This window comes from Micromonospora sp. NPDC048868 (genome assembly GCF_043198195.1).
Taxonomy (GTDB): Bacteria; Actinomycetota; Actinomycetes; order Mycobacteriales; family Micromonosporaceae; genus Micromonospora; species Micromonospora reichwaldensis.
In genome coordinates this window covers 151,848-209,082 of sequence record NZ_JBICUN010000002.1, presented here as the reverse complement: position 1 = coordinate 209,082, position 57,235 = coordinate 151,848, and the positions used below count along the sequence as shown (strand labels likewise).

Sequence of the window (57,235 nt, the reverse complement as noted above, 5' to 3'; positions counted from 1 at the left end):
GTCAGGGCAGGGCGGCGACCGCCTCGGCGTACGCGACGCTGGTGTCCACGGCCGCGTCGAGCAGGACCGTGAGCTGGGCCGGGGCCACCCCGTGCGCCAGGTCGGTGGCGACGTGACCGGCCAGCAGCAGCTCGCCCTCCCGCTCGTGCACGTACGCCTTCGGCAGCAGGCGGTCGTGGTTCCAGGCGTTGCAGAAGGCGTACGCCTCCGTGAGCCGGTCGGCCGGCAGCCGGCGGTTCGCCACGGACCGGGCCTGGAGGATCTCGCCCCGCTCGCCGGCGCGCCGGAACTGGATCAGCGCCTCGCCCCACCGGCCCGTGACGGCGCCACGGTCGTCCACCGCGTACCGGTCCCCGCGCCGGTCCAGCTCGGCGGTGATCATCGCCAGGCTCAGCGGGCGTGGCTCCTCGTCCGGCAGGACGTCGTCGGGCGGGTCGTCGGCGTCGTCGTCCGCGTCGTCGTCGGGCGGCAGGGGCACCGGTGCGGCGGCCGGCCGTTCGGCCAGCCAGGACGCGATCCGGCCGGACTGGTGGCCGGTGCCGTTGCGGGCGTCGAAGCTGCCGGCCAGCGCGGTGGCCACCCCGAGCAGGGTGGCGCCCAGCGTGGCCACGTCGAGCTCGGCGGCCGGCCGCACCCCGTACGCCGGGCGGTGCACCGTCCGCCCGCCGAGCCCCGCCTCCACGGCGAGGGCGCAGACCAGCGCACCGGCGGCGGCGAACTCCATCGCGGACAGGTCGTCGTGCGGCCGGTCCAGCCGGGGCAGTTGCTCGGCGAGGACGTCGACGCCCCGGGCGGGGTGCCCGGCCAGCGCGCACCACCGCAGGTGCGTCGCGAGCAGCGGGAAGGCGGCCTGCTCCTGCCGGTGCCGCCGGTACGCCCGTACGTGCGCCTCGGCCGCCCGCTCCGGCTGGCCGGCCCGCAGCCAGGACAGCAGCCCGGCGACCAGCGTCCGCTCCGGCTGCTCGGTGCAGTCGCCGCCGCCGTGCGGGGAGTCCGGCAGGGCGGCCAGCGCGGCCCGGTGGTCGCCCCAGCCGGCGAGCAGTTCCGCCCGTCGGGCCGCCGCGCAGTCCGGGCAGCCGCCGACCGGCCCCGGATCGGCCGGCGACCAGCGGTCGTACCACTGCCGGGCGGTGGGCTCGTCGCCGAGGTGGTCGGCGATGCGGCAGCGCAGCTCGGCGACCACCGCCGGGTCGTCGGCGGCGCGTGCGGCGAGGTCGTCCAGCATGGCCCGGGCCTGGTCCAGCCCGACCCGGGGCGAGCCGAGCAGGGCCTCGACCGCGTACCGCCGGTAGCGCCGCAGCGGCTCGGCCTGGTCCGCCGCCAGCAGGTCGGGGCGGCGCTCCACCGTGGCGAGGCAGCGGCGCACCGGCTCGACCAGCCGCCACCGCTGCCCGTGCAGGAGGTACGCCTCGATGAGCGCGAACCTGGCTGCCAGCGCCGTCCGGTCGTCGCCCGTGGCGTCGGCGTGCGCGGCGATGCGTTCCAGCTCGGTGCTGCGGGCCTCGCCGTCGGGGGTGTCGCGGGCGTCGGCGAGCGCTTCGGCCAGCGCGGGGTCGGACCCCCGGCCCCCGCGCCGCAGCCCGCTCCACCAGCCGGGCAGCCCGAACGGGTCGAGGCCGCGACCGGCCAGGTCACCGCCGCGGCCCGTCACGCCACCACCCCGCCGGGCAGCCGGGCCACCTCGGTGGCGAGCTGGCAGCCGGTGGCGATGCCGCAGTCGAGCAGCTGGTCGAGCTGGTGCGCGGTGACGCCGCGTTCCAGGTCGGTGATGACCTCGCCGCAGATCCGGGCCCGCCCGTCGTCCTCGACGTGCACGAAGGCCTTCGGCCAGAGCCGGTCGTGGTTCCACGCGTTGCAGAAGGCGTGCAGCGCCGGCACGTACTCGATGGGGAACGCCGGCGCGGTCAGGGTGCGGACCTGGAGCAGCTCCCCGTTGGCGCCGGGGCGTAGGAACCAGATCAGGCTGTCGTCCCAGCGGCCGACCAGGTCGCCGTCGGCGTCGGCCTGGACCCGGTATCCCCGGCTGTGCAGCACGGCGGCGATCAGCTCGCCGGTCAGCGGTTCCAGCGCCCCCGGGTGCCCGGCCAGGTGGCCGTCCCGACCGTCCTCGGTTCCCGGCGACGACATGGGGGCAACCCTTCTGAGGCAGATATCACGTGACGCGGCGGGGCCCGCGCTGCGACACGCGGACACGACCCGGAAAGGCGGCGATCTGCCGGGTCACGCCATTAGGTTGATGCTATGGCGGGCCGTACCTCTCAGGCGAGCCGGCGGCGCGGCGCGTCGCCGCGTGGCACCACGAACAGTCGTGCCCGTCAGCCGGCGAAGAAGACCGCCCGCGCGGCGGCCCGGCGGCGGCCGGCGGCCCGGTCCGGCCCGGGGCTGATCGTCGGGCAGGCGGTCCGCACACTGTGGATGGGGATGGCGCACGGCCTCGGCTGGGCGTTCCGGCAGGCCGGCTCGGCCCGGGGGCTCGACCCGGAGCAGCGCCGCGACGGCGCGGGCCTGCTGGTCTTCGGCCTCGCCCTGCTCAGCGCGGTGGCCCTCTGGTTCTCCGGCGCCGGCCCGGTGGGCGCGCGGCTGGCCGACACCTTCCGGCTCTTCCTCGGGGCGATCTCGGTCGTGGTGCCGGTGCTGCTGATGATCGGCGCCTGGCGGTTGATGCGCGAGCCCGTCGATCCCGAGCACCGCGGCCGGGGCCTGGTCGGCTGGACCTCGATGCTGGTCGCCACCGCCGCGATGCTGCACATCGGACAGGACCCGGCCGACGCGGGCCAGCGCGACTTCGCCGGCGGCCTGGTCGGCGCCGGCGTCGGCAGCCTGATGGAGCGGGCGGTCACCGCCTGGGTCGCCGTACCGCTGCTGATCCTGCTGCTGGTCTTCGGCCTGCTGGTGGTCACCGCGACCCCGATCAACAAGGTCCCGGAGCGGCTCGGCCTGCTGTTCGGCACCCGGATCGCCCCGCCGGTGGTGGAGGAGGAGACGGACGAGGAGCCCGCCCGGCCGGCGCCCCGCAAGCGCGCGGCGAAGCGGGCGGCCCCGCCGCCGCCCGACCCGGCGGAGTTCGACGACGACCTCGACGGGGTGGACCTCCAGGAGACCCTGGTGCTGCCCCGCAAGCCCCCGGGCCGGGTTCCGGCCACCCGCAGGCCGGCGGAGCCGCCGGAGCACTCGCCCGCCCCGACGCGGGCCGAGCAGCTCGCGCTGACCGGCCTGGCGGGCGACTACACGCTGCCGCCGGCGAACATCCTCGGCAGCGGCGCGGCCCCGAAGTCCCGGAGCAAGGCCAACGACGAGGTGATCGTCGCGCTCACCGGCGTCTTCGAGCAGTTCGGTGTGGACGCGGCCGTCACCGGGTTCACCCGCGGGCCGACCGTCACCCGCTACGAGGTGGAGCTGGGCCCGGGCGTCAAGGTCGAGCGGATCACGCAGCTCTCCCGCAACATCGCGTACGCGGTGAAGTCACCGGACGTGCGGATCCTCAGCCCGATCCCGGGCAAGAGCGCGGTCGGGGTGGAGATCCCGAACACCGACCCGGAGAACGTGGCGCTCGGCGACGTGCTGCGGTCGCGGGCCGCCACCAGTGACCACCACCCGATGGTGGTGGCGCTGGGCAAGGACATCGAGGGCGGCTACGTGGTGGCCAACCTCGCCAAGATGCCGCACATCCTGATCGCCGGCGCGACGGGCGCGGGCAAGTCGTCCTGCCTGAACTCGCTGCTGGTGTCCATCCTCACCCGGGCCACGCCGGACGAGGTGCGGCTGCTGCTGATCGACCCGAAGCGGGTCGAGATGACGGGCTACGAGGGCATCCCGCACCTGGTCACCCCGATCGTGACAAACGCGAAGAAGGCGGCCGACTCGCTGGAGTGGGTCGTCCGCGAGATGGACATGCGCTACGACGACCTCGCCGCCAACGGGGTCCGGCACATCGACGACTTCAACCGCAAGGTGCGCAACGGCGAGATCAAGGCGCCGCCGGGCAGCGAGCGGGAGATGCGCCCGTACCCGTACCTGCTGGTGATCGTGGACGAGTTGGCCGACCTGATGATGGTCGCCCCGCGCGACGTGGAGGACTCGGTCGTCCGGATCACCCAGCTCGCCCGCGCGGCCGGCATCCACCTGGTGCTGGCCACCCAACGCCCGTCGGTCGACGTGGTCACCGGCCTGATCAAGGCCAACGTGCCGTCCCGCCTGGCGTTCGCCACCTCCTCGCTGGCCGACTCGCGGGTCATCCTCGACCAGCCGGGCGCGGAGAAGCTGCTGGGCCGCGGCGACGGCCTGTTCCTGCCGATGGGCGCCTCGAAGCCGATCCGGATCCAGGGCGCCTGGGTGACCGAGCGCGAGATCGCCGACGTGGTGAAGTTCTGCAAGGACCAGCGCGAGCCGGAGTTCCGCCCGGACGTGCTCGTCGCGCCGGACGCCGGCAAGAAGAAGATCGACGAGGAGATCGGCGACGACCTCGACCTGCTGGTGCAGGCGGTCGAGCTGGTGGTCACCTCGCAGTTCGGCTCGACCTCGATGCTCCAGCGCAAGCTGCGGGTCGGCTTCGCCAAGGCGGGGCGGCTGATGGACCTCATGGAGACCCGGGGCGTGGTCGGCCCGTCGGAGGGGTCCAAGGCCCGGGACGTGCTGGTCAAGCCGGACGAGCTGGAGGAGGTCCTGGTCGGCCTGCGCGGCGGCGAGGACTAGGACCGGGCGACCGCTGAGGGCGCCGGGGGCGTTCACGGTCGTCACCGGCGGGGCTGAGCCGGGCAACCGCCCGACAGGGCGCACACGCGACGGGCCCGCCGGCACGCCGGCGGGCCCGGTCTCCGCCGGGGGAGCGGTGGGTCAGTTGTTGACGAGCGCGTTGATGATCAGCAGGCTGATCACGATGGCGGCCACGTTGGCGGCGGCGGCGTACCAGCCGAGCGGCTTGTCACCGAGCACGGCGCCGACGATGCCCAGGACCAGCCCGATCACGCCGAAGATGAGCGGGTTGAGCAGGAGCGCGAGGACCGCGAACACGAAGCCCACGATGGTGCAGATGCGGGCGGCGTTGGTGCGCGGGCGGACGGTCGAGTGCATGTTGGCCATGTCTGCCTCCGTGGATGAGAGCCTTTCCGGTGCCAGGCACAGCTCTACCCACTGTGGTCGTCCGTCACGCCTCGCCCCTGTGGACGCCGGTCAGTGGAAGACCTTCAGGCCGACGACGCCGGCGACCACCAGCAGCAGGCAGGCTATCCGGGGCAGGCTGGCCGGCTCGTTCAGCGCGAGCATCCCGACCAGGGCGGTGCCGACCGCCCCGATGCCGACCCAGACGACGTAGCCGGTGCCGACCGGGATCTCGCGCAGCGCGTACGCCAGGCCGGCCATGCTGAGCACCAGGGTCACCACGAAGACCAGCGACGGGACGAGTCGGGTGAAGCCGGCGCTGCGGTCGAGGGCGATCGCCCACGCGGTCTCGAGAAGTCCGGAGATCACCAGCACGATCCAGGCCATGGAAGATCACCTCTGCGTAGGCGCCCGGACCAGCGGGCCGGGAGGAGTGGGTTCGGTACACACACGCGGGGCGTCTTGGCCTGACCGGGTACGCCCACCACTCGTCCGGGGCGACCTGGGGCCGCCACGACCGACGGTAGCACCGGCCGGGCGGCCTCCGGGGTGAGCCGGGCCACCACGGGTTGACGTGAACCTCGCTTCAACTTGCAGTATCGGGGTATGCCGCTGCTCTTCTCCGATCCCGAGGTCGCCGCCGCGCTGGACGCCCCCACCACGGTCGCCGCGATGCGGGACGCCCTGCTCGCCGCGTACGCCGGCCGCCTGGTGGCCCCGCCCCGGGCCGCCGCGCCGCTGGGCGGGGGACGGATGGTGCTCACCGCCGGCCACCTCACCGGCGAGTGGTACGGCTACCGCTCGTACGACACGTTCGGGCACCCGGAGAGCGAGCAGGTGGTCGTGCTGCACGACGGGCGCACCGGGGCGGTCCGGGCGGTGGCGGTCGGCGAGGAGCTGGGCTCCCGGCGTACCGGCGGGCTCGGCGGGGTCGCCGTGGACGCCCTGGCCCGGCCGGACGCCGCCACCCTGGGCGTGATCGGCTCCGGCGGGCAGGCGTGGACGCAGGTCTGGGCCGCCGCCGCCGTCCGCCCGCTGCGCGAGGTCACCGTGCACAGCCGCTCCGTCGCCCGGCGGGAGTCGTTCGCCGCCCGGGTCCGCGCCGAGCTGGGCGTGCCGGCGCGGGCGGTGGACTCGGCGCGGGCCGCCGTCCGGGACCGCGACGTCGTGGTGCTCGCCACCACCGCCGTCGGCCCCGTGCTCGACGCCGTCGACCTGGCCCCCGGCACCCACGTCAACACGGTCGGCTTCAAGCAGGTCGACCGGCACGAGTTCGGCACCGACCTGCTGGACGCCGCCGACCTGCTGGTCACCGACTCGCCGGCGCAGGCGGCCGCGTACGACCCGCCGATGCTGGCGGCGCTGCCCGCGTACGCCGGGCGGTTGCGCGACCTGGGCGCGGTGCTGGCCGGCGCCGTCCCCGGCCGGACCGGCGCGGACCAGGTCTCGGTCTTCTGCTCGACCGGCCTGGCCGGCACGGAGGTCTTCCTGCTCGACCGGCTGGTCGGGGTGGGCGCGGCGGCGGTCTGAGCGGGCCGTGGCCGCCGGAAGCGGGCGGGCGGCCCGCCGTTGGCGGCCGCCGCCCGCCCGCCCGGTACCCTCGGATTGTGTCTGCCACCTCCCCTTCCCCCACCGACGGCCGCCGTGTCGCCCTGCTGACCCTGGGCTGTGCCCGCAACGAGGTCGACTCGGAGGAGCTGGCCGCCCGGCTGCACGCCGACGGCTGGCAGGTCACCACCGACGGCGAGGGCGCCGACGTGGTGGTCGTGAACACGTGCGGCTTCGTGGAGAAGGCGAAGCAGGACTCCATCCAGACCCTGCTGGCCGCCGCCGACACCGGCGCCAAGGTGGTCGCCGCCGGCTGCATGGCCGAGCGGTACGGCCGCGAGCTGGCCGACAGCCTCCCCGAGGCGCAGGCGGTGCTGAGCTTCGACGACTACCCGGACATCGCCGCCCGGCTCGACGCGGTGGTGGCCGGCGAGCGGATCGGCGCGCACACCCCGCGCGACCGGCGCGAGCTGCTGCCCCTCACCCCCGTCTCCCGGCGGGACAGCGGGGTGTCGCTGCCCGGCCACGGCACCCCGGTCCGGGGTGTCACCGAGACCGACGAGCACACCCCGGCCCACCTGCGCCAGGTGCTGCGCCACCGGCTCGACACCGGCCCGGTCGCCTCGCTCAAGCTGGCCAGCGGCTGCGACCGGCGCTGCGCGTTCTGCGCCATCCCCGCCTTCCGCGGCGCCTTCGTCTCCCGTACGCCGGACGAGCTGCTCGCCGAGGCGGAGTGGCTGGCCAAGACCGGCGTCCGTGAGCTGGTGCTGGTCAGCGAGAACTCCACCTCCTACGGCAAGGACCTGGGCGACCCCCGGGCGCTGGAGAAGCTGCTGCCCCAGCTCGCCGCGATCGACGGCATCGTCCGGGTGCGGGCGAGCTACCTCCAGCCGGCCGAGACCCGGCCCGGCCTGGTCGAGGCGATCGCCACGACGCCCGGCGTGGCGCCCTACTTCGACCTGTCGTTCCAGCACTCCAGCGAGCCGGTGCTGCGCCGGATGCGCCGTTTCGGCTCCACCGAGCGGTTCCTGGAGCTGCTGGCGAGCGCTCGCGCACTGGCCCCGGACGTGGGCGCGCGGAGCAACTTCATCGTCGGCTTCCCGGGCGAGACCCGCGGCGACTACCAGGAGCTGGTCCGGTTCCTGACCGAGGCGCGGCTCGACGCGATCGGGGTGTTCGACTACAGCGACGAGGACGGCACCGAGGCCGCCGGACTGTCCGGCAAGGTCTCCGCCGCCACGGTCAAGCGTCGCTACGACAAGCTCAGCGCGCTCGCCGACGAGCTCTGCTCGCAGCGCGCCGAGGAGCGCCTGGGCTCCACGGTCGAGGTGCTTGTCGACTCGGTCGACGACGGCGTGGTCGAGGGGCGGGCGGCCCACCAGGCCCCCGAGGTCGACGGCTCGACCACCCTCGTCGCCCCGGCCGACGGCGGGGTGGACCTGGCCGCGCTGCGCCCGGGTGACCTGGTGCGGGCGACGGTGACCAGCACCGAGGGAGTGGACCTGGTGGCGGTCCCGGATGAGATGATCTCGGCGGCGCCCGGCGCAACACGGTGACGGCGGGCCCGGACGGAGCGGGGGAGCGACGTGGTGGGGTGCCAGGTACGCCACGGCCGCCGGAGCGGGGCGCGGCGATGACCGGGGCGACGGAATCGACGCCCGCGCCGGTGGTGGCCGGCGTACCGGTGATGAACGCGGCCAACGCGCTCACCGCGCTGCGGCTGGTCCTGGTGCCGGTCTTCGCGGCGTCCGTGGTCGCCTCCGCCATGGACCACGCCGGCTGGCGGATGGTCGCCTGCCTGATCTTCGCCGTCGCCTCGGCGACCGACCTCGTGGACGGCTGGATCGCCCGCCGGTTCGCCCTGGTCACCTCGGTGGGCAAGGTCGCCGACCCGATCGCGGACAAGGCGCTCACCGGTGCGGCGCTGCTGCTGCTCTCCTGGTACGACCAGCTGCCCTGGTGGGTGACCGCCGTGATCCTCGTCCGCGAGCTGGGCATCACCGCGCTGCGCTTCTGGGTGATCCGCCACGGCGTGATCGCGGCCAGCCGGGGCGGCAAGATCAAGACTGCGCTCCAGATCCTGGCCATCACGTGGTATCTGTGGCCCATGCCGGCCGTGCTCGCCGCCGTCGGCCCGTGGATCATGGCCGCCGCGGTCGGCGTCACGGTGGTCACCGGCTTCGACTACGTCGCGCAGGCCCTCCGGCTGCGCCGCCCGGCCGCCTGACCGGCGCCCGTACCGTCCGCCCTCTCCCGCCCGGCCCCGCCCCTCTCCCGCCCGGAGCCGCGCCCGTCGGGAAGGATGAGTAGGGCCGACGGGGCGGGGAAAGGATCCGGGACATGGACAGTGACGCTGCCGGAACGCGGCCGGCCGGAAGCCCGGCGGCCGGCGTGGTGCACAGCCTCTCGGAACGGCGCGAGACCCTGGCCACCGTCGAGTCGCTCACGGGCGGCCTGCTGGCCGCCTCGATCGTGGAGATCGCCGGGGTGAGCGGCATCTACCGGGGCGGCCTGGTGGTCTACGCCACCGAGCTCAAGTCGCTGCTCGCCGACGTGCCGGAGGACCTGCTGGCCGACCGGGGGCCGGTCGACCCGGACGTGGCGGTGGCCCTCGCGGAGGGCGGCCGGCGCCGCTGCGGGGCCGACTGGGGTCTGGCCACCACCGGGGTGGCCGGTCCCGAACCGCAGGACGGCAAGCCGGTCGGGCTGGTCTACGTCGCCGTGGCCGGGCCGTCCGGCGCCGAGGTCCGGCAGCTCGACCTGGACGGCGGTCGCGACCACGTCCGCTCGGCCGCGGTCGTCGAGGCGTTGCGGCTGCTCGCCGCGCGGATCCACGAGACCGACGCCGCCGGGGCGGCCGCATCCGACGGCCGGGCGGCCGGGGCCGACGGCGGGCGGACCGACGCGGCCGGCGCGGGTCGCCGCTGACGGCCTTCTGAGGATCCGAGGGGCGGGGTGGGATGTCGTGGGGGCCCGCAACGGGTACGGTTGCGGGAAGGCTCCGACGACCGGTCCGGCTCGACGTGCCGGACGGGCCGCCTGGAAGAGTGGTGTCCCTCAGGGGGAGGTGCGAATGGTCCTGCTACGCCGCGTGATCGGTGACGCACTGCGGGCGCGCCGGCAGGGGCAGCACCGCACCCTGCGCGAGGTCTCCTCCGCCGCCAACGTCAGCCTCGGCTACCTCTCCGAGATCGAACGCGGCCAGAAGGAGCCCTCCAGCGAGCTGCTGGCCGCGATCTGCGACGCCCTCGGTGCGCGCCTGTCCGAGCTGCTGCGTGAGGTCAGCGACACCGTCGCCCTCGCCGAGCAGATGCCCGGCGTGCTGGTGCCGGTGCAGGACGAGCCGGCCGCGACCGTCGCCGTGCGCAGGAGCACGGGTCGGGGCGTCCACCAGGTCAGCTCGGACGGCACGGTCGCCGTGCAGGTCCGCCAGGACTCCCCGCTCAAGGCCACCCTGCGCAGCTCCCGGGTCCGGGGCAGCGAGCGCGACGTGGTCTGCGCCGCCTGATCCACCCCCTCTCCCTCGCCACGTGGTCGGCCTCGACGCCGCCGCGTACCCTTGATCGCGGACGGCGTCGGCGCTCGCTTCGCTCGCCGGTACGGATGCCCCGGTGGCGTCCGGCTGGGACGATGGAGCCACTGCCGCGCCGGAGCCGGCCGGGAGCACCCGGCGCGGTCCAGGCGGAGCGACGCTACTGAGGGGACAACGCAAAGATGGCGAACCCGTTCGTCAAGGGGTGGAAGTACCTGATGGCGCTCTTCGGCGCCAGGATCGACGAGCACGCCGATCCGAAGGTGCAGATCCAGCAGGCCATCGAGGAGGCCCAGCGCCAGCACCAGGCGCTGGTCCAGCAGGCCGCAGCCGTGATCGGCAACCAGCGGCAGCTGGAGATGAAGCTGTCCCGTCAGATGACCGAGGTCGAGCGGTTGCAGGCCAACGCCCGCCAGGCACTGGTCCTCGCCGACCAGGCCCGCGCCCGGGGCGACGAGACCGAGGCCGGTCGCTACGAGCAGTCCGCGCAGACCCTGGCCACCCAGCTGGTCTCGGCCGAGCAGGCCACGGAGGACCTCAAGACCCTGCACGACCAGGCGCTCGGCGCCGCCGCCCAGGCCCGCCGGGCGGTCGAGAACAACTCAATGATCCTCCAGCAGAAGCTCGCCGAGCGCACCAAGCTGCTCAGCCAGCTGGAGCAGGCCAAGATGCAGGAGAGCGTGGCCCGCTCGCTGGAGTCGATGTCGTCGCTCACCGCCCCCGCCAACACGCCCTCGCTCGACGAGGTGCGCGACCGCATCGAGCAGCGGTACGCCACGGCGATGGGCCGCGCCGAGCTGGCCGGCAACTCCGTCGAGGGCCGCATGCTGGAGATCCAGAAGTCGACCCTGGACGCGGCCGGCTCCTCCCGGCTGGAGCAGATCCGGTCGAGCATGGCCGGCGAGCAGCTCGGCGGCAAGCAGGAACGACCGGGTGTGGAGCAGGCCCAGCCCGCCGCACCGGCCGCCGACCCGGCGGCCGCCGCCCGGCTGAACGAGATCCGGGCCAGCATGGGCCGGGAACGTGGCACCGGAGACACCACCGCCGCCGGCTGAGCGGCCGGGTCGAGGAGGCAGAGGTGGCAGACGAGCGCACGCGGTACTTCCGGCGCCTGAGCCGGTTGCGGCGGTCCGCGCGCCGGTGGAGCGTCACGGCCGGCGGCCTGGGCGGCGCCGCCGCCGTGCTGACCCCGTACGCCGGGCTGGGGCTGCCCGACGCGGCCTGGGCGGCCGGGGCGGGCGGCGCGCTGGTGCTCGCCGCCTGGCGCTGGGTCGACCTGCGGGCGTTGGCCGCCCGGCCGGCACCACCGGCGCTCGACCCGGCCGAGGCCGCCGCCCGGTCCCGCGCCAGGCTGGTCGCCGCCGTGGAGCGGCTCCCCGTCGGCCCCGGCGTGCTGGCCGAGGTCCGCCGGGTGCGCTCCCGGGTGGCGCTGCGCGGCACCAGCGCCGCCGAGCCGTGGGCCCGGCTGGACCGGGCCGCCCTGACCCTCGCCGGGATGACCGGCCGGCTCACGGGGCTCGCCTCGCCGGCCGTGCTGGAGGCCGCCGAGGCCGACCGGTCGCTGCGGGACCTCGCCGACCGGGTGGCCAGCGTCGAGCGCACGCTGCGGCTCGCCCCGGCCGAGTCCCGGCCGGCGCTGGCCGAGGCGCACCGGGCCCTGAGCGCGCAGCTGGAGCAGGGCGTCACCGCGTACGAGCGGCTCGTCGTGGCCGCCGCCGGCTACGTCGCCGGGGAAGCCCACCCCGACGCCGCGCACCCGGCCGCCTCCCGGCTCACCGAGGCGACCGACCTGCTGCACGGCGTCGCCACGGCCCTGACCGAACTCCGCGGCGTCGGCGCCCCCCTCCGCACCCCCTGACCCCGCCCCGCCCCGCCCCTCCCTCCCGCGCGGTCGATCATGCAGTTGTGGTGCCGGATCGGTACCTGTTCGGGCGTTTTGCACCCCACCACAACTGCATGATCGGCGCGGGCGCGGGCGCGGGGGGCGAGGTCAGGGGGGTGTGGTCACCGGCACCGGGCCGGTGAACGGGGAGCTGCCGACGACGTTGAACGACCGGATCCGGTAGTGGTAGGTGACGCCGCGCGCCAGCCCGGTGTTGGTGAAGCCCCGGCCGGTGACGGTGAAGGTCGCCACCTCCAGGCCGAACGCCGGGTCCAGCGCCCGCTGCACGATGAACCCCGCGCCCGGTGCCGCCGGCGTGCTCGCCGCCCAGGCGAGGATCACCGTCGCCGTGTCCGGCCCGGGTGCCGTCGCGGTGGCGGTCACCCCCGTGGGCGGGCCCGGCGCCGGCGGGGTGGTCGCCCGGGCCACCGTCGACCAGGCCGACGCGGCGCCGAGATAGGTGGTCCGCACCCGGTAGTAGTACGTGGTGTCGGGGGCGACGGCGATGTCGAGATGGTTGTCGCCGACGCCGATCGCTGTGGTGCCCGGGCCGCTGCTGAACGTCGGGTTGGTGGCCCGCTGCACGTCGATCCCGGTGGCGAAGGAGCGGTTGGTCCAGCGCAGCGCGATCCGCAGCGGCGCGGCCGGCGGGATCGCCGCGGTCAGCCCGGCCGGCGCGGCGAGGTGCACCGAGGCCGGCACGCTGTTGGACCACGTGGAGCAGCTCACCGCGTTCTCCGCCCGGATCCGGTAGTGGTAGGTCACCCCGGGCGTGACGCTGGCGTCGGTGTAGCGGGTCGCCGTGGCCGCCACGGTGATCGCCGTGAGGCCCTCCGTGAAGGCGGCGTCGGTGGCCCGCTGGAGCAGGTGGCTGGTGGCCGGTGGCCGGCTCCCGTTGCCCGTCCAGGTCAGCGCGATCGCGGGCAGCGCGGTGGCCGAGCCGGGGGCGGGGGTCGCGGTCAGCCCGGTCGGTGCCCGGGGCGACACCCGCAGTACCAGCGGCCGGATCATGCCCTGGTCCCGGTGGCCGCCGAGCTGGCTGTGCCAGTGGTACTCCCAACCGAGGTTGACGAGCTGGTTCACCACGACCGCGGGGCGACCGTCGACCGGGCTGACCGGGGTCGAGCCGGTCCGGGCGCCCGCCGGCCGGAGCGGGTCGAGCAGCCGTACGCTGTCGCCGATCTTGAACGGCAGAGGCGGCGCGACCGGCCGGAGCGCGACGATCACGTCCTCGCGCGGGTCGACCCGGACGACCTGCTTCCAGCCCCGCTCCGCCGGGTGCGGCGGACGGGTGGCGCCGTCCCAGCCGACCCGGCCGACCAGCTGCACGTCGCAGCCGGTGAACCGCACCGGCTGGGTCTGCCGGCTGTTGCCGCGGATCCGCCAGAGCTGGGTGCCGTCGCCGGGCCCGCCCACCGCGACGGCCGGATCGCTGACGTGCAGCACCTCCGTGGCCGGGTCGGTCGGCCCGAGCGGCAGGACGGTGGGGGAGAGCGGCCCGGCGTGCGGGTGCCCGACGCCGAGCCGGCCGACGAGCCGGCCATGGTCCGGTTCGAAGACCTGCTGCACCGCCTTGACCTCCAGCGGCAGGAGCACCGGGGCGGCGGCGCCGGCCGGGACGAAGCTGACCGTCGCGGCGTGCACCGGGACCACCGTGTCGCGCGCGGTCCGGGTGCCGAACGCCACGTCGTACGCCGGCTGCGGCACGATCGGCGGGCGCTGGCTGGCCGCGTACGCCTCGGGCAGGCGCTCGCGCAGCCGCGCCAGGTCGTACGGCGGCGCCGGGGTGCCGACGACCCGGAACTGGAGCAGGGTGCGGGTGTTCGGCCCGTACCCGGGGCGGGTCGGCGGCGCGCCGCCCTCGGCGCTGCGGTCCGGGGCGCCGGTGAAGTGGTCGGCGCGCGGGTCGAAGCCGGGCAGCGGGGCAGGGCAGTCGTTGTAGAGGATCAGCGTGCCGCCGGGCGCGACGGTGGAGAAGTCGACGAGCACGTCGGCCGCCTCGCCCGGGGCGAGCAGCAGCGCGTGCGCGTCGACGTTGAGCACGGTCGGGTCGCGCCGGTCGTACCGGTAGCTCACCGGCCGGTTCGGCACCACCACCGGCGCGGGCAGCAGGCCGCACTCGTTGCCGATCTGGACGAGCTCCGGGCCGGCGGCGCGCGGGTCCGGCACCCCGCCGTCGCGCCCGTCCGTCGGCCAGCCGGCGGGCCGCTCCGGCGCGCGTACCGCCTCCACCATCGGCACCTCGCCGGCGCCGGCGTCGGCCAGCCCGCCGTCCGGGTCCCACATCGGGCCGTCGGAGCGGGCCCGGTAGAGCTGGAGGTTCAGGCCGCGGTCCAGGCAGGCGTTGAGGATCCGGAACCGGTACGTCCTCGGCTCGACCTCCAGGTACGGGTACGCGATCCCGTTGACCAGCACGGTGTCGCCGAACGCGTCCGGCACCGCCGACGGGTGCGGGACGCCGGGCGCGAGCGGCGGCTCGTCAGGGTCGGCGACGGGGTCGTGGTGCGGGTTCGGCACGGGGTCCGCCCGGTGCCGCGTACCGCCGTGCTCCCGCTGCCCGGCGTCGTCGCCCGTACGCGACCACGGGCCGTAGTCCCACCGGCCGGTCGGGTTCGTCCCGTCGGCCCGGTGCGGGTTCTGCCGGGGCTGGTAGACGTGCGGGTGCCAGAGGCTGCCCCGGGAGCCCCAGCGGTCCCGGTCCCACGTCGGGTCCTCCCCGGCGAGTTGGGCGTCCTCCGGCACGAACGTCTTGTCCTCGATCACCAGGGGCAGATGGTCGGCGGGGAGCACCTCGTCGGCGACGAGCCGCTCCTCGGCGGGATCGGTGAGCAGGTAGAGGGCGACCTGCCCGGAGTAGACGGTGAGCCGGGCCAGGCCGACGGTGTTGTCGTGGAACCAGCACAGCCGCCCGCTCTGCTCGTTCGGGTAGTAGAGCGTGGTGGCGCCCGCGCCGGGCGGCGGCATGTCGGGCACGTGGGTCAGGCCGGGCCCCGTCGGGTAGGGGGTGATCTCGCCGGCCGGCGTCACCCACTGCCAGGGGTTGCCAGCGCTGGTCCAGCCGGTGTGCGCGCCCGCCAGCCGCAGCACCGCCCGGTTCTGCGGGTAGGGCGCCGGACCGTCGAGCGGGCCGGCCCCGGCGCCGTCGACGGTCGGGTCGACCGGCAGGAAGAGCTCGCCGGAGCGGCCGGTGGGGAGCTGGTTGATGAACTTGACCCGGACCGGCCGGCCGCGCCGGGCCCGGATGAGCGGGCCGAGGTGCCAGGGGCGCCCCGTCGGCGCGACCGTGTTGTGCCCGTGGGCGTCCGTGCCGAGGTTGAGCTGCCGGTAGCCGCGCAGCCGGGTCGCCGGCAGGTCCCGGTGCAGCCGCTGTGCGTACTGCTCCAGGCCGATCTCGTAGTAGTCGCAGCCCGCATAGCTGACGGTGTCCGGCACCGCCACCGGCAGGTGGGCGCCGAGCTCGGTGCGGTCGAGCGCGCCCGGGCGGGGCAGCGCGTCGACGAACTTGCGGATGCCGGTGCCGGGCAGCACGCGGCCGTCGGCGTCGACCACCGGCAGCGGGCTGCGGGCCTGGTTCGGCAGCGGGCCGAAGTAGCGCGGCACGGCGGCCGGGTCGAGGCTGGCCGGCGCGGCGACCGGCTCCGCCGCGCGCCGGGCCGCCGGCACGGGCCCCGCCCCGGTCCCGTCGGCGTCGTGCTCGGCGCGGGCGCTCGCCCGCTCCGCCCACGGGATCCGGAGTCTGCGGAACAGCTCCATGGCTCTCCCCGGTGTCCGGGCGCTGCGGCCACCACGTCGGCGTGGCGGACCGGTCGCGCGTCGCTGACGATGCGTGAGGAGTCAACCGCAGCATGCGACCTCGACGGCGATGTTAGGAAGTACCCAATCGTCCGTATCTGTGGCAAGGACGCGACTCGCCGCCCTGCCGGCGGAGTGTCCCGCCCGACACGCCGACCGGGTGGCTGCGGGTGGCTACCCGCCATGCGCGAGGCGGGACACGCGCGTGTCGCACCGGCCCGGCCGGGGTCAGTCGGCGGGACGCTCCGGCTGGCAGACCGGGCACCAGTAGGTGACCCGCTCGCCCAGTTCCTCCTTGCGGATCGCGGTGCCGCACCGCCGGCAGGGCTGGGCGCGCCGGCCGTAGACGTAGCTGGTCTGCCCCCGGCGCAGCGAGCCGGTGGTGCTCTGCGTCCAGCGGCCCCGGTTCGCCGCGAGCAGCTTCTGCGCGAGGGCGACGGTGCCGGCGAGGTCCGGCACCGCGCGTACCGGGGTCCACGGCGAGACGCCGCGCAGGAAGAGCACCTCGCACTTGTAGAGGTTGCCGACGCCGGCCAGGTTGCGCTGGTCCAGCAGCGCCTCGGAGATGGTGACGTCCGGGTCGGCGGCCAACCGGCGCACCGCCTCCGCCGGGTCCCAGTCCGTGCCGAGCAGGTCGGGGCCGAGGTGCCCGACGAGCGACTCCTCCTCGGCGGTCGGCACCAGCGCCAGCTCGTGCAGGTGGTAGCCGACGGCGACCGCCCGCGCGCTGCGCAGCACGACCCGGATCAGGTGCGCCGGCCGGGCCGCCCAGCGCTCCCCGGGCGCGTACGCCCGCCAGGCGCCGTCCATCCGCAGGTGCGAGTGCAGCGTCCAGCGCGCCCCGCCGTCGTCTCCCGGTGCCGCGTCCCCGGCCGCACCGCCGCCCTGCGCCGGGGCCGTGCCGCCCTGCGGTGTGATCGGGGCGTCGGGCGGTGGCGTGGCGTGCGGTGGGGCGGTGAGCCGCAGCAGCAGGTGCTTGCCCCGGCTGGCCGACTCCCGCACCGTCCAGCCGGCGAGGTCGGTCGCGGCGAGCTGCGGCACCCGGAAGTCGCTGCCGGTCAGGCGGGCGCCGGCCAGGGCACGGTGCAGCACGCGGGCGGTGTTCCAGACGGTGTCGCCTTCGGGCACCCGTCCATCCTTCCTCGTCCGAGCCGAATTCGCATGTGTCGCTATTTGTATGGTGGTTCCTGTCGATCTACCGACAAGGGCACGATCAGGGAGTTCTGAGGAGAATGCCCATGATTCTGCCCCAACGTCGCACCCGTACCGCCGCCCTGACCGTCATCCTCGCCCTCGCCCTCGTACCCGCCCCGAGCCCCGCGCTCGCCGCCGACGGCGGCGAACGGTGGAGCACCGACCTCTCCCGCGTCGACGCCGACGACGTCAACGTCCGGCACACCCGCGCCGGGCTCCGGCTGGCCGACCCCCGCCCCGCGCGGTCCCGCGCGCCCCGCAGCGCGGTCGCCGAGGGGATCTTCCTCGCGCCGCCGCGCACCCTGGCCCGGCCGGCCACCCGGATCCGCGCCGCCGTCGACGCCCGCACCGCCGCCGGCGGCACCGCCGAGGCCCAGGTGCGGGGCTGGCGGGCGGCGGGCTGGACCGAGTGGCGCGAGGCCACCGGCGGGGCGGTCTTCGACCGGCCGGTCACCCGCGTGCAGACCCGGGTGGTGCTCACCGCGAGCCGGCCGGGCGCGACCGCGGAGGTGCGCGCCGTGCGACTCACCGCCGACACCGTCGCCGCCGTCGCCGCCTCGCCTGGCCTCACCTACCGGGTGTACGCGACGCGGATCGGGCTGGTCGGCGAGGTGACCGCCAACGGGCACACGATCGTGGCCGGGGACCACTTCGTCGCGCTGCCGTCCCGGCGCGCCCTGGCCCCGGCGAACACCGGCGACTACACCGTGCGGGTCTGCACCACCACGGGCAGCCGCTGCGAGTACGCCCCGGTCTGGGACGTCGGCCCGTGGAACACCCGGGACGACTACTGGAACCTCAGCGCCGTCCGGGAGAACTGGAAGGACCTTCCGCAGGGCCGGCCGCAGGCACAGGCGGCCTACCAGTACGGCTACAACGGCGGGCGGGACCAGTTCGGGCGGGTCGTGTTGAACCCGGCCGGCGTCGACCTCGCCGACGGCACCTTCTGGGACGGGTTGCAGCTCCCCACCAACGCCTGGGTGGACGTGGCGTACCTGTGGACAGGCAGCGGTCCGCGCGGCGTGGTCGGCGACGGTCCGCTCAACATCCGCGCCGGCGCCGGCACGGGGTACGCGGTGCGCGGCCTGGCCGCCCGGTACGCCAACGTGCCGATCGAGTGCTACGTGACCGGGCAGACCGTCGTCGGCCCGTACCGGACCACCAACCGGTGGAACCGCCTCACCGGCGGCCAGTACGTCAGCCACGCGTACGTCTCGGCGGTCTACGGCGGCACCGTGCCGCTCTGCTGACCACCACCCGCGTACGCCCGCCGGGCCGGCCGGCTCCGGTCCGGCCCGGCGCCCGGGTCGCCCGCCCGACACCTTGCCCGGCCGGCCCGCTGCTCAGCCGGCCGTGATGCGCACCAGGTCGCCCGGCGCCACCGCCAGCAGGTCCACCGCCCGGCCGCCGTTGACCGCCACGGCGACCAGGCCTGCGGAGTCGGCGTGCACCAGCAGCCCGCCCGGCCCGGCGTCGCCGAAGGTACGCCCGTGCACGGCCTCCCGGTCGGGCCCGGCACCCGCGCCCGGTCGCACCCGGACCCGGACCGGCAGCGGCGCCAGCAGGTCGGCCGGCGCGGCCAGTTGGACGTTGCCGAAGTGGTCGACGGTCAGCACCTCGGCCGTGAACCCGTCCGCCTCCCGCCGGAGCACCGGCGCCGGCAGCCGGACCAGGGACTCCGGGTCGACCGCCGGGCCGAGCCCGGACAGCGGTGCGCCGAGCGCCAGCCGCGCGGCGACCGGCGCGAAGACGTCCCGGCCGTGGAACGTGCGGGACACCTCGGGCGCGAGCCACTGCGGGTCGGTCAGCTCGACGGCCGCGGTCACCCCGCCCAGCGCCTCGGCGGCCTCCACCAGCAGGCCGTTGTCCGGCCCCACCAGCAGCCCGCGGGGCGTGGCCAGCGCGACGCCCCGCCGGGTGGTGCCCACGCCCGGGTCGACGACGGCCACGTGCACCCCCTGCGGCAGGTGCGGCACGGCCTGCGCGAGCACCGCCGCGCCCCGGCGTACGTCGGTCGGCGGGACGAGGTGGGTCACGTCGACGACCCGGGCCTCCGGCGCCAGCCGCGCGATCACCCCGTGGCAGGCGGCGACGAATCCGTCGGCGAGGCCGTAGTCGGTGGTCAGCGAGATCCACGGGGCGCGGGCCGCGCCGGCGGGCGGGCCGGCGACGACCTGCCGACCGTGCACCGGGCGGCCGACGGGGACCCGTCCGTCGGCGGTGAGGGGCGGTTCCGGGGCCGGTCCGTCGGCGGTGAGGGGCAGTTCCAGGACCAGTTCGTCGTGCAGCTCGATGCCGTCCTCGCCGACCACCGGGATGCTCGGCTTGAGCCGGCGGGCCCGGTCCACCGCGCCCCGGTCCACGCGCACCAGCCGCAGCCCGCGCCGCTGGTAGAAGCGCAGCGCCCGCAGGTTGTCGTTCGTGGTGACGAGCCAGAGCCGGGCCCGGCCGCCGGCCCGGGCCACCTCGTCGGCCGCCGCCAGCAGCGCAGTGCCGACGCCGCCGCCGGGCGTCGCGGCCACCACGCTGACCACCTCCAGCCCGTCGGCGTCGTCGTGGTGGGCGAGCGCCCCGACGACCGCCCCGGCCCCGTCGGTCGCCACCAGCGTGGGCAGCGTACGCAGGTCGTACCGGGTGTCGTGGGCGACGACGTACGGCCCGCCCCGCTCGCGTTCGTGCAGCGCGTCCACGGGCGCCCGGTCCCCGGCCCGTGCCGGCCGGACGGTCACCCCGTCCACCTCGTCCGCCCCGTCCACCCCGGTCATCGTCGGCTCCCCTCGTCGACCGGTCGGGATCGTACCGACGCCGCCAGCCCGCCCCGGTCGACCGGGGCGGGCTGGCAGAAATGGGACAGCCGCACTGACCGACCGGCCACTGCCGGGACGGGATCCGGTTGGGCAGACTGCCAGAGGTGACCAACCGGAGCCTGCCCGCCGTCGCGGTGCTCGTGATCGCCGCCGCCCTCACCGCCGCCTGCGGCGACGACGCGGAGGACCGGCGCGCCGCGCCACCGGCCGCCACGGCGTCGACCCCGGCCGACGTGCCGTCCCCGGGCCCGACCGGCGCGGCGGAAGCCACGGCGACGCCCGCCGCCCCGCCGAGCGCCCGGCCGACGGGGGCGGGCCCGGCGGCTCCGAGCGCCAGCGGGCCCACCCAGCGCCGCCCCGCCAGCCCGCCGCCGGTCGAGCTGCCGGCCCGCCCGACCGGGACGCCCGGAGCGCGGCAGGTCGTCGACGCGTTCAAGGCCGCCGGGCTGAAGGTGCCGAACCCCCGGGACCGGTCGGTCGAGTGCGGCCCGGACGGGCTCGGCCTGGGCTGCTCCGAGCTGGTCGCGACCGACGCCGTCACCGTGTACGTCTTCCCCGACGAGACCAGCGCCAGCGACATCGCCGAGACGTGGGGCGGGCAGTCGTTCCGGCGGGGCACGGTGGTGCTCAACTACCTGGAGGCGAAGACCCCCGCCGCCGATCGCGCGAGGTACGAGAAGGTCCTCACCGGCCTGCGCTGACGGTGCGGGTCAGCCGCGCAGGCGCAGGCCGCGCGGGGTGGCCCGGAAGCCGGCGGCGGTGAGGGCGTTGCGCAGCGGCGAGGAGCGCACCGCCTCGCCGTCGGCCCGCTCCACCGACATCGCGCCCAACGCGCCGGAGTGGACCGCGTCGGCGAGCGCCTTCCCGGCCGCCGTCAGCAGCTCGGTGTCGTCGGTGAAGGAGAGGATCGTCCGCCCGCCGCGTTCGACGTAGAGCACCAGGTCGCCGGCGACCAGCACCACCACGGCGCCGGCCTTGCGCCCCGCCCGGTGCCCGGTCGCCGGGGCCGTCCCGTCGCCCGAGTCGACCACCCGCTCGGGCCAGGACAGCGCCGCACCGTACGGGTTGGCCGGATCCGTCGCGGCGAGCACCAACGTGGGCCCGCCACGCCCCCGCCCGCCGTCGGTCGGCTCGGCCAGCGCCCGGATCCGGTCCACCGCCCCCGGCACCGCGAACTGCGCGGCGCCCAGCCCTTCGACGAAGTAGCCCCGCCGGGCCGCGCCGCGCTCCTCAAGCGCGGAGAGCACCGGATAGACCGCGGCGAAACCGCCGGTCACCTGCTCGGCCATGACCGCGCCCCGGGTCACCACGCCGTGCCGTTCGAGCAGCACGTCGGCCAGGGCCGCGGCGCGCCGGGTCGGGTCGGTGTCGCGCTCCGGCAGGCGGGACCAGCGGCCGGCCACGGTCGGCGGGCCGCCGCGCGTCGGCAGGGCCACCCGCCCGGGGCGCCGGTAACGCGTGCGCGGCGTGGTGGCACGGGACCGGTGCGCCCCACCGCCGCCGAGCGTCGCGCGCAGCGGCGCCAGGGTGTCGTTGGTGAGGTGACCGGCCCACACCAGGTCCCAGACGACGGCGGTCAGCGCGGCGTCGTCGGTCGAGCCGACCCGGTCGGACAGCGACCGGAAGAACAGCGCCTGCCCGTCGCCGAGCGCGTCCAGCACCGCGTCGTGCAGCGGGGTGCGGGTGAGCGCCTCGTCGGGCGGGGGGAGCAGCAGCGGCGCGACGTCCGCGTAGGCCAGGGTGACCCAGCCGTCCCCGCCGGAGATGGCCCCGGAGCCGGCCCAGAGCACCTCGCCGCTGGCGCAGAGCTCGTCGAGCTGGGCGGGGGAGTAGTCGGCGACCCGGCCGGGCAGCACCAGCCGTTCCAGCGCCGACGCCGGCACCGCCGCGCCCTGCAACTGCTCCACGGCGGCGGCCAGCGCCTCCACCCCCCGCGCGGACGAGCCGACCTGCTGCCAGCGGGGCAGGAACGCGGCCAGCGCGCGGGGCGGCACCGGCTCGATCTCCCGGCGCAGCGCGGCCAGGGACCGGCGGCGCAGCAGCCGCAGCACCTCCGCGTCGCACCACTGGCTGCCGGCTGTGTCGGGGGTGAACTCGCCGGCGACCACCCGACCGGTGGCGGCGAGCCGGCGCAGCGTCTGCTCGACCACGAAGACGCCGAGCCCGAAACGGGCCGCACAGGTGGCGGCGGCGAACGGCCCGTGCGTACGCGCGTAGCGGGCGACCAGGTCGCCGAGCGGATCGGCCACCGGGGCGAGGTACGCCTCGGCCACCCCGACCGGCAGGGCCACGCCGAGGGCGTCACGCAGCCGCGCCGCGTCCTCGACGCCGACCCAGCGCTCCTCGCCTGCGACGCGCACCCGCAGCACCCGGCGGGCCGCCGCCAGCTCGGTTAGCCACCCGGGGGAGGCGCCCCGCTCGGCCAGCTCCGCCTCCGACAGGTCGCCGACCACGCGGAGCAGCTCGACCACGTCCTCCGCGTCGCGCGGGCGGCGCTGCTCGGTCAGCCAGCGCAGCTGCCGCTCGGTCTCGGCCAGCACCGCCGGATCGAGCAGCTCCCGCAGGTCGACCCGGCCGAGCAGCTCGCCGAGCAGGGTCGAGTCCAGCGCCAGCGCGGCGGCCCGGCGCTCGGCCAGCGGCGCGTCGCCCTCGTAGAGGAAGGCGCCGACGTAGCCGAAGAGCAGCGACCGGGCGAACGGCGACGGCTGGGCGGTCTCCACCTCGACCAGGCGCACCTTGCGGGCGGCCAGGTCGCGCATCAACTCGGCCAGCGCGGGCTGGTCGAAGACGTCCTGGAGGCACTCCCGGGCGGCCTCCAGGGTGACCGGGAAGTCGGCGTACTCGCGGGCGACGTCGAGCAGCTGGGCGGCGCGTTGCCGCTGCTGCCACAGCGGCTGGCGGCGGCGCGGGTCGCGGCGGGGCAGCAGCAGCGACCGGGCGGCGCACTCGCGGAACCGGGACGCGAAGAGCGCGGACGTGCCGACCGACTCCTCGACGAGCTGGGCGATCTCCTCGGGCTCGAAGACCACCACGGCGGCGCCGGGCGGCTCCTCCGCCGTGTCCGGCAGGCGGACCACGATGCCGTCGTCGGACGGCATCACCTGGGCGTCCACGCCGTAGCGCTCGGCGAGCCGGCGGCCGATGGCCAGCGCCCACGGCCCGTTGACCCGGGCGCCGAGCACGCTGTGCACGGCCAGCCGCCAGTCGCCCAGCTCGTCGCGGAACCGCTCGACCACGACGGTGCGGTCGTCGGGCAGGGACCGGGTGGCGGCGCGCTGCTCGCGCAGGTAGGCCATCAGGTTGCCCGCGGCCCAGTCGTCCAGGCCGCCGGCCCGCAGCGCGGCGACCGCCGTCTCGTCGTCCTGCCGCAGCAGGGCGCGCACCCGGGCGCCGATGGCCCGGCCCAGCTCGACGGGGCGGCCGAGCTGGTCGCCCTTCCAGAACGGCATCTTCGCCGCCTGCCCGGGGGCCGGGGAGACCAGCACCCGGTCGGGGGTGATCTCCTCGATCCGCCAGGACGACGAGCCGAGCAGGAAGACGTCGCCGACGCGGGACTCGTAGACCATCTCCTCGTCCAGCTCGCCGACCCGGGCGGCCCGCTCGGCCCCCGCCAGGAAGACGCCGAAGAGGCCCCGGTCGGGGATCGTGCCGCCGCTGGTCACCGCGAGCCGCTGCGCGCCGGGCCGGCCGGTGAGCGTGTCGGTGGCGCGGTCCCAGACCAGCCGGGGCCGCAGCTCGGCGAACGCGGTGGACGGGTAGCGGCCGGAGAGCATGTCGAGCACGGCGTGCAGCGCCGAGTCGGGCAGCTCGGCGAAGGGCGCCGCCCGGCGTACGAGCACGGCCAGGTCACCGACGCGCCACGGCTCCAGCGCCACCATGGCGACGATCTGCTGGGCCAGCACGTCGAGCGGGTTGCGCGGGTGGTGCAGCTCCTCGATCGCGCCCTCGGCCATCCGCTCGGCCACCACGGTGCACGAGAGCAGGTCGCCCCGGTGCTTGGGGAAGACCACCCCGCGGGAGACCGCGCCGACCTGGTGCCCGGCGCGGCCCACCCGTTGCAGGCCGGCGGCCACGCTGGGCGGCGCCTCGATCTGCACCACCAGGTCGACGGCGCCCATGTCGATGCCCAGCTCCAGGCTGGAGGTCGCCACCACGGCGGGCAACTGGCCGGACTTGAGTGCCTCCTCGATGTGCTTGCGCTCCTCCCGGGAGACGCTGCCGTGGTGGGCGCGGGCGATCACCGCCGGTGCGCCGGCCGCCGCGCCGGCCTGCGCCATCAGCTCCGCCGGCGTGCGGCCGACGCGCACCGGTCCTTCGGGGCCGCCCCACTCCTGTGCGCCGCGCGGCGACGGCGGGGGCGCACCGGCCTGTTCCTCGCCGGCCAGCTCGTTGAGCCGGGCGCAGAGGCGCTCGGCGGAACGCCGGGAATTGGTGAAGACGATGGTCGAGCGGTGTGCCCTGACCAGGGAGAAGACGCGTTCCTCGACCGCCGGCCAGATGGACGCCCGGCGCGCGCCGAGGCCGCCGAGGTCGTCCTCCGGTGGCTCCTGCTCGTCGAGGCGGGTCATGTCCTCCACCGGCACCTGGACGCTGACCTCGATCGTCTTGGCGGTGGGCGGCGCGACCACGTCGACGGGGCGGGCGCCGCCGAGGAAACGGGCGCACGCGTCGACGGGCCGGACGGTGGCGGAGAGGCCGATCCGCTGTGCCGGGGCCGGCAGCAGCTCGTCGAGGCGCTCCAGGGAGAGCGCGAGGTGGGCGCCGCGTTTGGTGCCGGCGACCGCGTGCACCTCGTCGAGGATCACCGTCTCGACGCCGCGCAGGGAGTCGCGGGCGGCGGAGGTGAGCAGCAGGAACAGCGACTCGGGTGTGGTGATGAGGATGTCCGGCGGGGTGCGGGCGAAGGCCCGCCGCTCGTCGGCGGGGGTGTCGCCGGTGCGCATCCCCACGGTGATCTCCGGCGGGGCGACGCCGAGCCGGGTGGCGGCCTGCCGGATGCCCGTGAGGGGGGTGCGCAGGTTGCGCTCGACGTCGACCGCGAGCGCCTTGAGCGGGCTGACGTAGAGCACCCGGCACCGCTGCCGGGGGTCGGCCGGGGCGGGCTCGCGGGCGAGCCGGTCGAGCGACCAGAGGAACGCGGCCAGCGTCTTGCCCGAGCCGGTGGGGGCCACCACCAGCGCGCTGCGCCCGGCGGAGACGGAGCCCCAGGCGCCGGTCTGGGCGGCGGTGGGCGCGGCGAAGGCGGCGCCGAACCACTCCCGGGTGGCCGCGCCGAAACCCGCCATCGCATCCGTCACGCCATCCATCCTGCCCCGGCGGTGTGACATCGAGGTTCTGGGCGGAGGGCCATTGCGCCGCTCCGGCTCATACGCGATGTTTGCGCGTTCAATCCGTTAAGTCTTACTTAACTGCTTGCTTGTGCCCCACAACATAAAGTAACTTCACCCGGAGCGTCGGCCCGGGGTGGAGGAGATCGGATTGACCGTCGAGCAGCGGAGCTTCGAGCCCGGCACCGACGTGCTCATCCGCAAGGTCGACAGTCACCTCGCTGCCGTCCGCACCGGGCTGTCCGGCCCGGAGCTGGAGCTGGCCGAGCGGCTCGCCGCCGCGCTGCGGGAGCTGGTCGTCTCCACCGCGCAGGCCAGCGCGGCCGACCGGGGGCAGGTCCGCGCCGCGGTGCACTACTTCGTGCTGCGCCGGGAGAGCCGGGGCCGGTTGCTGCCGGTGCGCTCCCTCGCCGCCGCCCAGCGGGTGGTCAACAAGGTCGTGGTCCAGCTCGGCCGCCCCGACCTGCTGGTGGAGCCCCGGCGGGAGCGCCCCGGCCGGGAGCCCGTCGCCCCCACCGCCGACGTCGCCGTCGGCTGACGGCCGCCCCTCCGCCTGCGCCCGGCCGCCCCTGCCGTGTCGCCCCTCGGCTGACGGCTGGCCGACCCTCTCGGCCGGTTACCCGCACGCGGGCGACAACGGGACGAATTCGCGCAAAACCGCCCGCCGGGCGACGATCTGGCGTCTGATCGCACCTAGGTGCCGTCCCACCTCCGGCGCGCGCCGCAGCCACCTCGACCGGGAGCGCGGGTGCTCGTACTGCTGATCCTCCACTTCGTGGCGGCCCTCGTCGCGCCGCTGCTCGTCCGGTGGTGGGGTCCCCGCGCCTGCTACCCGCTGGCGCTGGCGCCGGCGGCGGCGTTCGGCTGGGCGCTGGCCCGCACGCCCGCCGTCCACGACGGCGGCGCGGTGGTCGAGACGTACCCGTGGATCGGCCAGCTCGGCGTCGACCTGGCGCTGCGGCTGACCACCCTGTCCTGGCTGATGACCCTGCTCGTCGGTGGCGTCGGCGCGCTGGTCCTGGTCTACAGCGCCCACTACTTCGGTCGGGAGTCCGCCGGCGTGGCCCGGTTCGCGGCCGTGCTGGTGGCCTTCGCGGGGGCGATGCTCGGCCTGGTCCTCGCCGACGACCTGCTGCTGCTCTACGTCTGCTGGGAACTCACCACGATCTTCTCGTACCTGCTGATCGGGCACAGCACGGAGCGGCGCTCCAGCCGGTGGGCGGCGGCGCAGGCGCTGACCGTGACCACGTTCGGCGGGCTGGCGATGCTTGTGGGGTTCATCATGCTCGGCGGGCACGCCGGCACCTACCGCTGGTCGGAGATCGCCGCCGCCCCGCTGCCGGGCGGGGCGTACCTCGTCGCGGCGGTCGTGCTGATCCTCGTCGGGGCACTGTCCAAGTCGGCGGTGCTGCCGTTCAGCTCGTGGCTGCCGGTGGCGATGGCGGCGCCGACGCCGGTGAGCGCGTACCTGCACGCCGCCGCGATGGTGAAGGCCGGCGTCTACCTGATCGCGCTGCTCGCCCCGGCGCTGGCGAGCGCCGGCCCGTGGCGGCCGGTGGTCGTGGTCGCCGGCCTGGCCACCATGCTGACCGGGGGCTGGGCGGCGCTGCGGCAGACCGACCTGAAGCTGCTGCTGGCGTACGGCACGGTCAGCCAGCTCGGCCTGATCGCGGTGGCCGTCGGGGCCGGCACCCCCGACACCGCGCTCGCCGGGGTGGCGATGCTGCTGGCGCACGCCCTGTTCAAGGCGCCGCTCTTCCTCGTCGTCGGCATCATCGACCACGGCACCGGCACCCGCGACCTGCGGGAGCTGTCCGGGCTGGGGCGCCGGGCGCCGCTGCTCGTCGCCGTGACGGTGCTCGCCGCCGCCTCGATGGCCGGGCTGCCGCCGCTGGTCGGCTTCGTCGCCAAGGAGGCCGTGCTGGCCGCGTTCACCGACCGGCCCGCCGTCGTCGCCGTGCTGGTGGTGGGCACCGCGCTCACCGTCGCCTACAGCGCCCGCTTCGTCTGGGGCGCGTTCGCCACCCGGCCGGGCGTGGAACCGGCCGTGCTCGGGCGGATCCCCGCGTCGATGCTCGCCCCGCCGGCCCTGCTGGCCGCCGTCGGGCTGGCCGCCGGCCCGGCCGCCGGGATCCTCGACGGCCTGCTCCGCCCGTACGCCGAGTCGTTCGGCGTCGTCGGCAAGGACCTGGCACTCTGGCACGGCCTCAGCCCCGCGCTCGGCCTCTCCGCGCTGGCCGTGGCCGGCGGCGCGGCGCTGTTCGCGCTGCGTGGCCCGCTCGCCCCGGTGCTGGCCCGGCTGCACGTCCCGGTCAGCGGCAACCAGGGGTACGAGTGGTTCATCCGCCGCTTCGACCGGCTGGCCATGAGGGTCACCGGCGCGACCCAGCGGGGCTCGCTGCCGCAGTACCTCGGCGTCATCCTGGTCGTGCTCGTCCTGGTGCCCGGCGGGGCGATGCTGGCCACCCGACCGTGGCGGGAACGGATCGCCCTCTGGGACAGCCCGTTGCAGGTCGTGGTGGTGGCGGTGGTGACCGTCGCGGCGGTGCTGGCGGTGGGCGCCCGCCGGCGGCTGACGGCGATGCTGCTGGTGGGCATGACGGGCTACGGCACGGCGATGCTCTTCGTGGTCTACGGCGCGCCGGACCTGGCACTGACCCAGTTCCTCGTCGAGACCGCCACCATCGCGGTGTTCGTGCTGGTGCTGCGCCGGCTGCCGGAGCGGTTCTCGGCCCGCCCGAGACGTCTGAAGTGGGCGCGTCGGACGATCGGGCTGGTGGTCGGCGTGGTGGTCGGCGGGCTGGCCCTGACCGCCGCCTCGGCCCGGCGGGCGCCCACCATCTCCGCCGAGTTCCCGGACCTGGCCGTCACCCACGGCTACGGCCGCAACGTGGTCAACGTGACCCTGGTCGACATCCGGGCCTGGGACACGATGGGCGAGCTGTCGGTGCTGGTGGTGGCCGCGACCGGCGTGGCCAGCCTGGTCTTCCAGCGGTCCCGCACCGGGCCCCGCCCGCGCCGCCCGGAGCGGCCGGACCGGGTGCAGCGGCCGGGGCACCGGGTCTGGCTGCGCGGCGGGTCGACGCTGCACGAGCGGCAGCGTTCGATCGTGCTCGAGGTGGTGACCCGCCTGGTCTTCCACACGGTGGTGGTCTTCTCCCTGTTCCTGCTCTTCGCCGGCCACAACGCGCCGGGCGGCGGCTTCGCCGGCGGCCTGGTGGCGAGCCTGGCGCTGGCCGTGCGCTACCTGGCCGGCGGCCGCTACGAGCTGGCCGAGGCCGCCCCGGTCGGCGCCGGCACGGTGCTCGGCGCCGGCCTCTTCGTCTCGATCGGCACCGGCGCCGTCGCCCTGTTCGCGGGCGGCATGGTGCTCGAGAGCGCCCGGATCAACCTGTGGCTGCCGGTGATCGGGGACTTCTACCTGGTCACGTCCCTCTTCTTCGACGTGGGCGTCTACCTGGTCGTGGTCGGGCTGGTGCTGGACATCCTGCGCAGCCTCGGCGCCGAGGTGGACCGGCACATCGAGGCGGCCGGCGAGTCCGGGGGCGGCCTGCGGGTCGACGGGCAGGGGGAGGGGGCGTGAGGACGGCCGGCGCGGGGCCGACCCTGGTGCTGGTCGTCGCCGCCGGGGTGCTGGTCGGCTGCGGGGTCACCCTGCTGCTGGAGCGCAGTTTGACCCGGATCCTGCTCGGCGTCATCCTGCTCGGCAACGGGGTGAACGCGCTCATCCTGCTCGGCGGGCGCTCGGGTGCCGCCCCGGTGGTCGGCACGGCGCCCGCCGGCACGTTGAGCGACGCGCTGCCGCAGGCCATGATCCTCACCGCCATCGTGATCACCTTCGGACTGACCGCGTTCCTGCTGGCGGTGAGCTACCGCAGCTGGTACCTCACCGGCGACGACGAGGTCCCCGACGACATCGAGGACCGGCAGATCAGGCATGCGGTCGAGCGCAGCGAACTGGCCGCCGCCGACCTCGGCGGCGAGGGCCCGGACGCCGACCCCGAGCAGGTCGACCCGGAGCCGCCGCGCCGGCTCCGCCGCGGGGACGGCCCCGGATGACCGGGTACGCGGGAGGGGGCGCCCGATGAGCTGGCTCGTGCCGCTGCCCGTGGTGGTGCCGCTGCTGGGCGCGGCGCTGACCCTGCTGCTGGCCCGGTGGCCCGGGGCGCAACGGGTCGTCAGCGTGGCCTGCCTGACCGCCACGCTGGCGGTGGCGGCGGTGCTGCTGGTGCAGGCGTACCGGCACGGGCCGGTGGTGGTCCAGGTCGGCGGGTGGCCGGCGCCGGTGGGCATCGTGCTGGTCGCGGACCAGCTCGCCGCGCTGATGCTTGTGGTCTCGTCGGCGGTGACCCTGTGCGTGCTGCTCTACTCCGTCGGCCAGGGGCAGGGGGACTTCGGCGAGACCGTCCCGGTGACCATCTACCACCCCACCTACCTGGTGCTGACCGCCGGCGTGACCAACGCGTTCCTCGCCGGCGACCTGTTCAACCTCTTCGTCGGCTTCGAGATCCTGCTGGCCGCGAGCTTCGTGCTGATCACCCTCGGCGGCACCGAGACCCGGATCCGCACCGGCTCGACGTACGTGGTGGTCAGCATCCTCTCCTCGATGATCTTCCTAGCCTCGGTGGGCCTCGTGTACGCGGCCACCGGCACGCTGAACCTGGCCCAGTTGGCGCACCGGCTGGACGCGCTGCCCGGCGGCGTACGGCTGACCCTTGAGCTGATGCTGCTGCTCGCCTTCGGGGTCAAGGCGGCGGTCTTCCCGCTCTCGGCCTGGTTGCCGGACAGCTACCCGACGGCGCCGGCCCCCGTCACGGCGGTCTTCGCCGGCCTGCTCACCAAGGTCGGCGTGTACGCGATCATCCGCACCGAGACGCTGCTCTTTCCCGGCGGCCACGTCTCCGGGCTGCTGATGGTGGTGGCCGGGCTGACCATGGTGGTCGGCATCCTCGGCGCGGTCGCCCAGTCCGACCTGAAGCGGCTCTTCTCCTTCACCCTGGTCAGCCACATCGGCTACATGATCTTCGGAGTGGGGCTGAGCACCGTCGCCGGGCTCTCCGGCGCGATCTTCTACGTGGTGCACCACATCACCATCCAGACCACGCTGTTCCTGGTCGCCGGCCTCGTCGAGGAGCGGGCCGGCAGCACCGACCTGCGCCGCATCGGCGGGCTGGCCCGGGCGGCCCCGCTGCTCGGCGTCCTCTTCTTCGTCCCCGCCATGAACCTCGCCGGGATTCCGCCCTTCTCCGGGTTCCTCGGCAAGCTCGGCCTGCTCCAGGCCGGCGTCGCGGCCGGCGAGCCGCTGCCCGGCGTGCTGGTCGCGGCGGGGACGGTGACGAGCCTGCTCACCCTCTACGTGGCCTCGCGGGTGTGGAACATCGCCTTTTGGCGCGCCCCCCGGCTGGCCACCACCGAGCCGGTCGTCCACCTGCCCGCGCTGATGGTCGGCGCGACGATCGCGCTGGTCGGGCTGGGGCTGGCGCTTACCGTCGTCGCCGGGCCGCTGTTCGACGTCACCGCCGACGCGGCGGTCGACCTGCGCGAGCGCACCCCGTACATCCGTTCCGTGCTGCCGGTCGGTGTCCCGTGACCCCGGCCTCCGGGGCGCCGCCGGGCGGGCGGGGGCGGCGGCGCGACCGACTGATCGCCTTCGGCTGGCTGGTGCTGGTCTGGAGCCTGCTCTGGGGGGACTTCTCGTGGGGCAACCTCGCGGGCGGGACGCTGGTGGCCGGTGCCGTGCTGGTGTTCTTCCCGCTGCCGCCGGTGAGCTTCGGCGGCCGGCTGCGCCCCGGGCCGCTGGTCGTCTTCGCGGTGCGCTTCGTCGGTGAACTGGTCAGCGCCAGCGCGCACGTCGCCCGGGTCGCGGTGCAGCCCGGCTACCGGCCCCGGGGGGCGATCATCGCGGTCCGCCTGCGGGTGCGTACCGACCTGAACCTGGCGCTCACCGCCGAGGCGATCTCGCTGGTGCCGGGCACGCTGATCGTCGAGGTGGACCGGGACGTCGGAGTCCTCTACGTGCACGTGTTCGACACCCACGGCCCGCAGGACCTGCGCGGCAGCCGGCAGCGGATCCTCGCCGTCGAGCGGCGGATCGTCCGCGCGGTCGGCTCCGACGCCGAGGTGCGCCGGGTCAGCGCCGATCCCGTCGAGAGGGGACCCGAACCGTGATCACGTTCCTCGCCGCCACCCTCACCGTCCTGTTCTCGGTGACCGCGCTGCTGGCCCTGATCCGGCTCTACCGGGGGCCGTCGCTGATCGACCGGGTGGTCGCGGCCGACATGCTGCTCGCCACGATGGTCGGCGCGGTCGGCGCGGAGGCCGCGGTGAACCACCACGCCACCACCCTGCCGGTGCTGGTGGCGCTGTCCATGCTCGGTTTCGTCGGGTCGGTGTCGCTGGTCCGCTTCGCCGTGCGCGAGGACGGGGAGGCCTGATGTGGGGCACGCTGGCCGACTGGCTGGGCGGCGGCTGCCTGGTGGCAGGCGCCCTGCTGAGCCTCGCCGCCGGGATCGGGGTGCTGCGCTTCCCGGGCACCCTGGACCGGATGCACGCCGCGACCAAGCCGCAGGTGCTCGGGGTGCTACTCCTGCTGCTCGGCGTGGCGCTGCGCCTGCGTACCCCGGCCGACCTGGGCATGGTGGCGCTGGTCGGGATCTTCCAACTGGCCACCGCCCCCGTGGCGGCCCAGATGATCGGCCGGGCCGCGTACCGGGCCGGCCGGGTCGAGCCGGGCCTGCTCGACGCCGACGAGCTCGCGTCAGCCGATCGCCGTACGGGTGGCGGGGGCGACCCGTCCTGACCCGCGGCCTGCGGCCGATCGCATCCGAGGCGTCCCAATTCGGGGACTGCGGCGATTCGGAGTCTTGCGTCTTGCCGGGGGGCGTGCCCCGCTGCACGCTTTCGCAGTGATGGCCGTCGATCGATGGCCGTCCGCCGGTCACCGCCCACCCCGCGGGACCGGACCACCCCCACCCCGGAGGACCAATGAGACCCCGCACCCCCCGCTCCGCCTGGCTGGCCGCGCTGGCCGTGGCGGCGGCGACGGTCGTGACCGCCTCCTCGGCGACCGCCGCGCCCACCGCCACGGTCCCCGCCGCCGCGCCCGTGGCGCTCGCCGCGGCCCCGGACGTCCCGCTGGCCAACGTGAAGGCGCACCTGTCCCAGTTCCAGTCCATCGCCACCGCCAACGGCGGGAACCGGGCGCACGGCCGCCCCGGCTACCTGGCCTCGGTCAACTACGTCAAGGGCCAGCTCGACGCGGCCGGGTTCACCACAGTCGTGCAGTCGTTCAGCTACGGCGGCGCCACCGGCTACAACCTGATCGCCGACTGGCCCGGCGGAGACCCGAACCAGGTGGTGATGACCGGGGCGCACCTGGACAGCGTCTCCGCCGGCCCCGGCATTAACGACAACGGCTCCGGCTCGGCCGCGATCCTGGAGACCGCGCTCGCCGTGGCCCGCAGCGGCTTCACCCCCACCCGGCACCTGCGCTTCGGCTGGTGGGGCGCCGAGGAGCTGGGGCTGCGCGGCTCCCAGTACTACGTGAACAACCTGCCGTCGACCGAGCGCACCAAGATCAAGCAGTACCTCAACTTCGACATGGTCGGCTCACCCAACGCCGGCTACTTCGTCTACGACGGCGACAACTCCGACGGGGTCGGCTCCGGCCCCGGCCCGGCCGGCTCCGCGCAGATCGAGCAGACCATCCAGGCGTACTTCACCTCGATCGGCGTGCCCACGCGGGGCACCGACTTCGACGGCCGCAGCGACTACGGGCCGTTTATCAGCGTCGGCATCCCGGCCGGCGGCACCTTCACCGGGGCCGAGGGCACCAAGTCCAGCACCCACGCCTCGCTCTGGGGCGGCACGGCCGGTCAGGCGTTCGACCCGTGCTACCACCGCTCCTGCGACACCACCGCCAACATCAACGACACCGCGCTGGACCGCAACGCCGACGCGATCGCGTACACGGTGTGGGCGCTGGCCGGCACCGGCACCCCGCCGGGGACCACCGTCTTCAGCGACACCTTCGAGACCGCCACCGGGTGGGCCGCCAACCCGGCGGGCACCGACACCGCCACCCTCGGCCGGTGGGAGCGCGGCGACCCCGCGGCCACCAGCTCGGGCGTCGCCACCCAGCTCGGCACGACCGTCAGCGGCAGCTACGACCTGGTCACCGGGCCGCTCGCCGGCAGCAGCGCCGGGGCGTACGACCTCGACGGCGGGGTGAGCACCATTCAGTCGCCGGCCATCACGCTGCCGTCGACCGGCACGCTGAACCTCTCGTTCTCCTGGTACCTGGCCCACCTGAACAACGCCAGCAGCGCCGACTACCTGCGCGTACGGGTCGTCGGCAGCGGCACCGTCACCGCGCTGAACGCCACCGGGGCCGCGACCGACCGGGCGGCGGCCTGGCAGAGCGCCACCGCCGACGTCTCGGCCCTGCGGGGACAGACCGTACGAATCGTGATCGACGCGGCCGACGCCAGCGGCGCCAGCCTCGTGGAGGCGGCCGTGGACGACGTGAAGATCACCCAGAGCTGACGCCGGGCAGGCCCCCCCGACGTCCCCTCGCCGCGGACGTCGGGGGCCTTCGGCACACCCTCAGCGGATATCCAGCCGATCCCGATAAAATGGGCCGCATGATCGACTCTTCTGCCCAGGAGGGCAGCAGTAGCCAGCCGGGTCGTGCCCGGCGTATCCCGACCCCGACGACCCCGGGAGCCCTGAGCGACCCGTGTTGATCGTCGTTGGTCTTCTACTCATCACCGTTCTCACCGTCGCCACGGGTTACTTCGTGGCCCAGGAGTTCGGCTACGTCGCCGTGGACCGGGGCCGGCTCAAGCAGCTGGCCGACGACGGCGACAAGGCCGCCGCCCGGGCGCTCGAGGTGACCGCGAGGCTGTCGTTCATGCTCTCCGGCGCGCAGCTCGGCATCACCGTCACCGCCCTGCTGGTCGGTTACGTCGCCGAGCCGTTCCTCGGTGCCGGGCTGGCCGAGCTGCTCGGGCTCGCCGGCGTCTCCACGGCCGTCACGCTGCCGCTCTCCGTCGTCCTGGCCCTGGTCATCGCCACCGTGGTGCAGATGGTCCTCGGCGAGCTGGCCCCGAAGAACCTCGCCATCGCCCGGCCCGAGCCCCTCGCGAAGGCCCTGAGCAGCTCCACCCTGATCTACCTCAAGGTCGCCGGTCCGCTGATCAAGCTCTTCGACCGGGCCGCGGTCCGGCTGCTGCGCAGCGTCGGCATCGAGCCGATCGAGGAGCTGCCCAGCGGCGCCACCCCGCAGGACCTGGAACAGATCATCGCCGAGTCCCGCCAGGAGGGGCACCTCACCGACGAGATGTCCACGCTGCTCGACCGGGGGCTCGACTTCCGGGGGCTGACCGCGGGCGAGGTCATGGTGCCCCGCGTCGACGTGCACACCGTACGCGCGCACGAGCCGCTCAGCCGGGTGGTCGAGCTGCTCGACACCGGCAAGTCCCGCTTCCCCGTACGCGGCACCGAGGGCGTCGACGACCTCGTCGGCGTCGTCGGCATCGCCGACGTGCTCGGCGTACCCCCGGAGCGGCGCGCGAGCACCCCGGTCAGCGCGGTCGCCGGCCCCCCGCTCCTGGTGCCGGAGACCCTGCCGCTGCCGACGGTGCTGGACCGGCTGCGCTCCGGCCACCGGCAGCTCGCCTGCGTGGTCGACGAGTACGGCGGCTTCGCCGGCGTGATCACGCTGGAGGACATCGCCGAGGAACTCGTCGGCCCGATCCGGGACGAGGACGACCCGCCGGAGCGCGCCCCGGCCCGCCAGGAGGACGGCTCCTGGGTGGTGCCGGCCCGCTGGCGCATCGACGAGGTGGCCGACAGCACCGGCATCTCGCTGCCTGAGGCACCGGAGTACGACACGCTCTCCGGCCTGGTCATGCGGGAGCTGGGACGGGTCCCCGAGGTCGGTGACCGGCTGGAGATCAGCCTGCCGGCCGACGGCGAGGACAGCGCGGAGGAGCCGCGCGCCCTGGTCGAGGTGCTGGCCGTCGACAGGCACGTGGCCGACTCGGTCCGACTGCGGATCGCCGAGCCCGGGGAGGTGTCCGCATGAGCCCCGGCATCGCACTCTTCACGTCGGTGATCCTGCTGGCGTTGAACGGCTTCTTCGTGGCCGCCGAGTTCGCCCTGGTGGCCAGCAAGCGTTACCGGCTGGAGCACGCGGCCGCCGGAGGCGGCCGGGCCGCCCGGGCCGCGCTCGACGGCGTACGCGAGCTGTCCCTGATGCTCGCCGGTGCGCAGCTCGGCATCACGCTCTGCACCCTGGGGCTCGGCGCGCTCGCCGAGCCGGCGATCGAGCACCTGCTGAGCCCGCTGCTGCACGCGGTCGGGCTGCCGACCGCCGCGAGCCACGTGATCGCGCTGATCTTCGCGCTGAGTCTCGTCACCTTCCTGCACCTGGTGGTCGGGGAGATGGCGCCGAAGTCCTGGGCGATCACCCACCCGGAGCGCTCGGCGGTGCTGCTGGCGCTGCCGTTCCGGGCCTTCGCGCGGGTCGCCCGCCCGTTGCTGTCGGTGATGAACGCCCTGGCCAACGCGATGCTGCGGCTGGTCAAGGTCAACCCGCAGGACCAGCTCGCCCAGGTGCACGGCCCGGACGAGCTGCGCATGCTGCTGGAGCAGTCGCGCGAGCACGGGCTGCTGGGCGCGGAGCAGCACCAGATGCTGACCAGCATGCTGGAGTTGCAGGGCACCACGGTGGCCCAGGTGATGGAGCCGTTCGACCAGATGGTGACGGTGCGCCGGGACGAGGGCGCCGACCGGATCGAGCAGGTCAGCCGGGACAGCGGCCGGTCGCGGCTGGCCGTGCTGGACGCCAACGGCGACGTCTGCGGCCTGGTCCACGTCCGGGAGGCGGTGCGGGCCACCACCACGGGGCGCGCGGTCACCGCCGGCGACCTGATGACCAACGCCCTCACCCTGCCGGCCTCGGCGTCGGTCAGCGACGCCGTGGCGGAGATGCGCGCCCGGCAGTCCCAGCTCGCGCTGGTGCGAAACGGTGGCGGGCCGACCCGGCCGGTCGGGTTCGTCGCGCTGGAGGACCTGCTGGAGGAGGTCATCGGCGAGTTCGACGACGAGACCGACCCGGTGCCGCGCGGTCGACGCATGAGATGAAACCGGAGGGGTGGCCGCTCTTCGTCGAAGTGGGGGCGGCCACCCGCCGGGTCCGCGACGATGGGGGTGGCCCCACCCGCCGGGTCCGCGAGGATGGGGGTGGCCCCACCCGCCGGGGCGGCGACGACAGGGGTGACCCCACGCGCGGGGTCGGCGGCCGTGGGTGGCCGGACCGGCCCAGTCGTGGACGGGGGAGTGCCGTGCGGTTGACGGGCGTGTCGCCGGAGTCCGGCTGGACCGGCCTGTCGGTGCGGACCGCCCTGGCCAACGCGAGCACCCGTCCCGGGCTGCGGCTGCCGGGGCGGGTCACCGTCGTCGCCGGCTCCACCGACGTACCCGTCCTGCACGTCCGGCTCGGCCTGGTCACCACGGCAGAGCCGGACGACCCGGAGGCGCCCCGCCGCCTGGTGCAGTTCCACCAGGCGACGGTGGCCGACGCCTTCGTGCTGCGGGCCGGGCGGGGCCGGTCGATCCCGTTCGAGTTCCCGCTGCCGTGGGAGACCCCGGTGACCGTGGTCGGCGGGGTGCCCCTGCTCAGCCTGCGGATGGGGCTGCGTACGGAGGTGGCGGTCGAGCCCCGCCTCGACCAGGGCGCGATGGTGCCGGTCTTCGTGCATCCGCTGCCCACCCAGTCGCACGTCCTGGCGGCCCTCGACACGCTCGGCTTCAGCATGCGCCAGGCCGGCCTGGTCGACGGGCGGCTGCCGGGGGTGGCGCAGACCCTGCCGCTGCACCAGCGGCTGGGCTACTGGGTGGCGCCGCTCTACGCCGGGCCGATCACCGAGCTGGAGCTGATCTTCATCGCCGAGCCGGCCGGCCTGGAGGTGATCCTCTGGCTGGACCGGCGGCTGGCCCTGGCCGGGATCACCCACCAGAGCATCAGCCGGTTCCGGGTCTGGCACGTGGGCGCCGACCAGCGGGACTGGATCGCGACCGTGGACGCCTGGCTGCGTACGGCGATCAACCGGCACGCCGCGGCCGCCGCGCACGCCGACTGGTCGGCGACCCTCTCCGGGTCGGCGCACGTCAGCCGCCCGCCGGACGAGCCGATCCACCCCGGCTTCGGGCTGGGCGGCACGGCCGGCGGAGCCGGCGTCGGGGGCTCCGGCGGCGGCGACGGCACCTGACCCGCCCGGGTCAGGCGGTGGCGGTGGCCAGCTTGAGGCTGAAGCCGAGGAAGAGCGCGGCGACGCCCGTGGTGGCGCCGACGGCCAGGCGGTGGCGCCGACGGAACTGGGCCGCCAGGAACGTGCCCGTGAAGATCAGCGCGGTCAGGTAGAGCGCGCTGGTGACCTGGGCGATCAGCCCGAGCAGCAGGAACGACAGCGCCGGCCAGGCGTAGCCCGGGTCCACGAACTGGATGAAGAACGAGACGAAGAAGAGGATCGCCTTCGGGTTGAGCAGGCTGATCACCAGCGCCTTGCGGAAGGGGCTGCGCAGCGCCGCCGGCTCCGCGGCGTCGATGAGCCGCGGGGTGGCCGGGTCGTTGCGCGTCCGCCAGCGCCGCCACGCGCCGCGCAGCATCGTCAACGCCACATAGCCGAGGTACGCGGCGCCGGCGTACTTGATCACGAGGAAGAGCGGCGGGTACGCCTGGACCAGCGACGCCACGCCGGCGGCGGAGAGGAACATGAGTATCCCGTCTCCGACGAAGACCCCGCCGGCCGCCCGGTAGCCGGTCGCCACGCCCCGCTGCGCGGCGGTGGAGAGCACGAAGAGGGAGTTGGGCCCGGGCAGCAGAACGATCGCCACGGTGCCCAGCACGTACGTCCAGATGTCGGTGATGCCCAGCACGCCCGCCATCATGGGGCCACGGGTGCCGTCCGGCGAAGCCTTTCCCGGAGCGTGACCTGTGCGTTCGGCCACTCGTCGACGATCATCGAATACTGCACGGTGTCCCGCCAGGAGCCGTCCGGGCGGAGCCGGTGCCGGCGCAGCACCCCCTCGCGGGACGCGCCGAGGCGCTCGATGGCCCGCTGCGAGCGCTCGTTGCGGATGTCGGTGTGCCAGACCACCCGCTCCGCGCCCAGCTCCTCGAAGGCGCGGGTGAGCAGCAGCAGCTTCGCCTCGGTGTTGATCGCGGTGCGCCACCAGGGCCGGCCCAGGTAGGTGTAGCCGATCGCCACGGCCCGGCGCTCCGGGTCCACCTCGTAGAAGGAGGTGGTGCCGACCACCGCGCCGGTCACCGCGCAGCGCTGCGCCCAGGGCACCCGCTCGCCCCGCCGGTGGGCGGCCAGCGCGGTGGCGATGCCCTCGGCGGTGCCGGCGGCGTCGGCCGGCTGCGGGCTGCCCAGGTGCCGCCAGACCTCCGGGTCGGCGGTCGCGGCGTGCAGTTCGTCGGCGTGCGCGAGGTCGAGCGGTTCCAGCAGCACGTGCTCCCCGCGCAGCACCGCCGGGTCGAGCCACGGCGAGGTCCGCTCCCGCAGGTACGCCGGCACCGGCACGGTCATCCCGGCGTCGGGCTCGGGCAGCCCGGCGGTCAGCCGCAGCGGCACCACGCCGGCCCAGTGCGGCAGGGCGAGGTCGGTCTCCTCGTCGCGTACGCCGCCGGTGCGGGCGCGCACCGACACCTCCCGTAACGGCAGGGCCAGCACGGCCGTCTCGGCCAGCTCCCGGCGCGAGGGCGGTCGGCTGTCGGCGCTGCGTCCCGCGGCGGCCTTCTCCACCAGGGCGGTCAGCATCCGCAGCTTCTCCCGCTGGTCGGTGACCAGGCGGGCGGTGCCGTGGGCGACCACTGAGCGGTAGTTGGCGCTGTGGTGGAACTGCGAGCGGCCGTAGACGAGGCCGTCGAGCAGGGTGACGGCGACGCAGACCGGCAGCCCGTCGCCCCGGGCGGCGAGCAGTGGCCGGCTGCCGGTGGAGCCGTGCAGGTAGAGGGTGTCGCCGACGCGGACGTGCAGGGTGGGCAGCACCCGGGGCTCGCCGTCGACGGTGAACCCGAGCGCGCAGTCGTACGCCTCGTCGAGGATCGCGTGCGCGGCGGCCTCGTCGTAGCTCATCCGTTCCCGGGAGCGGCTGGCGGTGGTCCGGTCGGTGGGTGCGTACATGGCTCGACCTTTGTTCTAGTACAATCCCTGATTTGTGTCAGCACGCTATCAGGTCGCCGGTACGACGGCCGCCGAGATTTCGGCCAGCATCGAATCGGGCATCCGCTCCGCCGCCCTCGCCCCGGGCGACGTCCTGCCCCCGGTGCGGGAGCTCGCCGCCCGGCTCGCGGTGAGCCCGGCCACGGCGGCCCGGGCCTACCAGGAGCTGCGCCAGCGCGGCCTGGTGGTCACCGCCGGCCGGCACGGCACCCGGGTCCGGCCCCGGCCGCCGGTGGCGTCCCGCCGCTCCGCGCTGCGCCCGCCGACCGCCCCCGGCCTGCGCGACCTCTCCCGGGGCGAGCCGGACGTGCGGCTGCTGCCGCCCCTCGGGGCGCACCTCGCCGGCCTCGCCGCCGCCGCGGGCGAACCGGTCGGCTACCCCGCGGCCGGGGTGCTGCCCGAACTGGCCGAGGCGGCCCGCGAACGGCTGGCCGCCGACGGCGTACCGGCGACCGAGCTGACCGTCACCGGCGGCGCGCTGGACGGCATCGAGCGGCTGCTCGGCGCGCACCTGCGCCCCGGCGACGCGGTCGCGGTCGAGGACCCGGGCTGGGCCAACCTGCTCGACCTGGTCGCCGCGCTCGGGCTGCGGCCGATCGGCGTGCCGGTCGACGACGACGGTCCGCTGGTCGCCGGGGTCGGCGCCGCGCTCGCCGCCGGCGCGCGGGCGCTGATCGTGACGAGCCGGGCCCAGAACCCCACCGGCGCGGCGGTCTCCGCCGAGCGGGCCGGGGAGCTGCGCGCCCTGCTCGCCGGCCGGTCCGACCTGCTGCTGATCGAGGACGACCACGCCGCCGAGCTGGCCCGCGTACCGCTGCACCCGCTCGCCGGGGCGACCCCGGCGTGGGCCTTCGTCCGCTCGGTGAGCAAGCCGTTCGGGCCCGACCTGCGGCTGGCCGTGCTGGTCGGCGACGAGACCACGGTGGCCCGGGTGGCCGGCCGGGCCCGGGTCGGCGCCGGCTGGGTCTCCACCGTGCTGCAACGGCTCGTCCTGGCGCTCTGGCGGGACCCCGCCGTGGCCGGGCTGGTGGACCGGGCCGCCGGCAGCTACGAGCGGCGGCGCACGGGGCTGATCGACGCGCTCGCCGGCCACGGCCTGGTCGCCCACGGCCGCAGCGGCATCAACGTCTGGCTGCCGGTCGACGACGAGACCAGCGTGCTGACCGCGCTGCGCGACGCCGGCTGGGCGGTCGCGCCCGGCGCGCTGCACCGCATCGCCGGCCCGCCGGCGCTGCGCATCACCGTCAGCTCGCTCGACGAGGCGGAGATCCCGGACCTGGCCGAGGCCGTGGCCCGGGCCGTCCGGCCCACCCCCACCCCCGGCTTCACGGCGTGAGCGGGGAGCCTGCCGCGACCCCGGACGGCCCGGGGCGGGCGACGCCGCGTCGGCACTCCGCCCACACCGTCCACTTTGTGCACACCGGCGTGTCCCGCCCGGCGGGTCCCCGCGCGTGTTCCCTCCCGCACCGGGTAGAACAGTCGCCATGGCCGAGCAGACCGAGACCGCGCCGGGCGCGCAGAAGTTCATCCCGCCGCGCGCCGACACCCTCGACGACCTGCGCGCCGCCGCCGCCGGTTGCCGGGGCTGCGAGCTCCACCGGGACGCGTCGCAGACGGTCTTCGGCCGCGGCGACGCCAGTGCCCGGGTGGTCTTCGTCGGCGAGCAGCCCGGCGACCTGGAGGACCAGAAGGGCCTGCCGTTCGTCGGCCCCGCCGGCCGGCTGCTGCGCAGGGCGGTCGACGACGCCCGGCTCGACCCCGGCCACATCTACCTCACCAACGCGGTGAAGCACTTCCGCTTCGAGCTGCGCGGCAGGCGACGCATCCACCAGACCCCGGACCGGGTGCACGTCACCGCCTGCCGACCCTGGCTGGTGGCCGAGTTCGCCCAGCTCCGCCCCGAGATCGTGGTGGTGCTCGGCGCCACCGCCGCCAAGGCCCTGCTCGGCCCGACGTTCCGGGTCACCCGCCAGCGCGGCGAGCTGCTGCCCTGGCCGGAGTCGGCCCAGCACCCGGAGGACTTCCGGCGGGTGCCGGTGGACTCCGCGGGCGGCGTCGCGGACGCCCCGCCGGCCCGGCTGCTGGCCACCATCCACCCGTCCGCCGTGCTGCGCGCGGACGACCAGGACAAGGCGTACGAGGGGCTGGTCGCCGACCTCACCGTGGCCGCCCGCGCCCTGTCGAGCTGACCGGCCGGGGCCCGCCAGCCCTCCGCCGCCCGAGAGCCTCCACGTCGATCTTGGACAGTTGCCGTTCGCCGCGAACGGCAACTGTCCAAGATTCGCCTGTGGCACCGATCGGCGGACGGGTGGGCGGTGCCACACTTGCCGCCATGGAGCAGCATCTCTACGAGCGCGACCACGAGGAGTTCCGCGAGCTGTGCCGCGAGTTCCTGACCCGCGAGGCGGTGCCCCACCACGAGCGCTGGGAGGCCGACGGCATCGTCGACCGCGAGGTGTGGCGCCGGGCCGGGGCGGCCGGCCTGCTGGGCATGGACGTCGACGCGGAGTACGGCGGCGGCGGGCAGCGGGACTTCCGGTTCAACGCCGTACTGGACGAGGAGATCGTCGCCAGCGGCTGCACGGGGCTCGGCTTCGGCCTGCACAACGACGTGGTGGCGCCGTACCTGACCGAGCTGACCACCGACGAGCAGCGCAAGCGCTGGCTGCCCGGGTTCTGCTCCGGCGACCTGGTCACCGCGATCGCGATGAGCGAGCCCGGCGCCGGCTCCGACCTGGCCGGGATCCGCACGAGCGCGGTCCGCGACGGCGACGGCTGGGTGCTCAACGGCCAGAAGACCTTCATCACCAACGGGGAGATGGCCGACCTGGTGGTCGTGGTCGTGCGTACCGCGCCGGAGCAGGGCGCGCACGGGGTGAGCCTGATCGCGGTGGAGAGCGGCACCCCCGGCTTCTCCCGGGGCCGGCGGCTGGCCAAGGTCGGGCTCAAGGCCAACGACACCGCCGAGCTGTTCTTCGACGACTGCCGGGTGCCGGCGGAGAACCTGATCGGCACCGAGAACCACGGCTTCTACCACCTGATGGCCAACCTGCCCCGGGAGCGGCTCAGCATCGCGGTCGTCGCGGTGGCCGCCGCCGAGCGACTGCTCGCCGTCACCCTCGACTACGCCCGCTCCCGGCAGGCGTTCGGCCGGCCGATCGGCGCGTTCCAGCACAACCGCTTCCTGCTGGCCGAGCTGGACACCGAGGTCACCATCGCCCGTACCTTCGTCAACCACTGCGTCGCGGAGTACGGCGCCGGCCGGCTCTCGGTCACCGACGCGGCCAAGGCGAAGTGGTGGACCACCGAGCTGCAGAACAGGGTCGCCGACCGTTGCGTGCAGCTGCACGGCGGCTACGGCTACATGCTGGAGTACCCGGTGGCGAAGGCGTGGCTGGACGGGCGGGTGCAGACGATCTACGGCGGCACCACCGAGATCATGAAGGAGATCATCGGCCGGGGCCTCGGGTTGTAGCGTCAACGGGTTGCCAGGTGGCGGGGCGGGTGCGCAAGGATGAGATGGCACCTCGCCCCTTACCTCGAAGGAGCCGCCATGGCCACCGACCTCGCCGCGCCGCTCGTCGCCGCCGACGTCGCGCCCATCCAGCGGCGTACCCTGCGGCTGCTCTTCGTCACCCAGATCGTCGGCGGGATCGGGGTGACCATCGGCGTCGCCGTCGGGGCGCTGCTCGCCTCCGACATCGCCGGTACCGCCGTCGCGGGCCTGGTCAGCAGTTCCGCCGTGGTGGGCGGGGCGTTGCTCGCCGTGCCGGTCACCCGGATCATGACCGTGCGTGGCCGGCGGCCCGGCCTGGTCGTCGCGTACCTCACCGGCGCGGCCGGCGGCGCCCTGGTGGTCCTCGCCGCGGTGACCCGCTGGGTCCCGCTGCTCTTCCTCGGCATGCTCCTGTTCGGCGGCGGCAGCGCGGCCAACCTCCAGGCCCGCTACACGGCGGTGGACCTGGCCGAGCCGGCGCGCCGGGGCCGCCAGCTCTCGCTGATCGTCTGGGCCACCACCATCGGCGCGGTCGCCGCGCCGAACTTCGCCTCGCTCGCCGACCGCACCACCAGCGGCTGGGGGCTGCCGACGCTGGCCGGTCCGTTCGCGTTCAGCGCCGTCGCGCTCGTGCTGGCCGCCGGGGCGATCCTGGCGCTGCTGCGGCCGGACCCGCTGCTCACGGCGCGCCGGCTGGCGGCGGCCGGCACCCCGGCGACCCCCGTCGTCGCGCCGGCGCCGACCGCCCGGCGCGGTGCGGGCATGCGGGCCGCCTGGGCGGTGGTACGCGCGCGGCCGGCCGCCCGGCTCGGCATCGTCGCGGTGGCGGTCGGCCACCTGGTCATGGTCGCGGTGATGGTGATGACCCCGGTGCGCCTGCACGAGTGGCACGACGACGCCGACGTGCTGCGGGTGGTCGGTCTCGTGCTGAGCCTGCACATCGCCGGCATGTACGCGCTCGCCCCGGTGGCGGGCTGGCTCACCGACCGGGTCGGTCGCCGGGCGGTGATCCTCGGCGGCGTTGGGCTGCTGCTCACGGCGTGCGCGGTCGCCGGCACGGCCGGGCACCACACGGCCTGGCTCTCGGTCGGGTTGTTCCTGCTCGGCCTGGGCTGGTCGGGGACCATGGTCGCGGGCTCGACGCTGCTGTCGGAGTCCGTGCCGGTGGGGATCCGGCCGAGCGTGCAGGGGCTCTCCGACCTGACCATGGGCCTGGCCGGCGCCGGTGCCGGGGCGGTCAGCGGGTTTGTCGTGGAGGCGGCCGGTTACCCGGTGCTCACCGGGCTCGCGGCGGTCGCGGTGGTGCCCCTGGTGACGCTAGCGTTGCGGCCGGTGCCGGTGGGGGCACCGGACGAGGAGGACTGATCACGTGCGGCTGACCGACTTCTGGTCCCGGCTGGAGGAGGCCTTCGGGCCCGGCTACGCGGGCAGCATCGCCCGCGACCAGGTGCTCTCGCAGCTCGGTGGGCGGACCATCGAGCAGGCCCTGGCGTCGGGTGAGCAGACCCACGTGGTGTGGCGGGCGGTCTGCGCCGCCTATCCCGACCGGGTGCCCGCGCGGCTACGCTGAGCAGCCGTTTCGTGGCTTCCGCGTGTCGCTTGTCGCCTCGTACACCTGTTCGGCTATTGTCCACAGCGGGGTGCTCGTCCACAGCTCACGGCCGGTCGGCTGGTTTTCTGTCGGACCCAGCGCCTAGCGTGTCCGCGTGACGCGAAGCTCAGGAAAGACGCCGGCGAAGGCAGGGGTGGCAAACATGGCCGCAGGGCCCGACCGGGAGAAGGCACTCGACCTTGCTCTCGCTCAGATCGACAAGCAGTTCGGCAAGGGTTCGGTGATGCGGCTGGGAGAGCGGCCGGTCGTCCAGACGTCGGTGATTCCGACGGGTTCGATCGCGCTCGACGTGGCGCTCGGCGTGGGCGGTCTGCCCCGGGGCCGGGTCGTCGAGATCTACGGTCCGGAGTCCAGCGGTAAGACCACGGTGGCCCTGCACGCGGTGGCCAACGCCCAGCGGGCCGGCGGCATCGCCGCCTTCGTCGACGCCGAGCACGCGCTCGACCCGGAATACGCCAAGGCCCTCGGCGTCGACACCGACGCCCTGCTGGTCTCCCAGCCGGACACCGGCGAGCAGGCGCTGGAGATCACGGACATGCTGGTCCGCTCCGGCGCGATCGACATCATCGTCATCGACTCGGTGGCCGCGCTGGTGCCGCGCGCCGAGATCGAGGGCGAGATGGGCGACAGCCACGTGGGTCTGCAGGCCCGGCTGATGAGCCAGGCGCTGCGGAAGATCACCGGTGTGCTCAACAACACCGGCACCACGGCGATCTTCATCAACCAGCTCCGCGAGAAGATCGGCGTGATGTTCGGCAGCCCCGAGACCACCACGGGTGGTCGGGCGCTGAAGTTCTACGCCTCTGTCCGGCTCGACGTGCGCCGCATCGAGAGCCTCAAGGACGGCACCGACGTGGTCGGCAACCGCACCCGGGTCAAGGTCGTGAAGAACAAGGTCGCCGCGCCGTTCAAGCAGGCCGAGTTCGACATCATGTACGGCAAGGGCATCTCCCGCGAGGGCTCGCTGATCGACGTCGGCGTGGAGCAGGCGATCATCCGCAAGTCCGGCGCCTGGTACACCTACGACGGCGACCAGCTGGGCCAGGGCAAGGAGAAGGCCCGCGAGTTCCTCCGGGAGAACCCGGACGTCGCCGCCGAGATCGAGAAGAAGATCCTGGAGAAGCTCGGCGTCGGGGTCGGCGCGGGTGACGCCGCCGGTGGCCCGGAGCTGCCGCCGGTCGACTTCTGACCGGTCCCTGACCAGTGGCAGGACGACGCGCCCGCACCGGGCGGGGCTGGGATGCCAGCCCCGCCCGCGCGGGTGACGACAGCGCGCCCCGGCCCCGTCGGGCCCGGCGCGGCCGTACCGACGACACCGACCCCGAGGCGCCCCCGGCCCCGCGGCGCGACGAGGCCGAGCTGGCGCGGGAGATCTGCCTGCGCCAGCTGTCCGTCCGGCCCCGCACCCGGGCCGAGCTGGCCGGGGCGCTGGCGAAGCGGGGCGTCTCCGACGAGGTCTCGGCGGAGGTGCTCGACCGCTACGACGAGGTCGGCATCATCGACGACGCCGCGTTCGCCCGGGCCTGGGTGGCCAGCCGGCACTCCGGCCGGGGCCTGGCCCGCCGGGCACTCGCCAACGAGCTGCGCCAGCGCGGGGTGGACGGCGAGGTCGCGAGCGAGGCCCTCGGGGAGCTGGACGAGGAGACCGAGGCCGAGACCGCCCGCGCCCTGGTCGAGCGGAAGCTGCGCACCGCCCGGGGCGAGCCGGACGCGGTCTTCCGGCGGCTGGTGGCCATGCTGGCCCGCAAGGGCTACCCGCCGGGCGTGGCGATCCGGGCGGTGAAGGACGCCCTCGCCGCGCAGAGCGCCGAGGCGGCCGAGTTCGCCGAGCAGATCGACGCCGACGCGCTCGCCGACGCCGAGGGCGAGCTGGAGCGGGACAACCGCTCCCCCGGGTGAGTGGAGCACCGGGCCGGAAAGGCCGCTGCTGAAGGCGCGTCGCGACGGGCCGCTGAGCCCGGCGGTGGGGCCCGTGTCGGAGGCGTGGCGGCAGGGCCGCCGGCCCGGCGGTGGGACCCCGTGCAGGGGGCGCGTCGCGACGGAGCGCTGAGCCCGGCGGCGGGCCCGTGTTGGAGGCGTGTGTCGGCAGGGCCGCGGGCCCGGCGGTGGGCGGGGGGAGACTTCGTGTTGAAGGCGTGCCTCAACGGGGCCCGAGGGCGTGCCGAGCATCCGGCGGTGCCGGTCACCCCGGCCGAGTTGGCGGCCGACGCGGCCCGCTGCGCGGGGCTCGGCGCAGGGGCGGTGCACGTACATCCCCGGGACGCCGCCGGCCGCGAGTCCCTGCACCCACTGGTGGTCGCCGCCGCGCTGGACGCGATCCGGGCCACTCGGCCGGGGCTGCCGGTGGGGGTGAGCACCGGGGCCTGGATCGAGGCGCAGCCGGCCGCCCGGGTGGCCGCGGTCCGGGCCTGGACCGTGCTGCCCGACTTCGCCTCGGTCAACGCTCACGAGCCGGGCGCGGAGGCGGTGGCGACGGCGCTGCACGAGCGCGGCGTCATGGTCGAGGCGGGGCTCTGGACGGTCGACGCGGTCGGGGCGTACGCGCGGTGGCGGGTGCCGGCCGGGCGGATCCTGATCGAGTGCATGGCCGAGGACCGGGCGGTGGCGCTTACGGACGCCGCCGCGATGCTGGCCGCGCTGCCGTTCCCTGCGGCCGGGAGCCCGCCGGTCCTGCTGCATGCCGAGGGGCCGGCGACCTGGCCGGTGCTGACCGAGGCGGTGCGCCGGGGCCTGCACAGCCGCGTCGGGCTGGAGGACACGCTGTCGCTGCCCGACGGCTCGCCCGCGCCCGACAACGCCGCACTCGTGGCGGCGGCACTGGCGGCGGGCGCCCGCTGACCCACCCGACCGGGGGAGTGGTGCCCTCGTGGGCTCCGGCGAGCGTCGCGGCGTGGAGGGCTGCGTCACAGCCGGTCGGCCGTGCACCGGCGGGTACGCGTACGGCCGCCGGGTGGCGCGTCGGCGGCTGCGTACGGGCCGCCCTGCTGAGCAGGGCCGACGCGCCGCGCGACCCGGTCCGCAGCCGTTTTGTCCGCCGGTGTCCGGGCGCGCATCAGCGTTGCGTGACGCGGCAACTTCTCTCCGTTCGGGGGGTTTGATCATGAGTTCTTGACCGGAGCCCCCCGGGAGACCTAGCCTCGCCATACAGGCTCACATTGCCCGACCAAGCGCAGGCTAAGCGCACAACATAGATCGCGTAACGGAACAGCATCACTTTGGTCGATCCGATCGGCCATTGGCGGCAGCTTCGGACTGGCCGGTCCGACACTGGCGCGACAACTGCACCCGGCCGTCGGCGATGCTCCCGCGTGGGCACCGCCGACGGAAGCTACCCCACGGCCAGTCGCTCCGGTCGGGCGTCCACAGCCGCAGGGTGCGTGCCCATCGGCACGGTCGCTGCGGTCCCGACGTTCAGGGGAGGCGGCCATGGCGAGGCGGCGCAGTTCCACCGGGGTCCCGACATGAGCGGGCCGGTCGGGCCGGGCCCTGTGGCCATCGGGCGGAGCGGAGCGCCGGCATGAGCGGGTTCGACATCGTGATCCTCGCCGTGGTGCTGGTCCTGACCGTCGTCGTGCTCGGGGCGGTGCTGCTCGGCGTACGGGCGCTGCGCCGGTTCGGTGCGGCACCGGCGCCAGAGGACCCCGCCTTCATCGCCGAGAAGGACCGGCAGGAGCAGTCCCTCGCGGCCCTGCGTACCGCCGCCGACGAGGCCAACAGCACGATCGACGTGGCGAAGTCCGCCGCCGCGGCGGCCCGCACCGAGGCGGCCGCCGCGAAGGCCGAGGCGAAGGCGGCCCGGGCGGAGGCCCGCCGGGTGCTCGACGATGCCCGGGCGGAGGCCGACACCGTCCTGGAGCGGGCCCACAAGCAGGCCGAGGCCGACGCGGAGCAGCTGCGGGCCACCGCCCGGCGCAGCGGCGAGCGGGAGGTCGCGGTGCTCGCCGCCACCACCCGGGAGCAGGCCGCCGAGGTGGACCGGCGGGCGACCCGGATGGACGAGCGCGAGCGGCTGCACACCGAGGAGGTGGAGCGCCTCGCCGAGCGGGAACGGCAGCTCACCGCAGCCAGCGCGGCCCTGTCGGCCCGCGAGGCCGCCCTCGCCCAGCGCGAGGCCGAGCTGGCCGAGGCGGAGGAGCAGCGGCGCCGCGAGCTGGAGCGGGTCGCCGGCCTCACCGCCGACGCGGCCCGGGCGGAGCTGATCGAGGCGATCGAGGTCCAGGCCAAGCGGGAGGCCGCGCTGCTGGTCCGCGACATCGAGTCCGACGCCCGCGGCACCGCCGAGCAGCGCGCCCGGCACATCGTCGTCGACGCCATCCAGCGGGTCGCCAGCGAGCAGACCGCGGAGAGCGTGGTCAGCGTCCTGCACCTGCCGGGCGACGAGATGAAGGGGCGGATCATCGGCCGGGAGGGCCGCAACATCCGCGCCTTCGAGTCGGTCACCGGCGTGAACCTGATCATCGACGACACCCCCGAGGCGGTGCTGCTCTCCTGCTTCGACCCGGTGCGCCGGGAGGTGGGGCGGCTGACCCTGGAGAAGCTGGTCCTGGACGGGCGGATCCACCCGCACCGCATCGAGGAGGTCTACGACCTCGCCCGGCACGAGGTGGAGGAGCTCTGCCAGCGGGCCGCCGAGGACGCCCTGGTCGAGGTCGGCATCACCGAGATCCACCCGGAGCTGGTCACCCTGCTCGGCCGGCTGCGCTACCGGACGTCGTACGGGCAGAACGTGCTCAAGCACCTGGTGGAGACCGCGCACATCGCCGGCATCATGGCCGCCGAGCTGCGGCTGGACGTGCCGATCATCAAGCGTTCGGCGTTCCTGCACGACATCGGCAAGGCGCTCACGCACGAGGTGGAGGGCAGCCACGCCATCATCGGCGCCGACCTCGCCCGCAAGTACGGCGAGAACGAGGACGTCGTGCACGCCATCGAGGCGCACCACAACGAGGTGCCGCCGCAGACCATCGAGGCCGTCCTCACCCAGGCGTCCGACGCCTGCTCGGGCGGCCGGCCGGGGGCCCGGCGGGAGAGCCTGGAGGCGTACGTCAAGCGGCTGGAGCGGATCGAGGAGATCGCGGCCGGCAAGCTCGGCGTGGAGAAGGTCTTCGCCATGCAGGCCGGCCGGGAGATCCGGGTGATGGTCAAGCCGGACGACGTCGACGACATCGGCGCCGCCGTGCTGGCCCGGGACGTGGCGAAGCAGATCGAGGAGGAGCTGACCTACCCCGGTCAGATCCGGGTCACCGTGGTCCGCGAGTCCCGGGTCACCGAGATCGCCCGCTGACGGCGTCAACACGAAGGGCCGGCCCGATCATCGGGCCGGCCCTTCGTCGTGCGTCGCGGTCAGGCGCCGCCGGTGCCCTCCGCCTGCGCGGTGAGCGCGGCCGGGGGCGGCTTCTGGGCCGGGGTGCCGGCGGTCTTGCGGCCCCGGGAGAGCCGGTGCTGCACGTACTGGGCCAGCTTCGACAGCGCGTAGTTCACCACGATGAACATGACCGCGATCACCACGTAGACCTGGATCGGGTTGTCCAGTACGCCGATGATCTGCTTGCCGATGTTCAGGGTCTCCTCGTAGCTGATGATGAAGCCCAGCGAGGTGTCCTTGAGCACGACGACGAGCTGGCTGATCAGCGCCGGCAGCATGATCCGGAACGCCTGCGGCAGCAGGATCATCCGGGTGGTCTGCGCCGGGGAGAGCCCGATCGCGGCAGCCGCCTCGGCCTGCCCGCCGGGCAGGCCCTCCATGCCGGAGCGGAGGATCTCGGCGATCACCACCGAGTTGTAGATGGTCAGGCCGATGACCAGGTACCACAGCGTGTCGAACGAGACGCCGAACTCGGGGAAGCCGCGGGCCACGAAGAAGATCGTGATGACCACGGGCAGGCCCCGGAACACCTCGACGCAGACGCGGGTGACCGCCGACAGCAGCGTGCTCAGCCCACGCAGCAGGTACGCCAGCGGCGTCGCGAGCCCGGTGAAGCGGCGCTGGGTCAGGCTCTTGAGCTGGATCCGCAGTACCGCGAGCAGGGTGCCGACCACAAGCGAGGAGACGATCGCGAGGGCGGCGGCGGTCAGCGTGTTCTTGAAGCCGAGGCCGATCCGGTCCCACACCAGCGAGAAGTTCTCGTTGGAGGGGTCGATCAGCGGCCCCCAGAGCTCCATCGAGAACTGGCCCTTGTCGTCCAGCGGACGGTAGACCAGGAGGTACGCGGCGGCGAGCAGCAGCACCGTCGCCACCACGCTGCCGATCAGCGTGAGCCGGCGCTGCCGGGGGCCGGGGACGTCGTAGAGGACGCTCTGCTGGCTCATCGGGCCACCGCCTGCCGCTTCTCGATCCGGTCGAGGAGCGCGCCGAGGGGGACGGTCATGATCAGATATCCGATCGAGATGCCGATGGCGACGGGGACGAAGGCGTAGCCCTCGGCCGAGGTGAGCTGGTCGGCGGTCTGCGAGAGGTCGCCGACCACGCCGAAGAAGCCGACGAGCGCCGAGTTCTTGATCATCGCGATGATCACCGACCCGAGCGGCACCACCGAGGCCTTCCAGGACTGCGGCAGCACCACGTACCGCAGGTTCTGGCCGAAGGTCAGGCCCAGCGACCGGGCGGCCTCCGCCTGGCCGGCGGGTACGGCGTTCACGCCGGAGCGCAGCGCCTCGCAGACGAACGCCGCGGTGTAGAGCACCAGGGCGATCAGCGCGAAGCGGAAGTACGGCAGATCGGTGTCGAGGCGGCTGAACACCGCTTCCAGGCCGGGGATGCGCAGGAAGTCGGCGTTGGAGCCGAGCGCCGGCAGGCCGAACGCGGCGAAGAACATCACCACGGTCAGCGGCATGTTGCGGAACACGTTCACGTAGCCGGTGCCGACCGCCCGCAGCGGCGGCACCGGGGAGATCCGCAGCACCGCCAGGACGGCGCCCAGGATCAGGGCGCCGATCGCGGCGAGTACGCAGATCTGGAGGGTGAGCCAGAAACCACCCGCGAAGACGTCGAACTTGTCGATGAGCACACTCACGGGCCGGTCTTCCTCCCCACCCTCCAGATCAACGGATCAGCTCAGTAGCGGTTGACGGTCGGCGCGCTGCCGAGCTCGGCGCCGAACTTGCCGGCGGTGTCGTCCCAGGCCTTCTTCCAGCTGCCGTCGGCGAACGCCTTCTCCAGCGTGTCGTTGACGAAGTTGCGGAAGTCGGTGTCCTCCTTCTTCACCCCGAGGCCGTACGGCTCCTTGGTGAAGTTCTCGCCAGCCAGCTTGAACGATGCCTCGTCCTTGGCGATGTAGCCGAGCAGGATCACGTTGTCCGTGGTGACGGCGTCGACCTGGCCGCCCTTGAGGGCGTCGCGGCACTTGTCGTAGGTGTCGAAGAGCACCAGCTGGGTGGCGACGTCCTTGACGTGCTTCTTGATCTCCTCGGCCGGCGTGGAGCCGGTGACCGAGCAGACCTTCTTGGTGCCGTCCTTGAACGAGTCCGGCCCGGTGATGGCGGCCTCGTCCTTCTTCACCATGATGTTCTGGCCGGCCTCGTAGTACGGCCCGGCGAACGCGATGCGCTCCTTGCGCTTGTCGTTGATCGTGTACGTGGCGGCGACCAGGTCGACCGTGCCGTTCACGATCACGTCCTCGCGGACCTTCGAGGGGGCCTCGACCCACTCGATCTTGTCCTCGGGGATGCCCAGCTCCTTGACAATGATCTTCGCGACCTCGACGTCGAAGCCCTCCGGCTTGCCGGACAGGCCCTTCTGGCCGAAGCCGGGCTGATCGAACTTCGTGCCGATCTTGATGGCCTGGGCCTTGTTGAGGCGCTCCATCGTGCTGCCGGCGGCGAAGGACTTGCTGCCGGCGCCGGTGCCCTCGTCGGCGTCGTCGCCACCGCAGGCGGTCATACCGAGCGCCAGGGTGGCGGCCGCCGCGAGCGCCGCTACGCGCGTGATACGCATACACTTCTCCTTCTTCGACGGAACCCGCCAGGGGACGGCGCGCTCCAGGTACGGACGCCTAGTGCGTGAGGATCTTGGACAGGAAGTCCTTGGCGCGCTCGCTGCGCGGGTTGGCGAAGAACTCGGCCGGCGGCGCGTCCTCGACCAGCTGGCCGTCGGCCATGAAGATGACGCGGTTCGCCGCGTGCCGGGCGAAGCCCATCTCGTGGGTCACCACGACCATGGTCATGCCCTCGCTGGCCAGCGACGTCATCACGTCCAGCACCTCGCCGACCATCTCCGGGTCCAGCGCGCTGGTCGGCTCGTCGAAGAGCATCGCCTTGGGCTGCATGGCCAGCGCCCGGGCGATCGCCACCCGCTGCTGCTGGCCGCCGGAGAGCTGGGCCGGGAACTTGTCGGCCTGGTTGGCGATGCCCACCCGGTCCAGCAGGGCCAGGCCGCGCTCGCGCGCCGCCGCCGGCTTCTCCTTGCGGACCTTGACCGGCCCCAGGGTGACGTTCTCGAGGATCGTCTTGTGCGCGAAGAGGTTGAACGACTGGAACACCATGCCGACCTCGCTGCGCAGCTTCGCCAGCGCCTTGCCCTCGGCCGGCAGCGGCTGCCCGTCGAAGGTGATCGTGCCGGAGTTGATCGGTTCGAGGCGGTTGATGGTGCGGCACAGCGTCGACTTGCCGGAGCCCGACGGGCCGATCACCACGACCACCTCGCCGCGCCCGACCGACAGCGAGACGTCGTCCAGCACGTGCAGCGGCCCGAACCACTTGTTGACCGAGTCCAGCACGATGAGCGGTTCGCCCGTCGTCACGTCGTTCACCGTCCCTGTCGTCGCGCGGGGTCGGGTGACCCCCGGTTGGGCAACTGTAGGCGGGGGGATGTGGCGGGACGCAACTCAGTTGGTCACGGAGCGATAACACCAGTTCAGAACGGGGTCAAGAGTCCGATTTTGACCGCGATCGGGGTCCGCCGGTTGCCATCGCGTGGAGCGGTTCGGCGATCATGTGGGGATGACCGAACCGGTACGGCTCACCCGGTACGCCCGGGGCGGCGGCTGCGCGTGCAAGATCCCCCCGGGGGAGCTGGAGACCATGGTCGCCGGGCTCGGCCCGGCCACCGGCACCGCCGAGCTGCTCGTCGGGCTCGATCACGGCGACGACGCCGCGGTGGTCCGGCTCGACGAGCGCACCGGCCTGGTCACCACTGCCGACTTCTTCACCCCGGTGGTCGACGACGCGTACGACTGGGGGCGCATCGCCGCGACGAACGCCCTCTCCGACGTGTACGCCATGGGCGGCACCCCCCTCGTCGCGCTCAACCTGCTCTGCTGGCCGCGCGACGTGCTGCCGCTGGAGCTGGCCCGGGAGGTGCTGCGCGGCGGGCAGGACGTGGCCCGCGACGCCGGCTGCCACCTCGCCGGCGGGCACAGCGTCGACGACGAGGGCCCCAAGTACGGGCTGGCCGTCACCGGCGTGGTCCGGCCGGAGGAGCTGATCACGCTGGACGCCGGCCGGGCGGGGCTGCCGCTGTCGCTGACCAAGCCGCTCGGCGTCGGGGTGCTCAACACCCGGCACAAGGCCACCGGCGAGAGCTTCCCCGAGGCGGTCGCCGCGATGACCACCCTCAACCGCGACGCGGCGCGGGCCGCGGTGGCGGCCGGCGTCCGCTGCGGCACCGACGTGACCGGCTTCGGTCTGCTCGGGCACGCGTCCAAGCTGGCCCGGGCGAGCCGCCTGACGGTGGCGATCGACGCGTCCCGGGTGCCCTACCTGGCCGGCGCCCGCGAGGCGGTACGCGACGGGCACGTCAGCGGCGGCAGCCGGCGCAACCTGGACTGGGTAACCCCGTGGACGGACTTCGGCGGTGTCAGCGAGGAGGAGCGGCTGCTGCTGGCCGACGCGCAGACCTCGGGCGGCCTGCTGGTCGCCGGCGAACTGCCGGGCGCCACCGTGATCGGCGAGCTGCTGCCGCCCGGGGAGCACCGCGTCGTCGTGCGCTGAGGGCGGAGTCGCTGGCCGCCGACGCGGCGGCCGGGCCGCCCGGCGTGTGGCGTCCGGATCGGGCCACCGTACCCGATAAACTGTCATCTTTCCGCTACTCGGAGCAACGGCGCTCGGGGAAATTTTGCCCGGAATGGTCACAGACCGGTAACTTGCCCCCGGCTGAGGTCATATGCACCCCACCATCGTCAGTAAGGCCCGATCCGGAGGCCGGTGGGACGAGCACAGCGAGGAGGCGGCATGACCGAGCTGTGGAACTGGAGAATCGAGCAGGTGCGGCCGGTGGAGGTCTACCCGGCACTGGCTGAGGCGCTCGGCCGGGTGGTGATGCCCCTGGCGGCGGCGGACCCCGCCCGCCTGCCGACGTACGCGGTGATCTGCGACGTCTGGCAGGCGCCGGGGGAGTTCGCCACGATCGTGGACTGCTACGGGGTGCCCGAAGGGCTCTCCGAGCACGGCAGCATCGCCACGTTGGCGCGGCTGCTGGACCGCAACTGCCTGCTGCGCGACGACACGCTGGACGCCGGGCGGCACCTGCTCGTCGCGCCCGACGGCACGATCCGGCCGGTGCACTTCGACGTCCGGGAGACCGACGACGGCGAGGTGCTCGCCGACCAGCGGCTGTGCACCGACGCCGACCCCCGCTGTCGCGGCTGGTCGCAGTGCCACCGCTCGCGCTGGGCGCCGGACTCGGTGCTCCCGGCGCTCGCCGCCGCCTGACCCGCGCACCCGCCGCCGGCCCCCGTGCCGGGCACGGCGGAGGGAGCCCGGAAAGCCGGCCGACGGAGGCAGCCCGGGAGCCGGCCGACAGAGGGAGTCCGGGAGCCGGGCCGGCGGGGGCGAGGCCCCCGTCCCGGCCCGGCGGCGGGATCAGCTCGCCGGGCTGGTGGAGCGGCCGCCGCGTACCTCCAGCTCGGCGAGCAGGGTCGCGGTGGCCGCGGCGACGGCGGCGACCGCCGCGTCGAAGGCCACGGCGTTGTGGGCGGCGGGTTTGCGGAAACCCGAGATCTTTCGGACGTACTGCAACGCCGCCGCGTCGACGTCGCCCGGGGTCACCTCGGCGACGTACGGCTCACGAAGGGTCTTGATGCTCCGGCACACGGCTCCTCCTCGTTAATTCCGGTCGGTGGGCCCGGATACGCTGTCCGGGTCATGACTACCGCAGCGGCGAGCAGCCCGCGCACCTATCAGGTGCGCACCTACGGCTGCCAGATGAACGTGCACGACTCCGAGCGCATCTCCGGCCTGCTGGAGCAGGCGGGCTACGTGCGTGCCGCCGAAGCCGACGACGACCCGGACGTGGTGGTGTTCAACACCTGCGCCGTCCGGGAGAACGCCGACAACCGGCTCTACGGCAACCTCGGTCACCTGCGCCCCGTCAAGGCCAGGCACCCGGGGATGCAGATCGCCGTGGGTGGCTGCCTGGCCCAGAAGGACCGGGGCGAGATCGTCCGCAAGGCGCCCTGGGTCGACGTGGTGTTCGGCACGCACAACATCGGGTCGCTGCCGGTGCTGCTGGAGCGGGCCCGGCACAACACGGCGGCCGAGGTGGAGATCCTCGAGTCCCTCGACGTCTTCCCCTCGACGCTGCCCACCCGGCGCGAGTCCACGTACGCGGGCTGGGTGTCGATCTCCGTCGGCTGCAACAACACCTGCACGTTCTGCATCGTGCCCTCTCTGCGGGGCAAGGAGAAGGACCGCCGCCCCGGCGACATCCTCTCCGAGGTCCGCGCCCTGGTCGACGAGGGCGTGCTGGAGGTGACCCTGCTCGGGCAGAACGTCAACTCCTACGGCGTGGAGTTCGGCGACCGGCTGGCCTTCGGCAAGCTGCTGCGCGCCTGCGGCGACATCGAGGGGCTGGAGCGGGTGCGGTTCACCAGCCCGCACCCGAAGGACTTCACCGACGACGTGATCGCCGCGATGGCCGAGACGCCCAACGTCTGCCACTCGCTGCACATGCCGCTCCAGTCCGGCTCCGACGACGTGCTGCGCGCGATGCGCCGCTCCTACCGGGCCGACCGCTACCTGGGCATCATCGAGAAGGTCCGGGCGGCGATGCCGGACGCGGCGATCACCACCGACATCATCGTCGGCTTCCCCGGCGAGACCGACGCCGACTTCGAGCGCACCCTCGACGTGGTGCGCGAGGCCCGGTTCTCCTCGGCGTTCACCTTCCAGTACTCCAAGCGCCCCGGCACGCCGGCCGCCACCATGGACGGTCAGCTGCCCAAGCAGGTCGTGCAGGAGCGCTACGAGCGGCTGATCGCCTGCGTGGAGGAGATCACCTGGGCGGAGAACAAGAAGCTGGTGGGGGAGACCGTCGAGGTGCTGGTCGCCGTCGGCGAGGGGCGCAAGGACGAGCGCACGGGTCGGATGTCCGGCCGCGCCCGTGACGGCCGCCTGGTCCACTTCGACGCGGGCTCGTACGCCGGGCGGATCCGGCCCGGCGACATCGTGCACACCACCATCACCTACGCCGCACCGCACCACCTCAACGCCGACGGCGAGCCGCTGTCGCACCGGCGCACCCGGGCCGGCGACGCGGCCGAGGCGGGGCGCGCTCCGCGTACGCCGGGGGTGCTGCTCGGGCTGCCCACGATCGGCGCGCCGGCCGCGGCGCCCGCGCCGACGACCGGCTGCGCCGCGCACTGAGCCGCGACCGGCCGGGGGCGGCCCCCCCCCGCCCCCGCCCGGGGGGGCGGGGGCCCCCGCCCCCGCGCCCGGCGGGGGGGTGAGCCGGCGCCCCGGTTTTGCATTACCCTCCCCCGGGCGGCGGGCGCGCCGGTG

48 protein-coding genes, 1 pseudogene and 1 riboswitch are annotated in these 57,235 nt (G+C 74.7%); of the genes and pseudogenes, 33 read left to right on the top strand and 16 right to left on the bottom strand.

Going from position 1 to position 57,235, the window contains the following annotated elements; genetic code table 11:
• Position 1: 1 nt before the first annotated feature.
• Both ACGFNF_RS03830 and ACGFNF_RS03825 read right to left on the bottom strand, forming a co-directional pair.
• Positions 2-1,651 carry a YbjN domain-containing protein gene (locus ACGFNF_RS03830; protein WP_393165564.1) on the bottom strand — a complete coding sequence of 550 codons (1,650 nt, stop codon included), beginning with the start codon at positions 1,649-1,651 and terminating at the stop codon, positions 2-4.
• Positions 1,648-2,127 carry a YbjN domain-containing protein gene (locus ACGFNF_RS03825; RefSeq protein ID WP_311414210.1) on the bottom strand — a complete coding sequence of 160 codons (480 nt, stop codon included), beginning with the start codon at positions 2,125-2,127 and terminating at the stop codon, positions 1,648-1,650. Before ACGFNF_RS03825 ends, ACGFNF_RS03830 begins: the two co-directional genes overlap by 4 nt.
• 114 nt (positions 2,128-2,241) lie before the next feature.
• Here ACGFNF_RS03825 and ACGFNF_RS03820 point away from each other — a divergent pair, with 114 nt between their 5' ends.
• The gene (locus ACGFNF_RS03820) at positions 2,242-4,692 is read left to right on the top strand and encodes a DNA translocase FtsK 4TM domain-containing protein (RefSeq protein WP_393165562.1); all 2,451 of its coding nucleotides are present in this window, start codon (positions 2,242-2,244) and stop codon (positions 4,690-4,692) included.
• 141 nt (positions 4,693-4,833) lie between these two features.
• Here ACGFNF_RS03820 and ACGFNF_RS03815 read toward each other — a convergent pair whose 3' ends face one another.
• Both ACGFNF_RS03815 and ACGFNF_RS03810 read right to left on the bottom strand, forming a co-directional pair.
• Positions 4,834-5,079 (bottom strand): hypothetical protein, encoded by a 246-nt coding sequence (locus tag ACGFNF_RS03815; protein WP_393165560.1) that lies wholly within the window; start codon positions 5,077-5,079, stop codon positions 4,834-4,836.
• A gap of 90 nt (positions 5,080-5,169) precedes the next feature.
• The gene (locus tag ACGFNF_RS03810; RefSeq protein ID WP_121396023.1) at positions 5,170-5,484 is read right to left on the bottom strand and encodes a multidrug efflux SMR transporter; all 315 of its coding nucleotides are present in this window, start codon (positions 5,482-5,484) and stop codon (positions 5,170-5,172) included.
• A 64-nt stretch (positions 5,485-5,548) separates the two neighbouring features.
• Positions 5,549-5,614: riboswitch (guanidine-III (ykkC-III) riboswitch) on the bottom strand.
• 89 nt (positions 5,615-5,703) lie between these two features.
• On the opposite strand from ACGFNF_RS03810, the gene ACGFNF_RS03805 reads away from it, so the two are divergent.
• From ACGFNF_RS03805 to ACGFNF_RS03775, 7 genes are all read left to right on the top strand, one after another.
• Positions 5,704-6,627 carry an ornithine cyclodeaminase family protein gene (locus ACGFNF_RS03805; protein WP_393165558.1) on the top strand — a complete coding sequence of 308 codons (924 nt, stop codon included), beginning with the start codon at positions 5,704-5,706 and terminating at the stop codon, positions 6,625-6,627.
• 74 nt (positions 6,628-6,701) lie between these two features.
• A complete protein-coding gene (gene rimO / locus ACGFNF_RS03800; protein WP_393165857.1) occupies positions 6,702-8,201 on the top strand; it encodes a 30S ribosomal protein S12 methylthiotransferase RimO in 1,500 nt (499 codons plus the stop codon).
• A gap of 77 nt (positions 8,202-8,278) precedes the next feature.
• The gene (pgsA, locus tag ACGFNF_RS03795; protein ID WP_207913946.1) at positions 8,279-8,872 is read left to right on the top strand and encodes a CDP-diacylglycerol--glycerol-3-phosphate 3-phosphatidyltransferase; all 594 of its coding nucleotides are present in this window, start codon (positions 8,279-8,281) and stop codon (positions 8,870-8,872) included.
• Between the two features lie 113 nt (positions 8,873-8,985).
• Positions 8,986-9,573: a CinA family protein gene (locus ACGFNF_RS03790; RefSeq protein ID WP_357577371.1), complete on the top strand. Its 588-nt coding sequence runs from the start codon at positions 8,986-8,988 to the stop codon at positions 9,571-9,573.
• 145 nt (positions 9,574-9,718) lie between these two features.
• Positions 9,719-10,153 (top strand): helix-turn-helix domain-containing protein, encoded by a 435-nt coding sequence (locus tag ACGFNF_RS03785; protein WP_393165556.1) that lies wholly within the window; start codon positions 9,719-9,721, stop codon positions 10,151-10,153.
• 206 nt (positions 10,154-10,359) lie between these two features.
• A complete protein-coding gene (locus ACGFNF_RS03780) occupies positions 10,360-11,232 on the top strand; it encodes a PspA/IM30 family protein (protein WP_357577369.1) in 873 nt (290 codons plus the stop codon).
• A 23-nt stretch (positions 11,233-11,255) separates the two neighbouring features.
• Positions 11,256-12,035 (top strand): hypothetical protein, encoded by a 780-nt coding sequence (locus tag ACGFNF_RS03775; protein ID WP_357577368.1) that lies wholly within the window; start codon positions 11,256-11,258, stop codon positions 12,033-12,035.
• 132 nt (positions 12,036-12,167) lie between these two features.
• Here ACGFNF_RS03775 and ACGFNF_RS03770 read toward each other — a convergent pair whose 3' ends face one another.
• Both ACGFNF_RS03770 and ACGFNF_RS03765 read right to left on the bottom strand, forming a co-directional pair.
• Entirely contained in the window at positions 12,168-15,812 is a 3,645-nt protein-coding gene (locus ACGFNF_RS03770; RefSeq protein WP_393165554.1) for a hypothetical protein, read from the bottom strand.
• A 267-nt stretch (positions 15,813-16,079) separates the two neighbouring features.
• Positions 16,080-16,979 carry a zinc finger domain-containing protein gene (locus ACGFNF_RS03765; RefSeq protein WP_393165552.1) on the bottom strand — a complete coding sequence of 300 codons (900 nt, stop codon included), beginning with the start codon at positions 16,977-16,979 and terminating at the stop codon, positions 16,080-16,082.
• 110 nt (positions 16,980-17,089) lie between these two features.
• Here ACGFNF_RS03765 and ACGFNF_RS03760 point away from each other — a divergent pair, with 110 nt between their 5' ends.
• A complete protein-coding gene (locus ACGFNF_RS03760) occupies positions 17,090-18,295 on the top strand; it encodes a hypothetical protein (RefSeq protein ID WP_393165550.1) in 1,206 nt (401 codons plus the stop codon).
• Positions 18,296-18,388: 93 nt separating this feature from the next.
• On the opposite strand, the gene ACGFNF_RS03755 is transcribed toward ACGFNF_RS03760, so the two are convergent.
• Positions 18,389-19,234: an S-adenosyl-l-methionine hydroxide adenosyltransferase family protein gene (locus tag ACGFNF_RS03755; protein WP_393165855.1), complete on the bottom strand. Its 846-nt coding sequence runs from the start codon at positions 19,232-19,234 to the stop codon at positions 18,389-18,391.
• Positions 19,235-19,435: 201 nt separating this feature from the next.
• A pseudogene (locus ACGFNF_RS03750) lies at positions 19,436-19,810 on the bottom strand (GNAT family N-acetyltransferase); the annotation flags it as partial.
• A 146-nt stretch (positions 19,811-19,956) separates the two neighbouring features.
• Between ACGFNF_RS03750 and ACGFNF_RS03745 the strand changes: the two are divergent.
• Positions 19,957-20,553, top strand: a complete 597-nt coding sequence (locus ACGFNF_RS03745) for a hypothetical protein (protein ID WP_393165548.1) — start codon at positions 19,957-19,959, stop codon at positions 20,551-20,553.
• A 9-nt stretch (positions 20,554-20,562) separates the two neighbouring features.
• Here the strand turns inward: ACGFNF_RS03745 and ACGFNF_RS03740 are convergent, their stop codons facing one another.
• Positions 20,563-25,158 (bottom strand): ATP-dependent helicase, encoded by a 4,596-nt coding sequence (locus ACGFNF_RS03740; RefSeq protein WP_393165546.1) that lies wholly within the window; start codon positions 25,156-25,158, stop codon positions 20,563-20,565.
• A gap of 172 nt (positions 25,159-25,330) precedes the next feature.
• Between ACGFNF_RS03740 and ACGFNF_RS03735 the strand changes: the two genes are divergently transcribed.
• The 11 genes from ACGFNF_RS03735 (at position 25,331) to ACGFNF_RS03685 (ending at position 37,454) form a co-directional block, all read left to right on the top strand.
• Positions 25,331-25,717, top strand: coding sequence for a hypothetical protein (locus ACGFNF_RS03735; RefSeq protein WP_393165544.1), 387 nt, complete (start codon positions 25,331-25,333; stop codon positions 25,715-25,717).
• Positions 25,718-25,927: 210 nt separating this feature from the next.
• Complete coding sequence (locus tag ACGFNF_RS03730; protein ID WP_393165542.1) at positions 25,928-28,762, top strand: Na+/H+ antiporter subunit A; 2,835 nt, start codon at positions 25,928-25,930, stop codon at positions 28,760-28,762.
• On the top strand, positions 28,759-29,238 hold the full coding sequence (locus tag ACGFNF_RS03725) for a Na(+)/H(+) antiporter subunit C (protein ID WP_393165540.1): 480 nt from the start codon (positions 28,759-28,761) through the stop codon (positions 29,236-29,238). The genes ACGFNF_RS03730 and ACGFNF_RS03725 overlap by 4 nt, the downstream gene beginning before the upstream one ends.
• Positions 29,239-29,263: 25 nt before the next feature.
• On the top strand, positions 29,264-30,769 hold the full coding sequence (locus ACGFNF_RS03720) for a Na+/H+ antiporter subunit D (RefSeq protein ID WP_393165538.1): 1,506 nt from the start codon (positions 29,264-29,266) through the stop codon (positions 30,767-30,769).
• A complete protein-coding gene (locus ACGFNF_RS03715; RefSeq protein ID WP_393165536.1) occupies positions 30,766-31,347 on the top strand; it encodes a Na+/H+ antiporter subunit E in 582 nt (193 codons plus the stop codon). Before ACGFNF_RS03720 ends, ACGFNF_RS03715 begins: the two co-directional genes overlap by 4 nt.
• On the top strand, positions 31,344-31,613 hold the full coding sequence (locus ACGFNF_RS03710; RefSeq protein WP_357577358.1) for a monovalent cation/H+ antiporter complex subunit F: 270 nt from the start codon (positions 31,344-31,346) through the stop codon (positions 31,611-31,613). The genes ACGFNF_RS03715 and ACGFNF_RS03710 overlap by 4 nt, the downstream gene beginning before the upstream one ends.
• Positions 31,613-31,978, top strand: coding sequence for a monovalent cation/H(+) antiporter subunit G (gene mnhG / locus ACGFNF_RS03705; protein ID WP_393165534.1), 366 nt, complete (start codon positions 31,613-31,615; stop codon positions 31,976-31,978). Before ACGFNF_RS03710 ends, mnhG begins: the two co-directional genes overlap by 1 nt.
• A gap of 185 nt (positions 31,979-32,163) precedes the next feature.
• Positions 32,164-33,723, top strand: coding sequence for a M28 family metallopeptidase (locus ACGFNF_RS03700; RefSeq protein WP_393165529.1), 1,560 nt, complete (start codon positions 32,164-32,166; stop codon positions 33,721-33,723).
• A 193-nt stretch (positions 33,724-33,916) separates the two neighbouring features.
• Positions 33,917-35,266: a hemolysin family protein gene (locus ACGFNF_RS03695; RefSeq protein WP_393165527.1), complete on the top strand. Its 1,350-nt coding sequence runs from the start codon at positions 33,917-33,919 to the stop codon at positions 35,264-35,266.
• Positions 35,263-36,327, top strand: a complete 1,065-nt coding sequence (locus ACGFNF_RS03690; protein WP_151453934.1) for a hemolysin family protein — start codon at positions 35,263-35,265, stop codon at positions 36,325-36,327. Before ACGFNF_RS03695 ends, ACGFNF_RS03690 begins: the two co-directional genes overlap by 4 nt.
• Positions 36,328-36,527: 200 nt before the next feature.
• Positions 36,528-37,454, top strand: coding sequence for a sporulation protein (locus ACGFNF_RS03685; protein WP_393165525.1), 927 nt, complete (start codon positions 36,528-36,530; stop codon positions 37,452-37,454).
• Positions 37,455-37,464: 10 nt separating this feature from the next.
• Here ACGFNF_RS03685 and leuE read toward each other — a convergent pair whose 3' ends face one another.
• Both leuE and ACGFNF_RS03675 read right to left on the bottom strand, forming a co-directional pair.
• Positions 37,465-38,133 (bottom strand): leucine efflux protein LeuE, encoded by a 669-nt coding sequence (gene leuE, locus ACGFNF_RS03680; RefSeq protein WP_393165523.1) that lies wholly within the window; start codon positions 38,131-38,133, stop codon positions 37,465-37,467.
• A complete protein-coding gene (locus tag ACGFNF_RS03675; RefSeq protein ID WP_393165521.1) occupies positions 38,130-39,374 on the bottom strand; it encodes a bifunctional pyridoxamine 5'-phosphate oxidase family protein/GNAT family N-acetyltransferase in 1,245 nt (414 codons plus the stop codon). The genes leuE and ACGFNF_RS03675 overlap by 4 nt, the downstream gene beginning before the upstream one ends.
• Before the next feature lie 34 nt (positions 39,375-39,408).
• Between ACGFNF_RS03675 and ACGFNF_RS03670 the strand changes: the two genes are divergently transcribed.
• The 9 genes from ACGFNF_RS03670 (at position 39,409) to rny (ending at position 49,805) form a co-directional block, all read left to right on the top strand.
• Positions 39,409-40,749: an aminotransferase class I/II-fold pyridoxal phosphate-dependent enzyme gene (locus tag ACGFNF_RS03670; RefSeq protein WP_393165520.1), complete on the top strand. Its 1,341-nt coding sequence runs from the start codon at positions 39,409-39,411 to the stop codon at positions 40,747-40,749.
• Between the two features lie 148 nt (positions 40,750-40,897).
• Complete coding sequence (locus ACGFNF_RS03665) at positions 40,898-41,602, top strand: UdgX family uracil-DNA binding protein (RefSeq protein ID WP_357577349.1); 705 nt, start codon at positions 40,898-40,900, stop codon at positions 41,600-41,602.
• A 143-nt stretch (positions 41,603-41,745) separates the two neighbouring features.
• Entirely contained in the window at positions 41,746-42,888 is a 1,143-nt protein-coding gene (locus ACGFNF_RS03660; RefSeq protein WP_132232922.1) for an acyl-CoA dehydrogenase family protein, read from the top strand.
• 78 nt (positions 42,889-42,966) lie between these two features.
• On the top strand, positions 42,967-44,274 hold the full coding sequence (locus ACGFNF_RS03655; protein WP_357577347.1) for an MFS transporter: 1,308 nt from the start codon (positions 42,967-42,969) through the stop codon (positions 44,272-44,274).
• A 4-nt stretch (positions 44,275-44,278) separates the two neighbouring features.
• The gene (locus ACGFNF_RS03650) at positions 44,279-44,479 is read left to right on the top strand and encodes a DUF3046 domain-containing protein (protein ID WP_121395993.1); all 201 of its coding nucleotides are present in this window, start codon (positions 44,279-44,281) and stop codon (positions 44,477-44,479) included.
• 184 nt (positions 44,480-44,663) lie between these two features.
• Positions 44,664-45,710, top strand: coding sequence for a recombinase RecA (gene recA / locus ACGFNF_RS03645; protein ID WP_089001435.1), 1,047 nt, complete (start codon positions 44,664-44,666; stop codon positions 45,708-45,710).
• 14 nt (positions 45,711-45,724) lie between these two features.
• Positions 45,725-46,420: a regulatory protein RecX gene (locus ACGFNF_RS03640; protein ID WP_393165518.1), complete on the top strand. Its 696-nt coding sequence runs from the start codon at positions 45,725-45,727 to the stop codon at positions 46,418-46,420.
• 180 nt (positions 46,421-46,600) lie between these two features.
• Positions 46,601-47,359, top strand: a complete 759-nt coding sequence (locus tag ACGFNF_RS03635) for a 3-keto-5-aminohexanoate cleavage protein (RefSeq protein ID WP_393165516.1) — start codon at positions 46,601-46,603, stop codon at positions 47,357-47,359.
• A gap of 679 nt (positions 47,360-48,038) precedes the next feature.
• Complete coding sequence (rny, locus tag ACGFNF_RS03630; protein WP_393165514.1) at positions 48,039-49,805, top strand: ribonuclease Y; 1,767 nt, start codon at positions 48,039-48,041, stop codon at positions 49,803-49,805.
• A gap of 59 nt (positions 49,806-49,864) precedes the next feature.
• On the opposite strand, the gene ACGFNF_RS03625 is transcribed toward rny, so the two are convergent.
• Genes ACGFNF_RS03625 through ACGFNF_RS03610 form a run of 4 tightly spaced genes read right to left on the bottom strand, consistent with a single transcriptional unit; the run spans position 49,865 to position 53,268 of the window.
• Positions 49,865-50,830: an amino acid ABC transporter permease gene (locus tag ACGFNF_RS03625; RefSeq protein WP_393165512.1), complete on the bottom strand. Its 966-nt coding sequence runs from the start codon at positions 50,828-50,830 to the stop codon at positions 49,865-49,867.
• Positions 50,827-51,534 carry an amino acid ABC transporter permease gene (locus ACGFNF_RS03620; protein ID WP_357577342.1) on the bottom strand — a complete coding sequence of 236 codons (708 nt, stop codon included), beginning with the start codon at positions 51,532-51,534 and terminating at the stop codon, positions 50,827-50,829. The genes ACGFNF_RS03625 and ACGFNF_RS03620 overlap by 4 nt, the downstream gene beginning before the upstream one ends.
• Before the next feature lie 41 nt (positions 51,535-51,575).
• Entirely contained in the window at positions 51,576-52,454 is an 879-nt protein-coding gene (locus tag ACGFNF_RS03615) for a glutamate ABC transporter substrate-binding protein (protein WP_357577341.1), read from the bottom strand.
• 58 nt (positions 52,455-52,512) lie between these two features.
• On the bottom strand, positions 52,513-53,268 hold the full coding sequence (locus ACGFNF_RS03610; RefSeq protein ID WP_089001428.1) for an amino acid ABC transporter ATP-binding protein: 756 nt from the start codon (positions 53,266-53,268) through the stop codon (positions 52,513-52,515).
• A gap of 184 nt (positions 53,269-53,452) precedes the next feature.
• On the opposite strand from ACGFNF_RS03610, the gene selD reads away from it, so the two are divergent.
• Positions 53,453-54,448: a selenide, water dikinase SelD gene (gene selD, locus ACGFNF_RS03605; protein WP_393165853.1), complete on the top strand. Its 996-nt coding sequence runs from the start codon at positions 53,453-53,455 to the stop codon at positions 54,446-54,448.
• Positions 54,449-54,688: 240 nt separating this feature from the next.
• A complete protein-coding gene (locus ACGFNF_RS03600) occupies positions 54,689-55,168 on the top strand; it encodes a hypothetical protein (protein WP_132232940.1) in 480 nt (159 codons plus the stop codon).
• Positions 55,169-55,318: 150 nt separating this feature from the next.
• Here ACGFNF_RS03600 and ACGFNF_RS03595 read toward each other — a convergent pair whose 3' ends face one another.
• Positions 55,319-55,549, bottom strand: coding sequence for a DUF2277 family protein (locus ACGFNF_RS03595; RefSeq protein ID WP_393165509.1), 231 nt, complete (start codon positions 55,547-55,549; stop codon positions 55,319-55,321).
• A gap of 51 nt (positions 55,550-55,600) precedes the next feature.
• Between ACGFNF_RS03595 and miaB the strand changes: the two genes are divergently transcribed.
• Positions 55,601-57,100, top strand: coding sequence for a tRNA (N6-isopentenyl adenosine(37)-C2)-methylthiotransferase MiaB (gene miaB / locus ACGFNF_RS03590; protein ID WP_393165507.1), 1,500 nt, complete (start codon positions 55,601-55,603; stop codon positions 57,098-57,100).
• Positions 57,101-57,235: the final 135 nt, after the last annotated feature.

What these genes read in the sequence shown, in the direction of transcription:
- ACGFNF_RS03825 (WP_311414210.1), bottom strand. Translation starts at nt 2,127, where the DNA reads ATGTCGTCGCCGGGAACCGAGGACGGTCGGGACGGCCACCTGGCCGGG.
- ACGFNF_RS03820 (WP_393165562.1), top strand. Translation starts at nt 2,242, where the DNA reads ATGGCGGGCCGTACCTCTCAGGCGAGCCGGCGGCGCGGCGCGTCGCCG.
- ACGFNF_RS03815 (WP_393165560.1), bottom strand. Translation starts at nt 5,079, where the DNA reads ATGGCCAACATGCACTCGACCGTCCGCCCGCGCACCAACGCCGCCCGC.
- ACGFNF_RS03810 (WP_121396023.1), bottom strand. Translation starts at nt 5,484, where the DNA reads ATGGCCTGGATCGTGCTGGTGATCTCCGGACTTCTCGAGACCGCGTGG.
- ACGFNF_RS03805 (WP_393165558.1), top strand. Translation starts at nt 5,704, where the DNA reads ATGCCGCTGCTCTTCTCCGATCCCGAGGTCGCCGCCGCGCTGGACGCC.
- pgsA (WP_207913946.1), top strand. Translation starts at nt 8,279, where the DNA reads ATGACCGGGGCGACGGAATCGACGCCCGCGCCGGTGGTGGCCGGCGTA.
- ACGFNF_RS03790 (WP_357577371.1), top strand. Translation starts at nt 8,986, where the DNA reads ATGGACAGTGACGCTGCCGGAACGCGGCCGGCCGGAAGCCCGGCGGCC.
- ACGFNF_RS03785 (WP_393165556.1), top strand. Translation starts at nt 9,719, where the DNA reads ATGGTCCTGCTACGCCGCGTGATCGGTGACGCACTGCGGGCGCGCCGG.
- ACGFNF_RS03780 (WP_357577369.1), top strand. Translation starts at nt 10,360, where the DNA reads ATGGCGAACCCGTTCGTCAAGGGGTGGAAGTACCTGATGGCGCTCTTC.
- ACGFNF_RS03770 (WP_393165554.1), bottom strand. Translation starts at nt 15,812, where the DNA reads ATGGAGCTGTTCCGCAGACTCCGGATCCCGTGGGCGGAGCGGGCGAGC.
- ACGFNF_RS03760 (WP_393165550.1), top strand. Translation starts at nt 17,090, where the DNA reads ATGATTCTGCCCCAACGTCGCACCCGTACCGCCGCCCTGACCGTCATC.
- ACGFNF_RS03740 (WP_393165546.1), bottom strand. Translation starts at nt 25,158, where the DNA reads ATGGATGGCGTGACGGATGCGATGGCGGGTTTCGGCGCGGCCACCCGG.
- ACGFNF_RS03720 (WP_393165538.1), top strand. Translation starts at nt 29,264, where the DNA reads ATGAGCTGGCTCGTGCCGCTGCCCGTGGTGGTGCCGCTGCTGGGCGCG.
- mnhG (WP_393165534.1), top strand. Translation starts at nt 31,613, where the DNA reads ATGTGGGGCACGCTGGCCGACTGGCTGGGCGGCGGCTGCCTGGTGGCA.
- ACGFNF_RS03700 (WP_393165529.1), top strand. Translation starts at nt 32,164, where the DNA reads ATGAGACCCCGCACCCCCCGCTCCGCCTGGCTGGCCGCGCTGGCCGTG.
- ACGFNF_RS03690 (WP_151453934.1), top strand. Translation starts at nt 35,263, where the DNA reads ATGAGCCCCGGCATCGCACTCTTCACGTCGGTGATCCTGCTGGCGTTG.
- leuE (WP_393165523.1), bottom strand. Translation starts at nt 38,133, where the DNA reads ATGATGGCGGGCGTGCTGGGCATCACCGACATCTGGACGTACGTGCTG.
- ACGFNF_RS03675 (WP_393165521.1), bottom strand. Translation starts at nt 39,374, where the DNA reads ATGTACGCACCCACCGACCGGACCACCGCCAGCCGCTCCCGGGAACGG.
- ACGFNF_RS03665 (WP_357577349.1), top strand. Translation starts at nt 40,898, where the DNA reads ATGGCCGAGCAGACCGAGACCGCGCCGGGCGCGCAGAAGTTCATCCCG.
- ACGFNF_RS03660 (WP_132232922.1), top strand. Translation starts at nt 41,746, where the DNA reads ATGGAGCAGCATCTCTACGAGCGCGACCACGAGGAGTTCCGCGAGCTG.
- ACGFNF_RS03655 (WP_357577347.1), top strand. Translation starts at nt 42,967, where the DNA reads ATGGCCACCGACCTCGCCGCGCCGCTCGTCGCCGCCGACGTCGCGCCC.
- recA (WP_089001435.1), top strand. Translation starts at nt 44,664, where the DNA reads ATGGCCGCAGGGCCCGACCGGGAGAAGGCACTCGACCTTGCTCTCGCT.
- rny (WP_393165514.1), top strand. Translation starts at nt 48,039, where the DNA reads ATGAGCGGGTTCGACATCGTGATCCTCGCCGTGGTGCTGGTCCTGACC.
- ACGFNF_RS03625 (WP_393165512.1), bottom strand. Translation starts at nt 50,830, where the DNA reads ATGAGCCAGCAGAGCGTCCTCTACGACGTCCCCGGCCCCCGGCAGCGC.
- ACGFNF_RS03615 (WP_357577341.1), bottom strand. Translation starts at nt 52,454, where the DNA reads ATGCGTATCACGCGCGTAGCGGCGCTCGCGGCGGCCGCCACCCTGGCG.
- ACGFNF_RS03600 (WP_132232940.1), top strand. Translation starts at nt 54,689, where the DNA reads ATGACCGAGCTGTGGAACTGGAGAATCGAGCAGGTGCGGCCGGTGGAG.
- miaB (WP_393165507.1), top strand. Translation starts at nt 55,601, where the DNA reads ATGACTACCGCAGCGGCGAGCAGCCCGCGCACCTATCAGGTGCGCACC.